This window comes from Duganella kummerowiae, from assembly GCF_053572355.1.
Map to the genome: position 1 here is coordinate 168971 of NZ_JBKFEH010000015.1, position 55649 is coordinate 224619.

Genomic DNA, 55649 nt, shown 5'->3' on the forward strand with positions numbered 1-55649 from the left:
GCCCGGACCAAACGCGTGTGCGGCAAGTTCCAGGGCTGGGTGCCGGTGGTGCGGGGCATGTCGGAGCAGCCCAGCAGCCAGCTGGAATTCATCGACATGAACCACAGCATGCGCCATGATATCGAATCCACCAAGAAGACCCTGCTGGAGCTGCGCGGCTACTGTATGGAGGTGGCGCGCATGTTCGAGGCGCTGGGCTATACCTCGCCCCGGCTGCAGCTGCGCCAGCAGCGCTTCGTGCAGATGATAGCCTATGCTTGGGAGGCGGCCAGCATCCTGCAGCAAATGGTGGCCGAGCACGACCGCAGGGCGCTGGAGAAGCTGCGCGCCATCGAGCTGGTCGAGCGCGAGGCGCAGCAAGCGCCGCCGCGCTCGCTTCCTGCTTAAAAACCTTCCAGTACAATTTTCCCTTTGGCCCGGTTGCTTTCTATAAGCGCGTGGGCCCGCTTCAGGTTTGCCGCATTGATCTTGCCGTAGCGCTCAGCCAGCGTGGTCTTGATCACGCCGGTGTCCACCAGCTGGGCCATATCGTTGAGCAGCTGGTGCTGCTGCTGGATATCCGCCGTCTGGAACATGGATCGGGTGAACATGAATTCCCAGTGCAGCGACACGCTCTTGCGTTTCAGGACGCGCACGTCGATGGCGGACGGGTCGTCGATCAGCGCCACCTTGCCCTGCGGCGCCACCAGGTCGGCAATGGCGGCCCAGTGGTGGTCGGTCTGGTTCAGGCTGGCCACATAGCTCACGGGCGGCAAGCCCAGGCGCTGGATTTCCTCGTTGAGCGGCTTGCTGTGGTCGATCACGTGGTGGGCGCCCAGCTCGCGCACCCATTCCGCCGTGTCGGGGCGGGAAGCGGTGCCGATCACGGTCAGCCCGGTGAGCTGGCGCGCCAGTTGCACCAGCACCGAACCGACCCCGCCGGCCGCGCCGATGACCAGCAGCGACTTGCCGTGCACATTCTTGTCGCGGCTCACTTCCAGCCGTTCGAACAGCAGTTCCCAGGCCGTGATGGTGGTCAGGGGCAGGGCGGCGGCCTGCGCGAAGTCCAGCTTGCGCGGCTTGTGGCCGACGATGCGCTCATCGACCAGGTGCAGCTCGCTGTTGGTGCCGGGGCGGGTCAGGTCGCCCGCATACCAGACTTCATCGCCGGGCTGGAACAGGGTGGCATCCGGTCCCACAGCCTTGACCACGCCGGCCGCATCCCAGCCTATCACCTTGGCCTGCCCGTGGTCCGGCGCCACGTTGGCGCGTATCTTGACGTCCACCGGGTTGACCGACACGGCGCGCACTTCCACCAGCAGGTCGCGCCCTTGCGGGGCGGGGGCGGGCAGTTCGATATCGGCCAGCGAGTCGGCGTCGGTAATGGGCAGGTTCTTGCGGTAGGCAATGGCTTTCATGGTGTGCTCCGGTTCGGGGTTGCGATGGAGGCTATTCTGAGGCCCGCCATCGATCCGAAAAAGCTGGGTAATGCCGAAACACTTACAATGAAATCCAGAAAATCGGTTGCGATCCAGTAAATTGCCCTTACCATGTGGCCAACATCATCCTGCGAGGACTGCCATGACCGAAACCCAGCGCGACCTGTTGAGTGCGGCTTTTTCCCTGATCCTGATCGCGCTGGCCGCTTTCGTGGCGCACCGTTTCTTTCTGCCGCTGATCTGGGCTGGCATCCTGGCGGTGGCGACCTGGCCGGTCTACCAGCGGCTGCGGCAGCGCCTGGGACGGCGCGACCTGCTGGCGGCAGCACTGCTGACGCTGGTGTGCGCCTGCGTATTCGTGGTGCCAGTGCTGATCGGCGTGGCGCAGGCGGCGCGCCAGGCGCCGGAATTGGCCGATTTCGTGGTGCGCGCCAACAATGACGGCATCGCGGCGCCCGCCGCGCTGTTGCGCATCCCGCTGGCCGGCAACGCCATCTACGACTGGTGGCAAGCCACGCTGAGCCAGCCGCACGGCCTGGCGCATTTGTTTTCCGACCGTGAACTGGGCGCCTTCCACTCCGCGCGCGACATGCTGAAGATCCTCGGCGCGGGCTTTGTGCACCGGCTGGTGGACTTCGGCTTGGCCTTTTTGTGCCTGTTCTTTTTCTATAAGGATGGCGAAGCGCTGAACCGCCAGATCACTGCCATCGGCAGCCGTTGCCTGAGCCCGGTGCGCTGGGCGCGCTATGCCCAGAAGGTGCCGACCGCCATCCGCGCCACCGTGAACGGCCTGGTGCTGGTGGGCTTGGCAGAAGGCCTGCTGATCGGCATAGGCTATGCGCTGGCCGGGCTGTCCTCGCCTGCGCTGTGGGGCGCGGTGACCGGCATCCTGGCCATCATCCCGTTTGGGGCGCCACTGGCTTTCCTGTCCGCCGCCGCCCTGCTGGTGTTCCAGGGCAGCGTGGCGGGCGCCATCGGCGTGGCCGTGTGGGGCATGGTGGTGCTGTTCGTGGCCGACCATTTTGTACGCCCCGGCATGATAGGGAACGCGACCCGTTTGCCCTTCCTGGCCGTACTGTTCGGCATATTGGGCGGGGTGGAAACCCTGGGTCTGGTAGGCTTGTTTATCGGGCCCGTGGTGATGGTGCTGTTTGTCACCCTCTGGTACGAGGCCCATGTGTTCGATGACGGCACGCCGGCTGCCTGACGCCGGCTGCCTGATCCAGGGTGAGGAGCGTACGAGGACGCGCTGGACCAGGCAACCAGCCTCCGGCAACTTAGTGCGCTTTGGACAGGATCAGCAGCCAGCGGCGGAACAACAGCACCTCCAGGTGGCCGGCTTCGATGCCGGTGTCGCACTCGATGATGGGGTTGACCGCGTAGAAGCGCTTGCGGAAGTCACGACAGACGAGCAGTTCGCGTTTGCCCATGCGAACCAGGAAGGAAGTAGGCATATATTCAAGGCCGAAGCGGGAGCCGAAGCTGCTGTTGAAGGTGGTCATGACAGTCCTTGGTAAGGAGTTGCGTTGATCGAGGAGTTCAGAATAGCACAACTACTGTATGAATAAACAGGTACTGTATAAAAAAACAGGAATCAGCCGTTTTTGTGGTTTTTTCACCAATGGCGGCTGGTTGCGCTTCATCGAAGCAAGGCTGACCCCGGGCGGCGAGTTCGGCTTGCACCTGACTGCCGGCATGGCGCTGCTGGTGGCGGCCGTGGCCCTGTTCCACAACCTGGCAGAGGATGTCATGGAGCAGGACGCCATTACCCGGCTGGACGCGCACCTGGCCCACTGGCTGCATGCGCACGCCTTCGAACCCATGACCACCATCCTGCTTGGCGTGACCCATCTGCACAGCGGCCCGGGCATGGCGGTGCTGGTGGCGGCGCTGGCGGCCTGGCTGTGGCGCAGGCATGCCCGCTATTGGTTGTTAGCCCTGCTATGTTCCGTACCGGGCGGCATGATCCTGAACGTTTTGCTAAAGTACATCTACCAGCGCGACCGCCCTGTGTTCGAGCAGCCGCTGGTGACCTTGCTGACCTATAGCTTCCCCAGTGGACACACGGCTGCTGCCACGCTGTACTATGGCTTGCTGGCTTGTTACATCGTCGTCGCTGGCCGTGGCCGCAAGCGGCGCGGCGCCGTTGCGGCAGCAGGGGCGGGCTGCGTGCTGATGGCGCTGCTGGTGGGCTTCAGCCGCATGTACCTGGGCGCCCACTATCTCAGCGACGTGCTGGCCGCCATGCTGGAAAGCGTGGGCTGGCTGGCGGTCTGCATTACCGCCATTTCAACCTTGCGGCGGCGCCGTGAAGGGCGCGCCGTACTGTAAAGGGAATCTATGCAGGGGCCACAGACCGCCGTCATCATCAACGCCAGCGCCGGGCTGGGCTACGAGGACGCGCTGATGCGCGAACTGGAGGACAAGTTCCGCGCCCATGGGCTGCAGCCATCCGTGCTGCTGGCCAGGAGCGGCGAGGAGATGATAGCGGCGGCCAAACGCGCCGTGGCGGAGGGGGCGGACACCGTGGTGGCGGGCGGCGGCGACGGCACCATCAACGCGGTCGGCTCGGCCCTGCTGGGCAGCGCGGTGCGCTACGGCGTTCTGCCCATGGGCACGCTCAACCACTTTGCCAAGGACTTGAAAATACCGCTGGCGCTGGACGAGGCCATCGCCAACGTGGCTCAAGGCGTGCCGGTGCGGGTGGACGTGGGCGAAGTCAACGGCCGCATCTTCCTCAACAATTCCAGCCTGGGCATGTACCCGGACATCGTGCGCGACCGTGAGCGCCAGCAGCGCCACCTTGGCCGCAGCAAATGGCCGGCCTTCTTCGTGGCCACGCTGGGTGCGCTGCGCCGCTATCCCTTCCTCAGCGTGCGCCTCAAGGTGAACGGCGAGGAGCACGCGCGCCGCACGCCGTTTGTCTTCATCGGCAATAATGAATACCTGCAGGGCTTGAACGCCGGCGCGCGCGAACGCCTGGACGGCGGCCACCTGAGCCTGTACGTGGCGCAGCGCCCCTCGCGCCTGGGACTGTTGCGGCTGGCCTTCCACGCCCTGCTGGGCAGGCTGGCGCAGGCGCGCGACTTCGACGTGCTGAGCGCCTGCGAGCTGACCATAGAAACCCGCCACCAGCGCCTGCGCGTGGCCACCGACGGAGAAGTCACCTTGATGACGCCGCCCCTGCATTACCGCTGCCGTCCGGCCGCGCTGACCGTGATCGTGCCGGCCGCCGAGGCCAGACAGGCCGGCGCTCAGGCGCAACTGGCGACGGAGTCGTAACATGCGTACCATCGTGCACTTGTCCGACCTGCATTTCGGCCGCGTCGACCAGGCCCTGCTGGCGCCACTGCGGCAAACGGTGGAAAAGGTGGCGCCGGACGTGCTGGTGGTCTCGGGCGACCTGACCCAGCGCGCCAAGACCGAGGAATTCAAGGCCGCGCGCGCCTACCTGGATACCCTGCCGGGGCCGCAGATCATCGTGCCCGGCAACCACGACATCCCGCTGTACAACATCGCCAAGCGCTTCCTCACCCCGCTGCGCAACTACCAGCGCTATGTGACCCTGGACCTGGCGCCGCAGTACGCGGACGAGGAAATCGCCGTGCTCGGCATTAACACGGCGCGTTCGCTGACCTTCAAGGATGGGCGCGTCAACAAGGAGCAGATCGGCCAGATCCGCCAGCGCCTGGGCGCGCTGAACCAGGGTCTGACCCGTATCGTGGTGACCCACCACCCGTTCGACCTGCCGGCCGGCAGCGACCAGGACGACCTGGTGGACCGGGCGCCCATGGCCATGGCGGCCTTTGCCGAATGCGGGGTGGACCTGCTGCTGGCCGGTCACATGCACACCAGCCACGCCGAGAACAGCGCCGGGCGCTACAAGATTGCCGGCTACGCGGCGCTGGTGGTCCAGGCCGGCACCGCCACTTCCACGCGCGGGCGCGGCGAATCGAATTCCTTCAATGTGATCAAGGTCGAGCAAAATCAGGTCGAGGTAATACGCTACAGCTGGGTGGAGGGCACCGGCACCTTCGAACCGGTGCAGACCGAGCGCTTCAGCCGTAGTGGGAATGTCTGGGCGCTGAGCGCCGCCGCTTAGGCAGGCTGGTGCGACAAGCCGTTGCCGCGCCGGCATGGCTGCTAGGTGTCGGCAAACACTTGCTCGACGCTGCGCCCCTGAGCAAGCAGGCACATCCATTGCACTGCCTGCGGCAATGCGGCAGCGTCTATGCGCCTGCCTATCTGCGCCGTAAGCGGCAAGCCGGCGCTTGCAAACCAGTCCCGCAGCATTTGCCGGACTTGCGAGCGGCCTTGTTCCAAGCCTTGTTCCCAGCCTTGCTCCAGCCCATGCTCCAGCCCTTGTTCCAGACCCTTTTCCAGGCCCTTTTTTAGCCCGTTTTCCAGGCCCTTTTCCAATCCCATCTGGTGCGCTTGCCATTGGTAGAAATCTTCCATGTCGCGCCATTTGCGGTCCAGCATGATCTCACCTCCCTCGTTTGTCTCCACTGTCACCTTAGTCTCAAAGGCCTGCGCATTCAAGATGAAATCCAGCCAGCGCAGCAGGCTGTCCCTGACATGAAGCATTTCCGGATTGCGCAGGTGCTCCACGAATCGCACCAGGGTGCGCTCCAGGGCGGCCTGGTCGCGCGCGCGTATCAGATGGAACAGCGCGGCCACCAGGTTGCTGCGGGTACTGCCGTCCTCTACGGCGGTGGCGCCGTCGATCAGCAGGTAGCGCTGGCGCGGCTGCAGCCCTTCCAGGCCTTGCGGCGCCGGCAGCATCAGGTGCGACAGGTCGGTGGGCGCACGCCAGGGCCTGGCGCCGTGATACAGCACCACCGGCAGCACGGGTGGCAGCATGCCGCCGCGCGTGAGCTTGCGCTGGCGCACCAGGTCCTGGCACAGCAGGCCCACGTAGACCTGCATGCGCAGCGCCATCCAGCGCTCCGGCCTGGCCTGCAGTTCCAGCAGCAGATACAGGTACAGCCAGTCGCCATCCAGGCGCACGCGCCATACCAGGTCGTCATGGCGCTGGGCGCCGTGCCTGCCGACATAGCTGGCGTTGACCCGCTCCAGCGCGTCGAGCTCCAGCCGCTGCGCCCAATCCTGGGGGACGAAGCCGCGCAGCAGTTCACGCACCAGCTCGGGATGCGAGAATAATTGTTTGTAGAGGTGGTCGTGGGGGCTGTTCATGCAACCAGTGTAGCCCCCGCACTCGCGGCCGAATTCGCCAGCAATGCGCAGCAGCTTTGTGCTGGCGCAAAGGAAGTGCCGAAAATCGTCGTGGTGTCACAGCCAGTAGTTCATGAGGCGCGCGGCCCACTCGCGCATGCGGTCGCGCAGCGGCCGGTCGCGCCACTTGGCCAGGGTGATCTGGTCGGAGTCGCGCAAGTCTTCCCGGAAAGCCTTTTCCATCTCGGCGCCGAATTCCGGTCCCATCACCACCACGTTCAGCTCGCTGTTGTGCAGGAAGCTGCGGGTGTCGATATTGGTCGAGCCCACGGTGGACCAGGTGCCGTCGATCACGGCGGTCTTGGCATGCAGCACGGCCAGCTTGAGCTGGTAAATCTTCACGCCGGCGCCCAGCAGGTCATCGTAATAAGCCTGGCCGGCGTACATCACCACATTGCTGTCGGAGACCCCGGGCAGCACGATCTTGACGTCCACGCCGCGCCGGGCGGCCGCCATCAGCGCTTCCACGGTCTGCCGGTCCGGCACGAAGTAGGCCGAGGTCAGGTGGATGGATTTCTTCGCTTCCTGGATCGCCAGGCTGTAGGCCTTGTAGATTTCGAACTTGCCGCCCGGCTCGCTGCCCAGCACGCGCACCACCTTGTCGCCGGCGATGATGGGGGTGGGGAAGTAGTCGGCCGGACGCAGGTCCTCGCTGTCCTGGCTGGACCAGTTGCGCACCCACAGCCATTGGAAGGCTTGCACGGCCGGGCCTTCGATCTTGACGTGGGTGTCGCGCCAGCCGACCTCGGACTTGTCCTTGGGCGGCGCGCCCCGGGAGCGGAACAGCGAACCCTTGGAATAATCGGCGCTGATGTTGATGCCGCCGGTGAAGGCCACGCGGCCATCGACGATCAGCAGCTTGCGGTGGTCGCGGTTGTTGAGCTTCCAGTTGTCGCCCTTGGCCTTGGCCGGGTTGACGGGATTGAAGGCCACCAGCTTGATGCCGGCCGCGCGCATGCGGTCGAAGAAGGCTTGCGGCACGCCTATGGTGCCGACGCTGTCGTACATCACGTTCACGGTCACGCCCTGGCGCTGTTTTTCCGTCAGCATGTCGGCGAACTTCAGGCCCATTTCATCCTGGTCGAAGATATAGGTTTCCAGGTTGATGTTGTTCTTCGCCGCCGCGATCGCCTTGTACATCTCGGACATGGTCTGCGGGCCGTCGAACAGCAGTGAGCACTTGTTGCCGGCGATCAGGGGCACGCCGGTGGCGGCTTCCTCCAGCGCGGCCTGGGCCTTGGGATCGAGCGTGTTCTTGCTCCAGCGCTTGCTGAGCAGGGCCTGGGCGCGGGCGCCGCTGAGCGGCCCGTTCACGCCCTGCACGCTGGGCGCCGCCGGCGCGTCCAGCTTTTCTCCCAGGTTGTCCACCTTGGGCAGCGAGGCGCAGGCGCCCAGCAAGCCCCAGCACAGCAGCGACAAGGGCAGCCAGGGCTTGATGCTTGCGAGTTTCATACTGTCGTCTCCGTTGTGATCTGGCGCCGTCCCAAACGGCGTCCCAATGCCTTCAGCAATTGCCAGCCCTGCTTGAAACGCACCTGGCGCGAGCGCAGCGCCACCCACAGCGCCAGGCCGAAACTGACCAGCAGGTTGACCGCGCCTATGGCCAAAAATCCGGTGATGGAACGAACTGCCAGTTGCCAGGAGATAGTGTGATCGAGTCCGACAATTGCTGTCGCAAAGTTGGCGGAGGAGAAGGTGACATGCCGTATGTCCAGCGGCAAGCCCAGCAAAAAGCCCAGGGTGCCCATGCAGCCGAGCAGGATGCCGAAGAAGAAATTGCCCATCAGGCCGCCCAGGTTGTTCTCCAGGTACAGGCCTAGCCGCTCCATGCGCTCCCGGCCCAGTAGCCAGCGCGGTCCGCGCAGCTGGGCGATGCGGCGGCCCCAATGCGTGTACAGGGCCTGGTTGTCGTAGTAGCCGGAGATCAGGCCGGCCACGAACAGGCAGACCCCGGCAATCATGGCGTAGAACAGGGCCGGGCTGCCGATGGGGTCTATCTCGTGCAGCAAATGCATGGCTTTTTCCGGCGACACCAGGTGGGTGCCGGTCAGCTGGCGGTAGCCCCAGGCGATCAGCCAGGCCGTGGGGATGGCCGTGGCCAGGTTGCCCAGCACCGCCACGCACTGGGTGCGCACCACCTTGATAATCAGGTCGGCCATGCTGTCCAGGTCGATGTTGCGGCCATCCTTGCTGTGCAGTCCGGCCGCGATGCGCGAGGCTGTCATGGCGGGCTGCTTGGTGGCCACCGTGAAGTGCAGCAGGTGGATGAACATGAAGCCCAGCGAGTAATTCATGCTGTACATGAAGGCCTGCACCAGCGGCGCCGCGCGCAGGTAGGACATGAGGATCTTGAACAGGGCCATGAAGCCGATCACCAGCCCGGCGCCGGCCGAGGACAGGAACATGGCGCCCAGCTCACGGCGGTTGTCGGCCACGTAGTGTTCGCCCGTGCGGCTGGCGTTTTCCGTCACGTTGCGGGCCAGCAGGTTGATGTTGTCGGCGAACAGGTCGCGCAGCAGGTATTTGTGGTTGTGGGCCCGTATCAGTTCCTGCGCCAGTTCCAGCGCGGCCAGGCGGCGCGGCGTGTGTGCCGGGTCCTGTGCCGCATCCGGCGCGGGCAGCAGCAGGGCCGGCTGCTGTTCATGCACGTCGACCAGGTGCAGCAGCTTGCGCAGCCGGTCTATGCTTTGCGTCAGCGTCACCAGCAAATACGTGAGGGGAATGCTGGTGCCCTGCACCAGGGCTTTCTTGCGTATCCTGGCCACCACCGTGTCGCACTGGTCCAGCATGACCAGCAAATGGCGCGCATCCTCGATCTGCCCGACCTCGCCGGCCAGCAGACGGCGGTAGCCGTCGAGATAGGCGTTGACCTCGAAGTTCTGCACCATGAAGGGCGACTCGTAGGTTTCCATCTCGGTGTGGAAATTGGTCAGCTTGGGTTCCAGTCCGATGGCGCACACGCGGTAGGACAGGGTGCGTATGGCTTCGAGTATGCCCGGCAGCATCAGGTTGCCGCCGCTGCCGCCGGCGCAGATCACTTCCAGCAAGTCCAGCCAGTCGGCAGCCGGCACGGCGGCGATCCACAGGTGGTCGCTGCGCTTGTAGATGACCTGGTCCAGCGCGTCAGCCAGGTACTCGTCGCCCAGCGCCGGCGGCAGGATGCGGTAGGACACGCGCCGCTTCAGCTCGGAGAAAAACCCATCGTTGGACAGCACGCCGATCTCGGTGTACAGGCTGGCGTGGCGGCGCGTCTCCAGCACCAGGCGCGCGTAATCGCGCAGGGCGGCGGCCTGGGACGGATTGCCTTTCAGTAGCTGGGCCAGGGTGCGCACGTTGGCCGTGGCGCTGGCGCCGTCGGTGGCGCGGCGCGGACGCAGGGTGTCGAACAGCTCGACCATCAGGCCGATATCGCTGCTGTCCGGCGTAATGCGTTCCAGGATGGCAAGCATGGACATGGGACGGGCTGGGTTGAAAACCGCAGTATAGGCCGCCTCATGCTCTATGTATGTACGCTGGCGAACACAAGTTTCCGACTAGCAAAGCAGGATCTTGCGCGCCTGCGCCCGCAGTTCGGCGCGGAAATCCGGGTGGGCAATGGCGATCAGTTCGGCCGCCCGCTGGCGCGCCGACTTCCCGCGCAGCTGCGCCACGCCGTATTCCGTGACCACGTAGTTGATGTCGTTCTTGCCGGTGGTGACGTGGGTGCCGGGCGAGAGGGTGGGCACGATGCGCGAGATGGCGCCATCCTTGGCGGTCGAGGGCAGCACGATGAAGGCCTTGCCGCCGCGCGAGCGGTTGGCGGCGCGTACGAAGTCGACCTGGCCGCCGGTGCCGGAATAGGGCAGGTGGGCGATGCTCTCGGAGCCGCACTGGCCCAGCAAGTCCACCTGCAGGCTGGCGTTGATGGCCACCAGCTTGTCGTTCTGCCCGGCGATGTACGGGTCGTTGGTGATATTGGACGGGTGCATTTCCAGCATGGGGTTGTGGTGCATGAAGTCGTACAGCCGCCTGGAGCCGAGCGCGAAGGTGGCCACCATCTTGCCCGGCAGCCAGGTCTTGCGGCGGTTGGTGACCGCGCCCGCTTCCACCAGCGTCAGGATGCCGTCGCCTATCATTTCAGTGTGTATGCCCAGGTCCTGCTTGCCGGTGAGCTGGGTGACCACGGCGTCCGGAATGCCGCCATAGCCTATCTGCAGGGTGGAGCCATCCTCTATCATGTCGGCCACGTACTTGCCGATGGCCTGCTGCACCGGTCCCACGCAGGGCAGGCCAACCTCGATGAGGGGATCGGCGCTTTCCACCACGGCCGCCACCTGTGACACGTGCACATGGCATTGCCCGTGCGCGAATGGCACGTTGGGATTGACTTCCAGCACCACGGCGCGCGCCCTGGCCACGGCCGCCATGGTGTAGTCGGTCCCCAGGCTGAGCGAGAAATAGCCGTGTTCATCCATGGGCGAGGCCATCGCGAACACGACATCGGCGCCGACCTGGCCGCGCTCGATCAGCATGGGCAGCTCCGAGAAATAGGCCGGGATGAAATCGGCCCAGCCGGCCTGGCCGGCCGCGCGCGAGGCGCCGCCGAAGAACAGCGCCAGGTGGCGCACGTGCTGCACCGTGTCGCAATCGAAATAGCCGTACTTGCGCAGCGCCAGGATTTGCGACACCTTGATGTCGCGGAAACGGGTGCGCTGTTCGGACAGGGCGGTCAGCAGGGAGGGCGGCTCGCCGGCGCCGCAGGGCACGATGATGGTGTCGCCATCGCGCAGCAGGTCGAGGGCGTCATGGGCGCTGCGGCGCAGTGCGGCGTATTGCTGGTGTACGGGGGCTGGGCACATCGTCGTTCCTTTCGTATTGTGGGATGGCTGCCCGCCACTATAGACCTGCCGTACAGCGCCTGGATTGGACATGGATCAAATTTCCGTGATGCGTCGCACAGAGACAACCTGTCAGGGAGACGTAAGATAAACCTACCGAGACGAACAACTCGGTAGTGGCCGCGGCTGGCAGCGGCGCCCATCGAGTTTTCTGCGCACCATGAACCGCCTGACTTGTGCTTCGCTGTTGCCTCTGCTGCTGCCCCTGATGGCGGGCGCGCAGAATGCCGCGCCCAGCCCGGCCGGCGGTTCGCCCACCGTGTATGGGGTGTTGGACGCCGGCGTGGTGTCCGAGCGCGGCTGCACCGGCGACTGCGCCACCACCAAAGTCAGTAGCGGCGTCGCCACGCCCTCGCGCATCGGCGTCACCGGCCGCGAGGAACTGGGCAAGGGCGCCGCCGCCGTCTACACGGTGGAAGCGGGCGTGCGCGCCGACACCGGCGCCGCCGAGGATAGCGGCAAGCTGTTCGGCCGCCAGGTGTTCGTCGGCCTGGACAGCCCGTTTGGCATGGTCACCCTGGGCCGCCAGTACAACCTGGTGTACGACACCCTGACCGAGGTGGCCGACCCCTTCCATGGGGGCATGACCGGCAGCGCCGCCAACCTGGTGGGCTACACCACCCAGCGCTACGACAACACCATCAAGTACACCTCGCCGCGCCACAAGGGCGTGATTGCTGGCCTGATCTACAGCTTCGGCGAACTGCCCTATAACAGCAAGGTCAACCGCGCCTATGGCCTGTCGCTGGGCTACGAGAACGGGCCGCTGCGCCTGAGCGTATCGCACCAGCGCAAGGACAACCTGATCGACGCCACCGGCACCGCGCCGGCCGCCGACCTGTCGGCCCGCAATTCCCTGGTGGCCGCCAACATGGACTTCGGCCACTTCACCGGCTACGTGGCCTACGGGGTGAGCAAGGGACCGGGCGCCAACCCCTGGGACCAGAGCAACCCCTACGGCGGCGTCACCGTCAACAACCCCATCGCCAACACGCGCGACACCCTGGTGGGCGTGGCGGTGCCGGTGGGCGCCACCACCTTCCTCGCTTCCTTCATCCGCAAGGATGACCGCACCCTGATGCGCCAGGACGCCAACCAGCTGGCCGTGGGCGTCAGCCATGCGCTGTCGCGCCGCACCTCGGTGTATGGCTCGTTTGCGAAGATACAGAACAAGAACGGCGCCGGCTATGCGGTCGGTACTGCCAGCGAACGAGGCAAGGGCGACCGCGCCCTGACGGTGGGCCTGCGCCACGCCTTCTGACACGCCGCGCCCTCCTGCGCGCGCAATGATTTGTCATATAAAAGCCCCCATCTGTGCTACCGTAGGCAGACGCGCGCGCACGCAGCGACGGGCGCCGCTCCCCACGACAGCGAAAGGAGACAGGCATGTATCTGACGTATTTCAACGGTAACTGGAGCGAGGGCAACACTCCCCTGTTTGGCGCCATGGACCACAGTGTGTGGCTGGGATCATCGGTCTTCGATGGCGCCCGTTCCATCCGGGGACATATGCCGGACCTGCGTCCGCACCTGGAACGGGTGGTCGCCTCCGCCGAGCGCCTGGGCCTGCGCTGCCCGCTCAGCGTGGACGAGATGGAGCGCCTGGTGCGCGAGGGCGTGGCCAGGTTCCCGGCCGAGGCCGAGCTGTACATCCGCCCGCTGGTGTTCGGCACCGACGGCCTGCTGGTGCCGCTGCCCGAGAAGAGCGCGTTTGCCCTGACCCTGTTCGATGCGCCGCTGCCGCCCTTCACCGGCTTCACGGCCTGCCTGTCCCGGCTGCTGCGTCCCGATCCGTCCATGGCGCCCACGGACGCCAAGGCGTCCTCGCTGTACGCCAACACCTCGCGCGTGCTGCGCGAGGCCAGGGAACGCGGCTTTGACAATGCCGTCGTGTGCGACAGCAAGGGCAATGTGGCCGAGTTCGCCACCGCCAACCTGTTCCTGGTGACCCCGGCCGGCCACGTGGTGACGCCGGCGGCCAACGGCACTTTCCTGTCCGGCATCACGCGCGCCCGCGTGATACGGCTGCTGGCCGAGGAGGGCGTCACGGTGCAGGAGCGCAGCGTGCGGCCCGAGGAACTGGATTCCGCCACCGAGCTGTTCAACACCGGCAACTTCGGCAAGGTCACTCCCTGCATCCGCTATGAAGGCCGCGAACTGCCGGTGGGGCCGGTGGCCACGCTGGCGCGCGACCTGTATTTCGCCTGGGCCGGGATACAGTAGACCGCCAGCCACCGGCCGGCAGCACGCGAGCCGGTCAGCCGGCCTTGGCGGCGGGGCAGCTGGCGGCGACCCAGTGCCCGCTGGATTCCACCGTCATCTTTTGCGGCGTCCCGGTGACGTTGTTGCTGACGTTCATGTGCATGGTAAAGGCCGTGTCGCTGCTGAAGCGCACCTGGCCCTGGCCGCTGGAGGGCGGCTCGTTGCAGCTGAACGAAATGTTGTAGCCTCCGCTCACCGGCTGGGCGCTGGAATTGCACTTGCCTTGCTGGCCCAGTGGCAGCTGGCGCTTGGCGATCATCTCCTCGGTAATGCAGGCTTGCAGGGTGGTGCTGCCATCGCGGCCTATCTTGGGCATGGTGCCGCCGTTCTGGGTCACCATGGCTTCGATGCGGGCGCGCTGTTCCGGCGGTAGCTTGGCCAACTGCTCGTAGGCGGCCGACAGGGCCGCGCCGGTTTGCGGATCGTCGGCCTTGAGCTGGTGCTTCAGCTCCCACAGGCCGGGCTTGATGGTTTGTGCGCCGGCCTGGGCGCCGGCCAGGGCCAGCAGCAAGAGGGTCAGGCGTTTCATGGGGCCTCCTTGGTAGGGTGGAAATGACAACGGCGCGCCGCTGTCAGACGGCGCGCCGTGCATGGGGCAGCAGGGCGCTAGATGCCGCGTCCGCTGATCAGGCGCAGCAGCACCATGATGATGGCGACCACCAGCAGCACGTGGATGAAGCCGCCGATGGTGTAGGACGTGACGATGCCCAGCAGCCAGAGAATGAGCAGTACAACGGCTATGGTATAGAGCATGATTTTCTCCTCAGCGTAGGTTGTTTTTGGTTGATCAGCTGCCGGTGTGGTCCAGAAGCATGAGTCCATTATCTGTGGGTACGGTCCGGTTTTCCGTACGGTGCCGTACCTAATTGCAACGGCGAATTGCAACCCCCGAGTATCAGGCCGCGCGCAGCTGGCCGTTGACGATGCGCACCGCGTCGCCCGAGCGGAAAGCCGGGGCGGCTTTCTGGTGCAGGGTGCGGGTCTTGCCGTTATCCATGCGCACCACGATTTCATAGCTGCGGGTGGCCTTCATATTGCCCTCGATCTGGTTGCCGGCCACCGCGCCGCCCACCGCACCGGCCACCGTGGCCAGCTGGCGGCCATGGCCGCTGCCGACCTGGTTGCCCAGCAGGCCGCCGAGGATGGCGCCGCCAGCCGCGCCCACGCCGCTGCCCTGGGCGCGGGTCTGGATTTCACGCACGGATTCCACCACGCCGCAATTGCCGCACACGGCAGGCGCGGGCGCGGCTGCGCTCACGGGCGCTGGCGCCGGTGCGGCGGCGGCCAGGGCCGGGGCCGGCGCGCCGTTGGGATAGGCGCCGCTGGCATAGTTGCCGTTGGGGTAGGCGCCGTTGGCGTTGAGACTGTTGGCCGGCGCGTTGGCCGGGGGCGCTTCGTTCACCAGCGCGGCGGGCGGCACGGTGCCGCTGCCGTTGGCGTTGGAATTGGGCAGCCAGCCCATCAGGGCGGCGCTGCCGACGCCGCAGAACAGGATGACGGCCACGGCGGCAATGACCAGGACCGGGTGCAGCGACGACTTGGCGGGGGTGTGGTTGGTGTCCATAGTGAGCTCCTAGCTGTTGTTGTTCGGGCCGTGCGCGGGCGCCCGGCAGGATGGCTGGGATTTTCCACTTAGACATGCTTTTCTTCCGTGCGTCACCGTACATACAGGGGGGTTGAACCTCGTTACGCTCGGGGAAAATCTGCAACCTGAGGCTGATCTGCCCATGAACCTTTCCTTCGATACCGTCCGCGATGATGAACGCGGCGAGCGCGCAAACACGCGCGGCCCCGCCAACCTGCTGCTATCCAGCCTCCCGGAGGGCGACCAGTCGCACCTGTCGGCCCTGTGCGAGATGGTGCAGGTGGAGTTGGGCGACGTGCTGTACGAGCCGGGCCAGCCCATACGCCATGTGTACTTCCCGGTGGACGCCCTGGTGTCGCTGCTGGCCGTGGCCGAGGGCCGCATGACGCTGGAAGTGGGCGCGGTGGGCCGCGAGGGCATGCTGGGCGGCTCGGTGGCCTTGGGCCATGCCAGCGGCCAGGTGCGCGCCGTGGTGCAGCGCGCCGGCCGCCTGGCGCGCATGGAGGCCGACGATTTCGTGGCCGAGTTCCAGCGCTTGGAGTCGCTGCAGCGGCTGCTGTCGCGCTACACGGGCACCCTGCTGGCGCAAGCCATCCAGATCGCCGTGTGCAGCCGCTTCCACGTGCTGGAGGCGCGCCTGGCGCGTTCGCTGCTGATCACGCGCGACCGGCTGCAGTCGGAAAAATTCCATCTCACCCACGAGTTCCTGGCCCATGCGCTGGGCGTGCGCCGGGTCGGCGTGACCAAGGCCGCCAGCGCGCTGCAGCAGCAGGGCCTGATCACCTACAGCCGCGGCAATATCGAGATCCTCGATTCCTCCGGCCTGGAGGCCGTATCCTGCCGCTGCTATGAACTGGTCAAGGATGGCGGCGCCATCGGCATGTCCGGCGTATTCATCTGAGTACACTTGCGGTGCCTCGTTCCGGCGGCGGCCCAAAGAAAAAGGCCGTCGCGAGGACGGCCCTGGGGGGTGTCGCGCCGGTTCAACGGGGCGGCTTGCTCACCTGGTTGCCGATCACGCCGCCGACAGCGGCGCCACCGACCGTCCCCACTGCGCTGCCGCCGGTCAGGACCGAGCCTGCCACGGCGCCGACACCGGCGCCGATGGCGGTGTTCTGGTCCTGTGCCGACATGCCTGCGCAGGCGCTCAGGCCCACGGTGGCGCCCACGATGGTGGCAATCGAAGCCAGTTTCTTGATGTTCATGATGATCTCCTTGATGTACGAGTAAGGTGGCTTCAGGTTACGGAAGAACCCGCCCCGTCTCCGTTCGCCAGCGCACACTCTGCAAAATCATCCGCTATTTCTGTTTGGGCGGCGGCGCCACCGGCTTGCCCCCGGCCTGGGCCACCAGGGTGGCGCAGCCCGGCGTCTCGGCCGGGCCGGCGTGCACCAGCGGCACGATGGCCGCCACCGGCGCCACCACGGCCAGCGCCAGGGCGCTGCCGGCGCGCAGGGCCAGCACTTTCTTGTCCACGCTGACATCCGGCTTCTTGAAGCTGCCCTCGATGTGGATGGGGGAGCGCAGCGAGAACACGCGCAAGCCCTTGCTGTCCGGCCGCAGCGTCAGGTCCAGTTTTTCATTGGCCAGGTTGACCGTGCCGTCCACGCTGAGGCGGGCGTCCTCGGTGTCGGTCACGAACAGGCGCGAGCGCATCAAGCCGTTGGTGACGCTGAAGTCGGTCACCATGCAATTGAGCTTGATCTGGCGGTCGCCGGCCAGCTTGGTCAGCACCACGCTGCCGATGTTGAGCCCCATTTCCTCCAGCAGCAGCTTGCTGACGGTGCCCTGGCTCAGCACCGATTTGAGTTCGCCGTTGGACGAGCCCAGCAGGCTGGCCACGGAATTGCCGGTGGCCGACAGCGAGACGTCGGCGTTGACCTGGCCCACCGTGGCCTGCATGCCGTCTATCGAAGGGAACAGTTTTTTCAGCTGCAGCTGGCGGGCCGCGCCCTGCAGGGTGGCGCGGATGGCGTTCGGGTTCACCTTGCCGCTGCCGTCCAGCACGATGTTCGAGGTCCAGGTGCCGCCGGCGATGTCGAACTTGAGCGGGGTGAGGTCGAGCACCCCGTCCTGCATGTGGATCACGGTATCCACGTTGTGGATGGGCAGCTCCTGCTCGCGCACCAGGCGGCGCGCCTTGAAGCCGACCCTGGCGTCGAGCGCGGTCCAGCGCTCGGTCTTGAACGGTTCCACCGGCAGCACCTTGTCGCCCGGCTGCACCTCGTCCACCCCGCGCGCCTCCTTGCTGGCGTTGGAGTCGGCGCCCACCAGCGGGCCCAGGTCGGAGAATTGCAGCAGCTGGGAGCTGATGTCGCCGGTCAGCAGCGGGCGCGGCAGCGGCTTGCCCGTCTTGTACTCGGCATGGCCGCCGATGTCGCTGGAGCCGACCCGGCCGGTGAAGCGGTCGTACACCCACTCGCTGGCGTGCTCGCGGATGCGCCCGCTGAGCCGGCCCTCGGTGGCGAAGGCCGGCGTTTCCGGCAGCAGCACTCCGGTCAGCGGATACAGGCGCGCCATGCTGGCGCCGGACAGCTTGAGCTGCAAGTCCAGCGCGGCCAGGTCGGTGGGCTTGGTCAGCGTGCCCTGCACCGAGGCCTGGACGCCGCCCGCGCGCAGGCTGGCCTGCAGCGGGAAGGGCCGGGCCTGTTCCTGCAAGGTCAGCACGGCGCCGGCCTTGCCTTCGCCGCTGATGGCCTGGCCGCGCCAGGTGCCGGCCAGGGTCCAGGCCACGCCGTAGACGGGATCGCTGATGGTGTCGACCCGGGCCATGGCCTGGACCCGGGTGAGGGCGTCCGTGTACGTCACCGTGCCCTTGGTGAACACCACGCTGCGCAGTTCCAGCTTCCAGGGCGAGGGCTGGTCGCGGTGCTGGAATGTCCAGTTGTTGCGGCCGTCTGCGCCGCGCTGCAGCAGCACGTTGGGATTGCTGAAGCGCAGCATGGGAATGGAAATGCGCTGGCTGAGCAGCGGCAGCAGGTCCAGGGTAAAGGAGAATTCGGCGGCGCTGGCCATCTCTCCTGCCGGCAGCCCGGCCGGATTGCCGATGTGGACGTCGCGCGCCAGCAAGTGCGGCAGCGGCAGAGACAGATAAGCGCCCCAGCCGCTGCCGGCGCCGTCCTGGCGCTCCCAGCGCAGCGACAGGTCGCCGCGGATCTCGAACGGGCGGTCGATGGCCGCGCTGACCTTGTCGTTGAGCCAGGGCTTGACCCGGTTCCAGTCGGCGCAGAGCAGCGCCACGATGGCGGCGGCGGGCAGGCCCGCCAGCAGGCCGGCGGCGGCGAGGGAAATGCGGGTGCGGCGGCTGATCGGCATGGGCTGGTGTCGGGTTTGGATGCCAAAAGATGAACTATACCAAGGTATGTGCGGCACCGTACTGAAGCGGAGCGGGCCCGGGTCTATAACTGAGCCTGTGCAAAAAACAGCCCCCAACAACCAGTCGTACCCCTCACGCTATCAAGGAGAAAAAATAATGAGAACCTCTACCGTTAGCCGCCGCTTGCAACTGCTGGGCGGCGTCGCCGTCGCCCTGGGCCTGGCCGCCTGCGCCAGCGAGAAAACCCCCGCCACCGCCGATGTCGCCGTGTCGCGCGCGGCCGTGGCCAACGCCACCAGCGCCGGCGCCGGCGACCTGGCCCCGGCCGAGATGACGGCCGCACGCGAAAAACTGATGGCCGCCAACCAGGCCCTGGCCGCCCGCGACTACAGCAAGGCGCGCGACCTGGCCACCCAGGCCCAGGCCGACGCCCAGCTGGCCCAGAGCAAGGCCAACTCCACCAAGGCCACGGCCGCCGCCGACGAACTACAGCGCAGCATCCGCCTGATGCGCGAGGAGCTGGACCGCAGCACCGCCGCCAATCCCATCCAATAACAGCAAGAACGAGGACCCATCATGAAAAAACTCACCTTCGTGCCGGCCATCTTCTCCCTGTCGCTGCTGATGGCCGCCTGCAGCTCGACCCCGACCACCACCAGCCTGCTGGACCAGACCCGCGGCGACTTCCTGGCCGCCCAGAGCAACCCCTCGGTGGCCAATTACGCCCAGCTGGAGCTGAAGCAGGCCTCGGATGCGCTGGACCAGGCCAATAACGCCGCCGCCAAGAACGAGAGCCCGGAACAGATCGACAAGCTGGCCTATGTCGCCAAGCAGAAGATCGCCACCGCTCGGGAAATCGGCAAGCAGAAGAAGGCCGAGGCCGACGTGGCCGCCGCCGGCCGCCAACGCGACGAAATCCGCCTCGAGCAGCGCACCCTGGAAGCCAACCAGGCCAAGGCCGCCGCCGACCGCGCCAGGATGCAGGCCGACCAGGCCCGCGCCGCCGCCATGGCCGCCGCCAACCAGGCCGCCAACGCCGAGCAGGCCGCCCGCGAACAGCAGGCCCGCAACGCCCAGCTGGAGCAGCAGCTGGCCGATCTGCAGGCCAAGAAGACCGACCGCGGCCTGGTGATTACGCTGTCCGACGTGCTGTTTAACCTGGACCGCGCCGACCTCAGCCCGGACGGCATGCGCACCGTGCAAAAGCTGGCCGATGTGCTGCTGCAGGAACCGCAAAGCGTGGTGATGGTCGAAGGGTTTACGGATAGTACCGGCAGCGCCGACCACAACCTGCAACTGTCGCAGCGCCGCGCCGAATCCGTGCGCAATGCCCTGATCGGCCTGGGCGTGAAAAGCGACAAGATCGCCACGCGCGGCTATGGCGAAGCCTATCCGGTGGCCAGCAACACCGACGCCGGCAGCCGCCAGCTGAACCGTCGGGTGGAAATCGTGCTGTCGCAAAACGGCGCCCCGATCGCCAACCGCCGCTAAATTTCGCGCCGCGCATGGCGCGCGGCGCATTCTGATTACTCAAACCAGGAAGGATTATCATGGCAGAAGCTAACCCCACCCAACCGGCAGGCATCGATACCGCGGCCATCCGCGAGGCGGCCCGCAACATCATGGATGGCGCCGTCACCAATGGCTACCAGGGCAACCGGGAAGAAGTCATCAAGATGCTCAACGACGCCCTGGCCACCGAGCTGGTGTGCATTAACCGCTACAAGCGCCACTACTACACCGTGACCGGCCTGCAGAACGGCCCCATCAAGGCCGAGTTCCTGGAGCACGCCAACCAGGAGCAGGAACACGCGGACTGGCTGGCCGAGCGCATCGTCCAGCTCAACGGCGCGCCCGATTTCAACCCGGCCACGTTGCTCGCCCGCAGCCATGCCGAGTATGATGCTTCCGAGGACGTGCAATCCATGGTCAGGGCCAACCTGATCGCGGAACGGGTCGCCATCGAGTCCTACCGCCAGATGATAGAGCGCATCGGCGACAAGGATCCGACCACGCGCCACCTGCTGGTCAAGATACTGGCGGTGGAGGAAGAGCACGCGGACGATATGCGCGACTTGCTGGAATGAGGTCCCTGCTGTAAAGTTTTCATCACTACCCCAACCAAACCGGAGCCCCATCATGCTGGAACAAAATATCAGTACCGTGAACAATGACGTGAAAACGCTGGTCAAGGATGCGCAAGCCCTGTTCACCGCCGCCACCGCCCTGACCGGCGAGAAGGCCGAGGAACTGCGCAGCCGCGGCATGCGCGCGCTGGACACGGCACTGGCCAAGGCGCACGACGCCCAGGTCAGCGCGATTGCCGCCAGCAAGGAAGTGGCCAAGCAGGCCGACGACTACGTCAAGGAAAACCCCTGGCGTTCGATCGCCGCCGCGGCCGGCGTCGGCCTGCTGGTGGGCGTGATCCTGGGCCGCAAGTAAGTGGCGGATGCCATGGACAAGCCGGCGCCGCCGGGCCTGATCGCCTCCCTCGGGGCGGTGCTGCGCGGCGGCGCCGCGCTGCTCATCACGCGGCTGGAGCTGGCTGCGCTGGAACTGTCCGAGGTGCGCAACCACCTGATACAGCTGGTGGTGGTGTTCTCGCTGGCGGCCATGGCGGGCTTCTTTGCCCTGGCCTACGCCACCGTCACCATTGCCTGGCTGGCCTGGGACGCGATCGGCTGGACCATCCTGCCGCTGCTGACCGGCCTGTTCGCGGTGGCCGCCATCGTGCTCGTGCTGTATGCGCGCGGCCTGATACGCAGCGGTAAACTGTCCTTGCCGGCCACCATGGCCGAGCTCAAGGCAGACCGCGACACCCTGCTGTAAGGAATCCACATGACCGAAGCTGAACGCAGAGTCGAGGCCGACAAACAGCGCCTCATCAAGCAGGGCGAGATTTACCGCATGACCAGCCTGCACGCCAAGGCCCAGCTGGCCGAGGCCCTGCACCCGGACCGTTTGTTCCTGGGCGCCGTGGACCAGGCGGTGGGCGTGGCCCAGGCGCGCTTTGGTTCGCTGCTGCAGCCGGGCGGCCTGAGCGGCATCAATTTCAGGTCGCTGATGCCGTATGCGCTGACCATAGGGTCATTCCTGGCGCGCAAACGCCTGGTCAAGCCGGCGCTGGCCGTGGGCGCGCTGCTGGCGGCCGGCGCCGCCGTGCTGGTGCGCTACAAGCGCAGCCATTAAACGGGGAGGGCGCGCTTGAACCAGGCCGTCCACCCGCTCAATCCGGCCGGCCTGCGCATCGTGCTGGTGCTGCAGGGCGGCGGCGCGCTGGGGGCCTACCAGGCCGGGGTGTTCCAGGCCATGCACGAGCACGGCCTGGCCCCCGACTGGGTGGTGGGCACTTCCATCGGCGCCATCAATGCGGCCCTGGTGGCCGGCAATCCTCCCGAGCGGCGCCTGGCGCGGCTCAAGCAATTCTGGCAGCGCGTGTCCCACCAGGACAGCGTGGACATGGCGCGCGTGCCGGACCTGCAGCGGCGCTCCAACGTCCTGCTGCAAACCTGGGATACGCTGCTGCGCGGCGTGTCCGGCTTTTTCAAGCCGCGCGTGTTCAGCCCCTTCGCGGCCGGACTGCCGGTGCCGCCCGAGGAAGCCAGCTTCTACGATACTGCCGAACTGGCCGCCACCCTGGCCGAATTGGTCGATTTCGATTACCTGAACGCGGACGGCGGCATGCGCCTGACCGTGAACGCCCTCAAGGTCACCTGCGGCACCTTGCGCGGCTTCGACAACCGCGAACTCGACATCCGCGCCGACCACGTGCGCGCCAGCGGCGCGCTGCCGCCCGGCTTTCCGCCGGTACGCATAGACGGCGAACTGTACTGGGATGGCGGGCTGTATTCCAATACCCCGCTGGAAACCGTGCTGGACGACAGCAAGCAGGTCGATACGCTGTGCTTCATGGTGGACCTGTGGAGCGCGGACGGCCCCGAGCCCACCACCCTGGACGAGGTGCAGACGCGCCAGAAGGATGTCACCTTCGCCTCCCGTTCGCATCGCCACCTGCAGGATTATGTCGCCACCCACCAGCTGCGGCAAAAGCTGCGCGAGCTGTATTCGGCGCTGCCGCCCGAGCGGCGCACGCCGCAGCAGCAAGCCGAACTGGAAGCCCTGGGCTGCGGCAGCACCCTGCACGTGGTGCGCCTGCCGTATGCCGGGCGCGACTGGAACATGGCGGCCAAGGACATCAATTTTTCGCAGGGCTCGATCGCCTGGCGCTGGGACCAGGGTTACCAGGATGGGCTGCGCGCCATCCAGGGCGCCGGCTGGCTGGCGGCCGTGTCCGAGGACACGCCGCTGGTGGTGCACGAACTGCCGCCGCAGCGGCCCGCCGGCCAGCGCGCCGCCTAGTGCGCGCCGGCTGGTTTCCGCGGACGAAAAAAAAGCCGGCGCGCAGCCGGCTTTTTGCTGTGTGGCGGACAGCTTAGTCGCGGTTGCCGCCGACGATGCCCAGCAGCGACAGCAGGTTGACGAAGATGTTGTACACGTCCAGGTAGATGCTGAGGGTGGCGCGGATGTAGTTGGTCTCGCCGCCGTTCACGATCTGCTGCACGTCATACAGGATGTAGGCAGAGAAGATACCGATGGCCATTACCGACACCACCATGGCCAGCGCCGACAGGCCCAGGAAGATGTTGGCGATGGACGCCACCATCAGCACGATCACGCCGGCAAACAGCCATTTGCCCATGGCCGAGAAGTCGCGCTTGGACACGGTGGCGATGGTCGCCATGGTGCCGAACACGGCCGCGGTACCGCCAAAGGCCATGGCGATCAGGGTCACGCCGTTGGAGAAGCCCAGGATGCGCTCCAGGATGGGCGTCAGCATCAGGCCCATGAAGAAGGTAAAGCCCAGCAACAGGCCGACGCCCAGGCCCGAGTCCTTGTTCTTTTCGATGGCCCAGATGAAACCGAAGGCGATCGCCAGGAACAGCAGCGCGCCCAGGCCGCCGGTGAGGGCGGGGATGTGGAAGGTCACGCCCAGCACGGCGCCGAACACGGTCGGTATCATGGACAGGGCCAGCAGCCAATAGGTGTTGCGCAGCACATTGTGCTGCACGGCACGGCTGCTGCCTACATAATCATAAGTTTTTTGCAAGTTTGCCATACGTCCTCCTGATAGTGGAATCGGGGCTGTTGATGTGCGCCCCTTTGATAAAAGCATAGCATGTCGGTGCGAAAATGCACAAAAACCGTGCCCGCCGGGGCTTAGAACCGGCTTAAAACAGGGCATTTGCCCCTTGCTGGAACGGAATATAGGGCCTGCCAGGGGTTCTATGCTAAAATCGAAGGTTGATTGGATCACCAATTTTGTTTTAAACCTTTATTTTTATTGGAGTTTTTTACATGGCTATCGAACGCACCCTGTCGATCATCAAACCGGACGCAGTCGCCAAAAACGTAATCGGCAAAATCTACAGCCGTTTCGAAGAGGCTGGTCTGAAAGTGGTCGCAGCACGCATGACCCAGCTGTCGCGCGCTGAAGCGGAAGGCTTCTACGCCGTGCACGCCGCCCGTCCCTTCTTCAAGGACCTGGTGGACTTCATGATCTCCGGCCCCGTCATGATCCAGGTGCTGGAAGGCGAAGGCGCCATCCTGAAAAACCGCGACCTGATGGGCGCCACCGATCCGAAGAAAGCCGAACCGGGCACCATCCGCGCCGATTTCGCCGATTCCATCGACGCCAACGCCGTGCACGGTTCCGACGCAGCTGAAACCGCTGCCGTGGAAATCGCTTACTACTTCCCGGCCCTGAACGTCTACTCGCGTTAATTTGCGCGCTGCGGCCGGGACCGTTCCCGGCCGCTGACAAGCCGGCTGTTGATGTACCTCCGACCCGCCCAGGCTCTGCCGGCGGGTTCGGACTTTTAAGAATTGTTTTGAACCGAATCATGAACGCTCCCCTGACCAACCTGCTGGACCTCGATCCCGCGCAGCTCACCGCCTATTGCGCCGAGTTGGGGGAGAAGCCGTTCCGCGCCAAGCAGCTGCAGCGCTGGATACACCAGTTCGGCGCCTCGGACTTCGACGCCATGACCGACCTGGCCAAGTCGCTGCGCGAAAAACTCAAGACCCGGGCCGAAGTGCGCGCCCCGGGCATCATCAGCGACCACACCTCGGCCGACGGTACCCGCAAATGGCTGGTCGACGTCGGCAACGGCAATGCGGTGGAAACCGTGTTCATTCCGGAAGAGAACCGCGGCACGCTGTGCATCTCGACCCAGGCTGGCTGCGCCGTCAACTGCCGCTTCTGCTCGACCGGCAAGCAGGGCTTCAACCGCAACCTGACCGTGTCCGAGATCATCGGCCAGCTGTGGATGGCCGAGTTCGAGCTGCGCCGCACCAAGGGCATCGAACCGGGGCCGAAAGGCGAGCGCCAGATCACCAACGTGGTGATGATGGGCATGGGCGAGCCGCTGCTGAACTTCGAGCCGACCACCACCGCCCTCAAGCTGATGCTGGACGATAACGCCTACGGCCTGTCGCGCCGCCGCGTGACGGTATCGACCTCGGGCGTGGTGCCCATGATGGACAAGCTGGCCCAGGAAGTGCCGGTGGCGCTGGCGGTCTCGGTGCACGCCTCGAATGACCCGCTGCGCGACGGCCTGGTGCCGTTGAATAAAAAGTACCCGCTGCGCGAGCTGATGGCCGCCTGCAAGCGCTACCTGGCGTTTGCCCCGCGCGACTTCATCACCTTTGAATACTGCATGCTGGACGGCGTCAACGACAGCGACGAGCATGCGCGCGAGCTGATCGCGCTGGTCAATGATCCGGAAGTGGGCGTGAACTGCAAGTTCAACCTGATCCCCTTCAATCCCTTCCCGGAGTCTGGCCTGCTGCGCTCCAAGAATCCGCGCATCAAGGCCTTTGCCGAAGTGCTGATGAACGCCGGCATCGTGACCACCATCCGCAAGACGCGCGGCGACGATATCGACGCCGCCTGCGGCCAGCTGGCCGGCGAGGTGCAGGACCGCACCCGTGTCCAGCAGCGCATGGAAAAAATGGCCGAGTACCAGAACAAGTTCGGCGCCAACTTCGGCAAGATCGTGGAGATCCGTTCCTGATGCAAGTCCGGGCCGCCTGTCCCGCCGGCTCGGCAACGCTGGCGCTGGCCGCGTTGCTGGCGCTGGCGGGCTGCGCCTCGCAGCGCTCGGGCAAGGCCGAGCTGCCGACCGCGTCGGACCAGACCGCCGTCCAGCGCAAGGTGGAGATCCGCATGCAGCTGGCGGTGGGCTACTATGAACAGGGCCAGTACGCGGTGGCGCTGGATGAGGTCAAGCTGGCGCTGGCGGCCGACCCTGACTACGCGGAAGGCTATGGCATGCGCGCCCTGATCTACCAGGCCATGGGCGAGATGGCACTGGCCGGCGATAATTTTGTGCGGGCGCTGGCGCTCAAGCCTGGCAGTCCCGAGCTGGAGAACAACTACGGGTCTTTCCTGTGCCAGAGCGGGCGGGTGGCGGAGGCGCTGCGGCATTTCGACGCGGCGCTGGCCAATCCGGGCTACCAGTCGCCGGCCAAGGCCGCCAACAACGCCGGCGCCTGTGCGATCAGGCTCAAGGAGTATGCGCGCGCCGAGGGCTATTTGCTGCGGGCCTTGCAGCTGACGCCGGATTTGCCGGCGACCAACGCCAACCTGGCCCGCGTGTATTACGAACAGCGCGACTATGTGCGCGCCAATTTTTTCATTACCCGCCTGGGTAAGGTGGCAAGGATGGAGAGCCTGACGGCCGACGTGCTGTGGCTCGCGATTAAAGTGCAGCATCAGCTCGGCGACCAGGGCGCGGAAGCTGGCTGGGCGTCGCAGCTGCGGCGCCACCACTCCGGTTCGGCCGAGTATGCTGCTTACCAACGTGGGGCGTTTGATGAGTGAAACAGGGGGACCGATGAATTCAGAGTGGGCCGAAGCACCGAAGGACCAGGGACAGCAAGCGGCCGCCACCCCCGGCGCCCAGCTGGCCGCCCAGCGCCAGGCCATGGGCTTGTCGGTGGAGCAGATAGCCGATCAGCTCAAGCTGGCGCCGCGCCAGGTGGTGGCGCTGGAAGCGGGCGACTACGCCGCGCTGCCCAACATGGCGGTGACGCGCGGTTTCGTGCGCGCCTACGCCAAGGTGGTCAAGCTGGACCCGGCCCCGCTGGTGGCCATGGTCGAGGCGCAGTCGCCGGGCACGCCGGCCCTGGCGCCGGTGCGGCGGGAGCTGCCCGCCGCCAAGTTTTCCGAGTCGCGCCTGTCGCTGACCGAGCGTTCCTCCAAGCCGGCCGGCTGGATGGTGGGCGCGGCCGTGGCGGTGGTGGTGCTGGCCGCCGGCGCCTACGCCTGGCACGCCGGCCTGGTCCCCGCCGGCCTGTTCAGCCACAAGGAAGAAGCGGCGGCTGACAGCGCCGCAGCCGCCAGCGCGCCGCCGGACACGGCACTGGTCAAGCAGGAGCAGGCGGCGTCGGCGCCGCTGCTGTCGCCGACCGTGCCGCTGGTGTCCGTGCCGCCACAGGGCGAAGCCGGTGCGGCCGGCGCCGCGCCTGCAGTGAATGGCGCCAGCGGCGCTACTGCGGCCGCGACGCCACCGGCCGCCAACGCTGTCAATGCCGCCAATGCCGCGCCGGCAGTGGCGCCAGCGGTAACGGCGCCCGCGCCGGCAGCCGCCAGTCCGGCTGCTGGCGCCTCCGCACCGGCAGCCGCCGTCCAGGCGCCCGCCGCCGGCAGCCGCGCCCTGGTCCTGACCGTGAACAAGGAATCGTGGATAGAAATCCGCCGTCCCGGCGCCACGCCGCTGATCTCGCGCCTGGTCAAGGCCGGCAGCACCGAGACCTTCGACATCAAGGACCCGGCCCTGCTCATCGTCGGCAACCCGGCTGGCGTGCAAGCCACCCTGGGCGGGCAGGCGCTGCCGCTGCCGCCGGTGGCCGGCGGCACCATTTCGCGCGTTAATATCAAATAAGTATCAAAGCAAGCACCAATGAGCACCGAGGAAAGCACCATGTCCGATACTTCCACTGCCATCCCCTCCGGCCCCGGCGCGCGCCGCGCCACGCGCCGCGTGCTGATTTCCCACGGCGAGCGCAAGATCTGGGTGGGCGGCGACGCGCCCGTGGTGGTGCAGTCCATGACCAACACCGATACCGCCGATGCCATCGCCACCGCCATCCAGATCAAGGAGTTGGCGCGCGCCGGTTCCGAGCTGGTGCGCCTGACCGTGGACCGTCCCGAGTCGGCCGCCGCCGTGCCCTACATCCGCGATCAACTGGACAAGATGGGCGTGGACGTGCCGCTGGTGGGCGACTTCCATTACAACGGCCACACCCTGCTGCGCGACTATCCGGACTGCGCCCAGGCCCTGTCCAAGTACCGCATCAACCCCGGCAACGTGGGCAAGGGCGCCAAGCGCGATACGCAATTCGCCCAGATGATAGAAGTGGCGGCGCGTTATGAAAAGCCGGTGCGCATCGGGGTCAACTGGGGCAGCCTGGACCAGGACCTGCTGGCCCGCATCATGGACGAGAACGCCGGCCGCGCGGAACCGTGGAGCGCCCAGTCCGTCATGTACGAGGCCCTGATTACCTCGGCCATCGAGAACGCGGTGCGGGCCGAGGAGCTGGGCCTGGCGCGCGACAAGATCATCCTGTCGTGCAAGGTATCCGGCGTGCAGGACTTGATCGCCGTGTACCGCGAGCTGTCGCGCCGCTGCGATTATCCGCTGCACCTGGGCCTGACCGAGGCCGGCATGGGCAGCAAGGGCATCGTGGCCTCGACCGCCGCGCTGTCGGTGCTGCTGCAGGAGGGTATAGGCGACACCATCCGCATCTCGCTGACCCCGGAGCCGGGCGGCGACCGCAGCAAGGAGGTCGTGGTGGGCCAGGAAATCCTGCAGACCATGGGCTTGCGCAAGTTTACCCCCATGGTGATTGCCTGCCCGGGTTGCGGCCGCACCACCTCGACCACTTTCCAGGAGCTGGCCGACAATATCCAGAGCTATCTGCGCGAGCAGATGCCGGAGTGGAAAAAGACCTACCCGGGCGTGGAAGAAATGAACGTGGCCGTGATGGGTTGCATCGTCAACGGCCCCGGCGAATCCAAGCACGCCCACATCGGCATCAGCCTGCCCGGCACTGGCGAGTCGCCGGCCGCGCCCGTGTTCGTGGATGGCGAGAAGTTCGCCACCCTGCGCGGCGAGCGCATCGTCGAGGAATTCCAGGACATCGTCCTGAACTACGTGAAAAAGAACTACGGCAAGCAGCCGGTGCAAGCATAAGAAGATAAGCCATGTCCGAGAATAAAAAAGTAGAAAAGATCACCGCCATCAAAGGCATGAACGACATCCTGCCGGGCGACGCCAACCTGTGGGAGCTGTTCCAGAACACCGCCCAGTCGGTGGTGCAGAGCTATGGCTTCCAGCAGATCCGCACCCCCATCGTGGAAAACACGGCCCTGTTCGCGCGCGCCATCGGCGCCGTCACCGACATCGTGGAAAAGGAAATGTATTCCTTTACCGATAGCATGAACGGCGACCAGCTGACCCTGCGTCCGGAAGGCACGGCTGGCGTGGTGCGCGCCGTGCTGGAGCACAACCTGGTGTACGACGGTCCCAAGCGCCTGTGGTACACCGGCCCCATGTTCCGCCACGAGCGTCCGCAGCGCGGCCGCTACCGCCAGTTCTTCCAGTTCGGCTGCGAGGCCGTGGGTTTCACCGGCCCCGATATCGACGCCGAGCTGATCCTGATGTGCCGCCGCCTGTGGGATGACCTGGGCCTGGAAGACATCCGCCTGGAACTGAACTCCATCGGCGATGCCGAGGAGCGCGCCCGCCACCGCGTGGACCTGATCGCCTACCTGGAGAAGAACGAGGAACTGCTGGACGCCGAGGCCAAGCGCCGCCTGCACAGCAATCCGTTGCGCATCCTGGACACCAAGAATCCCGCCATGCAGGAACTGGTCAACAATGCGCCCAAGCTGCTCGACTACCTGGGCGAGGAATCGCTGGCGCACTTCAACGGCGTCAAGAAAATCCTCGATCACAACGCCATTCCCTACGTGGTCAATCCGCGCCTGGTGCGCGGCCTGGATTACTACAACCGCACCGTGTTCGAGTGGGTCACCGACTCGCTGGGCTCGCAGGGCACGGTGTGCGCCGGCGGCCGCTACGACCCGCTGATACAGTCCTTTGGCGGCAAGCCGACCCCTGCCGTTGGCTTTGCCATGGGCATAGAACGCCTGCTGGAGCTGCTCAAGGAAGCGGGCGAGCCGGAACAGCCCAACCAGTGCGACGTCTACCTGGTGCACCAGGGCGAGCAAGCGCAGATGCAAGCCTTCGTGCTGGGCGAGCGCATCCGCGACGCAGGCCTGGACGTGGTGTTGCACGCCTCGACCGCGGCCGGCGCCGGCAGCTTCAAGTCGCAGATGAAGAAGGCCGACGCCAGCGGCGCCGCCTTTGCCGTCATCCTCGGCGAGGACGAGGTGGCCAACGAGACTGCCAGCATCAAGGCCATGCGCGGCGCCGAGGGCGAACAGCAGCAGGCCTCGGTGCCGTTCACCGAGGTGGTGGATTACCTGGTGGACCAGATCACCGGCGACGGCAGCCATTATCATGTGCACGACGAGCACTGCAATCACTAATTCAACCCCGATCAACCCTTAACCGACACAGCAGACGAATCTCATGGCTTACGATCTCGAAGAACAAGAACAGTTGGCGACCCTGAAGGCCTGGTGGAACCAGTACGGCAACCTGACCTCGTGGGTGTTGATCGCCGGCCTGGCCGCCTACTCGGGCTGGACCGGCTGGAACTACTACCAGCGCACCCAGGCCGCCTCGGCCTCGGCCCTGTACGAGGAATTGCAGAATGCGGTCGTGGCCAGGGACAATGCCAAGGTGCAGCGCGCCGCCGGTGACATCGAATCGCGCTTCGGCAGCACCGCCTACGCGCCCATGGGCGCCCTGGTGGCGGCCAAGAGCGCCTTCGACGCCAACGACCTGAAAACCGCCAAGGCCCAGCTGCAATGGGCGGCCGAGCATGGCGAGGACGAGTTCAAGGCCATCGCCAGGATCCGCCTGGCCGGCGTGCTGCTGGACGAGAAAGCCTATGACGAGGGCCTGAAGGTGCTGGGCGGCGAAATCCCGGCCCAGTTCGCGGGCGCCGTGGCCGACCGCAAGGGCGACATCCTGGCGGCCCAGAACAAGCTGGCCGAGGCGCGCACCGCTTACCTGGCCGCCTACAACGCCACCGACAAGAAAAACCCGGCGCGCCAGCTGATACAGATCAAGCTGGAAGCCGTGGGCGGCACCGCGCCGGCCGAGAAGGATGCCAAGGACGCCGCCTGAGCGCGCCTCCCCGTCACAGTACCAGGTTAGAACAAGGTTAAATACATATGCGCATCACGAAGAAAGTAGTCGCCGCAAGCCTGCTGGCCGCGTTGTCCGGTTGTTCGCTGTTCTCGTCCAAAGACACCAAGAATGAACCGGCGCCGCTGGTGGAGCTGAAGTCGCCCAGCCTGGTGCCCAAGGTGGTGTGGAAGTATTCGGTCAGCAAGTCGGCTACCGCCGTGCTGACCCCGGCCCTGGCCGGCAACAGCCTGTACGTGGGCGACGCCGGCGGCGCGCTGGCGCGCCTGGACCCGGCCACCGGCAAGGAGCTGTGGCGGGTCAAGACCGGGGTCGACCTGACGGGCGGCGTCGGCAGCAATGGCAAGGTGACCGTGGTGGGCGGCGTCAAGGGCGCCATCCTGGCCTATGACGACAGCGGCAAGCAGTTGTGGAAGGCCCAGGCCTCCAGTGAAGTGCTGTCGGCCCCGGCCGTGGGCGCCGACATCGTGGTGGTGCGCAGCGTGGACAACCAGATCACGGCCTACGACGCGGCCACCGGCGTGCGCCGCTGGAATGTGGCGCGCACCACGCCGGCCCTGACCCTGCGCAACGCGCCGGGCATGGTGATAGGCGGCGCCAATGTGTACGTGGCCCAGCCGGGCGGCAAGCTGCTGGCGCTGGACGTCAAGACCGGCGTGCCGCGTTTCGAGGTGACCGTGGGCGAACCGCGCGGCGCCACCGAGCTGGAACGCGTGACCGACATCGGCGGCGTGCCGGTGCTGTTCGAGAAGGATGTGTGCACCGTGACATTCCAGGGCCGGGTGGCCTGCTACGACGCCACCACCGGCGTGCAGCACTGGAACAAGCCGGCCTCGTCCGACGTCGGCGTGGCGGTCGACCAGCGCTTCGTGTTCGTCGCCGACGAGCAGGGCGCCGTGGTGGCCTACGGCCGCGAGAATGGCGCCAGCGCCTGGAAGAATGACAAGCTGTTCCTGCGCCGCCTGTCCACCCCGGCCTCGGTGGGCCGCGCGGTGGCGGTCGGCGACTACCAGGGCTATGTGCACTTCCTGTCGCGCGAAGACGGCGCATTTATAGGTCGGGTCGCCACCGACGGCAGCCCGATCCAATCGGTGCCCGTCCTGGCTGGCTCGAATTTGATTTTCCAAACCCAAGCAGGGACAGTGACCGCGCTCGCGGTCGAGTAAAGTAATGAAACCGGTAATCGCTCTAGTGGGTCGGCCCAATGTCGGCAAATCGACCCTGTTCAATCGTCTGACCCGCTCGCGCGACGCGCTGGTGGCGGACCTCCCCGGCCTGACGCGCGACCGTCACTACGGCGAGGGCCGCGTCGGCGAACGACCCTTCCTCGTCATCGACACCGGCGGTTTCGAGCCGGTGGCCAAGGATGGCATCATGTACCAGATGGCCTTGCAAACCAAGCAGGCCGTGGCCGAGGCCGACGTGGTGGTGTTCCTGGTCGATGGCCGCCAGGGCCTGACCCCGCACGACAAGACCATCACCGACTTCCTGCGCAGGAGCGGGCGGCCGGTGCTGCTGGTGGTGAACAAGTCGGAAGGCATGCGCTACACCTCGGTGGTGGCGGACTTCTACGAACTGGGCCTGGGCGAACCGTATTCGATCTCGTCAGCGCACGGCGACGGCGTGGCCGACCTGGTGGAGGAGGCGCTCAACACCGCCTTTGCCCAGCGTCCGGAAGAGCCGGAGGAGCTGGAGCCGCAGCAGCGCGGCATCAAGATCGCGCTGGTGGGCCGTCCCAACGTCGGCAAGTCGACCCTGATCAACACCCTGGTGGGCGAGGAGCGCGTGATCGCCTTCGACATGCCGGGCACCACGCGCGACTCGATCGAGATTCCGTTCGAACGCGACGGCAAGCAGTACACGCTGATCGACACGGCCGGTATCCGCCGCCGCGGCAAGGTGTTCGAGGCCATCGAGAAATTCTCGGTGGTCAAGACCCTGCAATCGATCTCGGAAGCCAATGTGGTGGTGCTGCTGTTGGACGCCCAGCAGGACATTTCCGAGCAGGACGCCCACATTGCGGGCTTCGTGCTGGAAACCGGGCGCGCGCTGGTGGTGGCCGTCAACAAATGGGATGGCCTGCAGTCCGACCGCCGCGACGAGATCAAGATCGACATCGACCGCAAGCTGGACTTCCTGTCCTTCGCCAAGACCCATTTCATTTCCGCGCTGAAGGGGCAGGGCATAGGCCCGCTGATGAAATCGCTGGACGCAGCCTACGCGGCCGCCATGGCCGACCTCAGCACGCCTAAACTGACCCGCGCCCTGATCGAGGCGGTGGAAAAGCAGGAGCCGCGCCGCAAGGGTGGCATCCGGCCCAAGATGCGCTATGCCCACCAGGGCGGCATGAACCCGCCCGTGATCGTCATCCACGGCAATTCGCTGGACGCCGTGGCCGATCCGTACAAGCGCTACCTGGAAAAACACTTCCGCGATACCTTCTCGCTGGTCGGGACCCCGCTGCGCATCGAGTTCCGCAATGGTAAGAATCCGTTCGACAAGCGGCCCAAATAAGGGATGCAGCAGGCGGATGCGGTGAAACAGGAAATTTCTTGTTCGTGCATCCTGCAAAAAAAGCAAAAACAAGGTAGAGTGGCTCCGAAGCACCATTCACCACTGGACGAACGGTGCTGCGACGAAAATTTATTTGGTTTTCCGAGTGGCGCCGGGCTTGAATTCAAGCATTTCGTCTCCAATTCCATCACAACAACATAAAAATGGAGCTGTTATGAGCAACAAAGGGCAATTGTTACAAGACCCATTCCTGAACGCACTGCGCAAAGAGCATGTGCCTGTCTCGATTTACCTGGTCAACGGTATCAAACTGCAAGGCCATATCGAGTCTTTCGACCAGTACGTGGTGTTGCTGCGTAATACGGTCACCCAGATGGTGTACAAGCACGCCATTTCCACCGTGGTGCCGGCCCGCGCCGTCAACCTGAGCATCGACTCCGACGCGGAATAAGCATTTGCAGTCCCGCTTCCCCCTACCTTCCTTGATGGCCGTATGCGTGCAGCACTAGTCGGAGTGGACTTCGGTCACGGCGACTTCGGCGCCAGCATCGAGGAACTGCAACTGCTGGCCCGTTCGGCCGGCGCCGAGCCGGTGGCCACCATCACCGGCAAGCGCTCAAGTCCGGACGCCGCCTATTTCGTCGGCAGCGGCAAGGCCGACGAAATCGGTGCGGCCGTGCTGGACGAACGCGTCGAACTCGTCATTTTCAATCACGCCCTGTCACCGGCCCAGCAGCGCAACCTGGAAAAGCGCCTGAACGTGCGGGTGCTGGACCGCACCAGCCTGATCCTGGACATCTTCGCCCAGCGCGCCCAGAGCCATGAAGGCAAGCTGCAGGTCGAGCTGGCCCAGCTGCAGCACCTGGCCACCCGGCTGATACGCGGCTGGACCCACCTGGAGCGGCAAAAAGGCGGTATCGGCCTGCGCGGCCCCGGTGAAACCCAGCTGGAAACCGACCGCCGCCTGATCGGCGAGCGCGTCAAGATGCTGCGCGCGCGCCTGGCCAAGCTGCGCAAGCAGCACGAGACCCAGCGCCGCTCGCGCGGCCGCAACCAGACCTTCTCGGTCTCGCTGGTGGGCTATACCAATGCCGGCAAGTCGACCCTGTTCAACACCGTCACCAAGGCCGGGGTATACGTGGCCGACCAGCTGTTCGCTACCCTGGACACCACCTCGCGCCGCGTCTACATGGGCGAGGAGGTCGGCAACGTGGTGCTGTCCGATACAGTGGGCTTCGTGCGCGAGCTGCCGCACCAGCTGGTGGCGGCCTTCCGCGCCACGCTGGAGGAAACCATACATGCTGACCTGCTGCTGCACGTGGTGGACGCCGCTTCGCCGGTGCGCATGGAGCAGATCGAGCAGGTCAACCTGGTGCTCAAGGAAATCGGCGCCGACCACATCCCGCAAATCCTGGTCTGGAACAAGATCGACGCCGCCGGCCTGGAGCCGTCGGTCGAGCGGGATGAGTATGATAAGATTTCCCGCGTCTTCATCAGCGCGCGCACCGGCCAGGGCCTGGACCTGCTGCGCGCCGCCATCGTGGAAGCTGCGCAGCACGCGGACCAGGCCAGGACGCAAGACCTGGCAGACAGCAGTCCAACCTTCACCCATGTCGGATCACACTAACGTATGCGTGTCCCCTCTCTTATGAAACGTTTGAAGCTGTCCTTGAACGACCCGCGCTGGGGCGGCAAGGATGGCGACAAAAAAGCGCAGGAAGGCAAGAAGCCGGGCGAAGGCCCGCCCGACCTGGACCAGTTGTGGCGCGACTTCAACCAGCGCCTGAACAACTTCTTCGGCCAGAAGAACCGCCCGCCCGGCAGCGATGGCGGCGGCGGAGGCGGCAACCGTCCCGAATTCAAGCTGGCCGGCGCCACCGCCGGCGTGGTGGGCGCGGTGGCGGTGCTGATCTGGCTGGCCAGCGGCTCCTTCATCGTGCAGGAAGGCCAGACCGGCGTGGTATTCACCTTCGGCAAGGTCAGCCACACCACCGGTTCCGGCTTCAACTGGCGCTGGCCCTATCCGTTCCAGACCGACGAGACCCTGAACGTGTCGCAGATGCGCATGGTGGAAATCGGCTACCGCGGCAATGTGCGCAGCAAGCAGCCCAAGGAATCGCTGATGCTGACCGATGACGAGAACATCATCGACATCCAGTTCGCGGTGCAGTTCAAGCTCAAGGACCCGGTGGCCTGGCTGATGAACAACCGCGACGGCGAGGATACCGTGCGCCAGGTGGCCGAGACGTCGATCCGCGAGATCGTCGGCCGCAACAAGATGGATTTCGTGCTGTACGAGGGCCGCGACAAGGTGGCCTACGACACCCAGCAGCTGATGCAGCAGATCCTGGACCGCTACGCTTCCGGCGTGCTGATCTCCAATGTCTCGCTGCAGGGCGTACAGCCGCCGGAGCAGGTGCAGGGCGCCTTCGACGACGCCGTCAAGGCCGGCCAGGACCGCGAGCGCCAGAAGAACGAGGGCCAGGCTTACGCCAACGACGTCATCCCGCGCGCGCGCGGCAATGCCGCCCGGCTACTGCAGGAGGCCGAGGCCTACCGCTCCATGGTGGTCGAGAACGCGACCGGTAACGCCGCGCGCTTCAAGCAGGTGCTGGCCGAGTACCAGAAGGCGCCGGGCGTGACGCGCGACCGCATGTACCTTGAAACCATGCAGCAGATCTTCTCCAGCGCCAGCAAGGTCATGGTGGACGCCAAGGCCGGCAGCAACCTGCTGTACCTGCCGCTGGACAAACTCATCGCCCAGGCTGCGGCCAGCGATGCGGCAGCCGCCGCCGCGCGCGCCGCCGCCTCGGCGCCGCCACCGCAGCCGGCGCCGGCCGCCACCCTGCCGTCGGACCTGATGCCGACCGTGGAAGTGTCGCGCCAGCGCGATAATCGTTCGCGCGACAGCGGACGTGACCGGGAGGGTCGTTAATGAATCGTGTCATCTCCATCCTGATCACGGGCTTCATCGCCCTGATGCTGCTGTCCTCCACCGTGTTCGTGGTCGACCAGCGCAAATACGCCATCGTGTTTGCGCTGGGCCAGGTCAAGGAAGTGATACGCGAGCCCGGCCTGCATTTCAAGCTGCCGCCGCCGTTCCAGAACGTGCTGTACCTGGATAACCGCATCACCACCATCGAGTCGCCCGACGCCGAACGCTTCATCACGGCCGAGAAGATGAACATCCTGGTCGACAGCTTCGTCAAGTGGCGCATCGGCCGCGGCGAGACCGCGCCCAAGCTGTACTACGTCACCTTCGGCGGCGACGAGGGCAGGGCGCGCGACCGCATGTCGCAGATCGTCAAGGCGGCGCTGAACGAGGAAATCACCAAGCGCACCGTGAGCGAAGTGATTTCCGGCCAGCGCGGCAAGGTGATGGAAGCGATCCGCACCCGCGTGGTGCAGGAGGCGGCCCAGATCGGCGTCGAGATCATCGACGTGCGCCTGAAGCGGGTCGATTATGTGGATCAGATCAACGCCTCGGTGTACGAGCGCATGAAGGCCGAGCGCACCCGGGTTGCCAACGAGCTGCGCTCGACCGGCGGCGCCGATGCCGAGAAGATCCGCGCCGACGCCGACAAGCAGCGTACCGTGATCCTGGCCGAAGCCTACCGCGACGCCGAGAACATCCGCGGCGAGGGCGACGCCAAGGCCTCGCAGATCTACGCCGAAGCCTTCGGCCGCAATCCCGAGTTCTACAAGTTCTACCGCAGCCTGCAAGCGTACCGTGAGACCTTCAAGAACCACGGCGACGTGATGGTGATCGATTCGAATTCGGACTTCTTCAAGTACTTCAAGGGCGCCGGCGCCGCCGGCGCTGCCGCTCCCGCCAAGAAATAAGCTGGTGCGCCGCGCCCCATTGCGGGGCGGCGGCGCAGCTTTTTCCACCATCCCCTGCGCGTTTTCGCGTAAAATATCTGGTTTGGCCGTCCGCATGACGGCTGCGCGCGCCACATGGTCCGTGCACCACATTGTTCATAGATTAAGTCATTCCCATGCCGAATTGGCTACTGCCTGAGAATATCGCCGACGTCCTGCCGTCGGAAGCCCGCAAGATCGAAGAGCTGCGCCGGCTGATGCTGGACAACTTCCGCCTGTACGGCTACGAGCTGGTAATGCCGCCCCTGCTGGAATACCTGGAGTCGCTGCTGACCGGCGCCGGCGAGGACACCAACCTGCGCACCTTCAAGCTGGTGGACCAGCTTTCCGGCCGTATGCTGGGCCTGCGCGCCGACATGACCACCCAGGTGGCCCGCATCGACGCCCACCTGCTGAACCGCGCCTCGGTCACTCGCCTGTGCTACGCCGGCAGCGTGCTGCACACCCGTCCCTCGGGCCTGCACGCCACCCGCGAGCCGCTGCAGATAGGCGCCGAGATCTACGGCCACGCCGGCCTTGAAGCGGACGCCGAGATCCAGGAACTGGCGCTGGCCTCGCTGGCCCTGGCCGGCTTCACGGAAGTGCGCCTTGATCTGTCGCACGTGGGCGTGCTGCGCGCCATCCTGGACAGCGACGCTGCCGCCAAGCGCGATGAGGCCCTGCTGTACCAGCTGCTGCGCGGCAAGGACGTGCCCGGCCTGCAAGCGCAGACCGTCAACTATGCGCCGGCCGTGCGCGCGGCCCTGCTGGCGCTGCCCAACCTGTATGGCGACGTCGAGGTACTGAAGAAGGCGCGCGAGGTGCTGCCCGACCTGCCCGGCATGGGCAAGGCGCTGGCCGAGCTGGCCGCCCTGGCCGGTTCCGCCCTGGGCCGCGCCGAGATCGCCATCGACCTGGCCGATCTGCGCGGCTACCAGTATGAAAGCGGCGCCATGTTCGCGCTGTACGTGCCGGGCCTGCCGAACGCGGTGGCGCGCGGCGGCCGTTATGACCACGTCGGCGAAGCTTTCGGCCGGGCCCGTCCCGCCACCGGCTTCTCGCTGGACCTGCGCGAGCTGGCGCGGCTGCTGCCGACCGCCGAACGCAAACATTCGATCCGCGCGCCGTGGGGCAATGCGCCGGAACTGAAGGAAAAAATCGCCGAGCTGCGCAAGTCCGGCGAGGTTGTGATCCAGAGCCTGCCGGGTCACAGCCAGGAACTGGACGAGTTCGAGTGCGACCGTGCGCTGGTGCTCGACGAGAGTGGTAGCAACTGGATTCTTAAAAACTTAGGTTAGTGTGATGTCAAATAAAAACGCAAAGAACGTGGTCGTCATCGGCACCCAATGGGGCGATGAAGGCAAGGGCAAGATCGTCGACTGGTTGACCGACCATGCGCAAGGCGTGGTGCGCTTCCAGGGCGGCCACAACGCCGGCCATACGCTGGTCATAGGCGGCGTAAAGACCGCGCTGCAGCTGATCCCCTCGGGCATCATGCGTCCCGGCGTGGCTTGCTACATCGGCAACGGCGTGGTGGTTTCGGTGCCCGACGTGCTGCGCGAAATCGACAAGCTGGAAAAGGTCGGTGTGGAAGTGGCCTCGCGCCTGAAGGTGTCGGACGCCGCTCCCGTGATCCTGCCTTACCACTCGGCGCTGGACGCGGCCCGCGAAGCGGCCCGTGGCGACGCCAAGATCGGCACCACCGGCAAGGGCATCGGTCCGGCCTATGAAGACAAGGTGGCGCGCCGCGCCATCCGCGTGGCCGACCTGCTGAACGAAAAACGTTTCGCCGAGAAACTGGCCGAGAACATGGACTACCATAACTTCGTGCTGGAAAACTACCTGAAGGCGCCCAAGGTCGATTACCAGAAGACCCTGGACGACGCCCTGGCCTATGTGCCGCGCCTGCGCCCCATGGTGACCGACGTCTCCAGCGCCCTGTACGCGGCCCATAAAGCGGGCTCCAACCTGCTGTTCGAAGGCGCGCAGGGTTCGCTGCTGGACGTGGACCATGGCACCTATCCCTTCGTTACCTCGTCCAACTGCGTGGCCGGCAATGCCGCCGCCGGCGCCGGCGTGGGCCCGAACATGCTGCACTACATCATGGGCATCACCAAGGCCTACACCACCCGCGTGGGTTCCGGTCCATTCCCGTCGGAGCTGCCGACCGACGCCGGCGTGGGCCACCACCTGGCGCAAGTGGGCCACGAGTTCGGCACCGTGACCGGCCGCGCCCGCCGCTGCGGCTGGTTCGACGCTGCTTTGCTGCGCCGCTCGGTGCAGATCAACGGCGTGACCGGCATGTGCCTGACCAAGCTGGACGTGCTGGACGGTATCGCATCCCTGAAGCTGTGCACCGGCTACACCATCGACGGCCAGGCCGTGGACATTTTCCCGTCCGGCGCCGAGGAAGCGGCGCGCTGCGTGCCGGTGTACGAAGAAATGCCGGGCTGGAGCGAAAGCACCGTGGGCGCCAAGTCCATGGATGCGCTGCCAGCCAATGCCCGCGCTTACATCAAGCGCATCGAAGAACTGGTCGGCGTGCCGGTGGATATGGTCTCGACCGGCCCGGACCGTGAAGAAACCATCGTTCTGCGCCATCCGTTCGCTTAATCTACGAGGTTAACAACAATATGAGCACTCCTGAATCGAACGACAAGCACCTGTGGGTGTCCTGGGATGAATACCACCGCCTGATCGAGCGCCTGGCGCTCAAGGTGCACGAATCGGGCTGGAAATTCGACCAGGTGCTGTGCCTGGCCCGCGGCGGCGTACGTCCCGGCGACGTGTTCTCGCGCATTTTCGACGTGCCGCTGGCCATCCTGTCGACCAGCTCCTACCGCGCCGAGAAGGGCACCGTGCAGGGCGACCTGGACATCGCCAAGTACATGACCATGACCAAGGGCCCGCTGGCCGGCCGCATCCTGCTGGTGGACGACCTGGCCGACTCCGGCGTCACGCTGACCAAGGTGATGGACCACGTCAAGAATAACTTCGAGGGCGTGACCGAGGTGCGCTCGGCCGTGATCTGGACCAAGGGCAGCTCGGCCTTCCGTCCCGATTACCAGATGGAAGAACTGCCCCACAATCCGTGGATACACCAGCCGTTCGAGGATTACGACGGCCTGCGTCCGCACCAGCTGGCGGCCTGGATCAAAAAGGGCGAGACTGCCGCTTAAATAAAGAAGTTTCGACGAAACCGTCCAATGCCTGCGTGGCTTGGGCGGTTTTTTTATTGTTGTTTTGATGCAGCGCAGCGTTGTTGTATTTAAGTGACTTTCAGCCTACGGATAGTAGTATCTACGCCACGTTTTGTTGCTGTGCGGAATAAAAAAACGATTTAAAATTTCCTGTCAAAAATTTATTTACTTCATGGAAATTTAAATTGCAGTTTTCTTACCGAATTTCTAAAAAAGTTAATTGATTAGGAATAAACCATGGTAAGATTCATCTCAAGTAACAAGTAAATGCGAGCAACCCAGGCCTGTTGTTTGTATCTATCAACAAATAATTTCCAGGAAGAACCTTATGAACATGAAGAAAATCTCCGCGGCGATGCTCGCAGCTACTAGCTTGTTCTCTGCGTCGGCCATGGCTGCTTCCTACAGCACGCCTATCATCGACGTGCCCTCCGGCACCACCAACCTGGCCGGCGTCGTCAGCTTTGCTGGCTTTAACACCTCCCTGGGGACGCTCACTGCAGTGCAAGTCACGCTGGATGCCTCGGTCTCCGGCTACTACACCGCCGCCAGCCTCACCCCTGGCGTCAAGAGTGGTACGGCTTCGCTGGATGTGCTGCTCGGGTTTAGCACTGGTTTGACCGCCACCCCTACCTTGGTTGGGGAGCTGTACAACACGACCTACACGGTGACCGCTCCTGGCAACGCAGGCAAGTACACTTCGATCACCTACACGGGCAGCAAGTCGCTGAGCACTACCTACACGACTGACCTGAGCTATTTTGAAACGTCGGAGGTGAAAGGTTCCGCCGCGATCAGCGCTGTTTCCCATGTTGGCGGTGCCGCCGGTGTGCTGACCGCGTTCAAGACGAGCGCCATCGGCAGCGGCAACGTGACTTACATTTATACCCCTACTCCTGTTCCCGAGCCAGAAACCTACGGCATGCTGCTGGGCGGACTCGGTGTGATGGGCGCCTTGGCACGCCGCAAGCGTAACGCCGCCAAGGCCTAAGGCAAGTTCTAGTTAACAGACCAGAATCAGGAGTAACGAATGAAAAAAACTATACAGATGGCCGTAGCTGGCGCCTTGTTGTCGATCGCAGCGTTTGCCAACGCTGCATCGGTATCGCAGTCTTCCAGCCCTATCCTCGATATCACCAATGCAAGCAGCGCATCCAGCCTGAATTTCTCGGCTTTTAACGGCAGCCTGGGACATCTGGATTCCGTCGTGTTCACCGTCACCAGCACCATCAGTGGCTGGTCGGGCGCCGCCAATCTGGCGACCTATGCGGATACCAGCACCGTGGGCGCGGGTGCAGATCTGGAATTGACCGTGGCTGGTCTCAGCAGCCCGCTCAACCTGAGCACCCTGTTCTACCAATCCTTCTCGCTGGCCGCCAATCCCAGCGGCGACCTGGATTATGATGCTTTCCTGAATGGCGATGACCTCGGTTACGCCAAGTCTGCATCGTTCTCCGGCAAAGTGGTGTCGGCATCGTCCGCGGTGAGCGACCTGAGCGTATTTACCAGCCCTTCCGGTGTCAGCCTCCTGTTTGCAGGCTCCTATGCCGGTTCGGGTAGCGGCAATGCCGCCTATGCCGCCATTCCGGTGGTCGATGCGGTCGTCAGCCTGACCTACAACTACACCCCGGCCCCAGTGCCGGAGCCGGAAACCTACGGCATGCTGCTGGCCGGCCTGGGCCTGGTTGGCGCCATCGCCCGCCGCAAGGCCAAGAAAGCCGCTTGATCGTTCAGGTAGCTGTTCAAAAAAAACGGGAGCTTCGGCTCCCGTTTTTGTTTCTCCTACGCTATAGTGCGCCGCATGACCCAGAATTTCTTCCAGACCTTTATCCTGCTGCTGCTGGTGACCGACCCCTTTGGCAACGTGCCGCTGTTTGCCAGCGTTCTCAACCCGGTGCCGCCGGCGCGCCGTTCGCGCATCGTGGTGCGCGAATGCGCCATCGCCTTCGTGCTGCTGCTGGTCTTCATGTTCTTCGGCCGCCACTTCCTGACCGCGCTGCAGCTGTCGGAAGTCTCGCTGCGCATAGGCGGCAGCGTGATCCTGCTGCTGATCGCCATCCGCATGATCTTCCCGCACCCGGACGGCGTGCTGGGTAAAACCGATGGCGGCGAGCCCTTCATCGTGCCATTGGCGATACCGGCGCTGGCCGGGCCGTCCGCGCTGGCCACCGTGCTGCTGTTCTCGCGCGAGAGCATGGGCGAGGTGCTGGTCCACGTGGCCGCCCTGGGCGCCGTCGGTGTGGTCTGGCTGGCCGTATTCCTGGGCGCCGAGCGCCTGCAGAATGCGCTGGGACCGCAGGTCATGACGGCCTTCGAGCGCCTCATGGGATTGATCCTGACCGCCATGTCCATCGAAATGCTGCTGGGCGGCATACGCGAGTTCGTCAAGACCCTGTAAAGCGCCGGCGCTGCTTGCCAGCGGCGCTGTTTCGGCCTATAGTTAGATATCCATCTAATTAGATAGTTGCCTTAATAAAGTGAATGCCGCCAACAACGCCTTCAAGGCCATCGCCGATCCGGCCCGCCGCGAGATTTTGCGGCTGCTGCGGCGCGGCGAAATGTCGGCCGGCGAGCTGTCCGCCCATTTCGACATGAGCAAGCCCACCATGTCGCACCATTTCGCGGTGCTCAAGGAGGCCGACCTGATCACGCGCCGGCGCGAGGGGCAAACCATCTGGTATGGCCTGAACACCACCGTGCTGGAGGATGTGCTGGCCTGGGTGTTGGACCTGACCGACGCGGCTAACAAGGGAGCTAGAAAATGACCAAGCGACATATCCTGCTGTGCCTGCTGCTGATCGCGGCGGCGTGCGCGGCCACCTTCTGGTACTGGCCGCAATTGCCGGAGCGGGTGCCCACGCACTGGAATTACGCCGGACACGTGGACGGTTACAGCAGGCGTGCCACACTGTGGCTGCTGGGGCCGGGCCTGATGGCCGCCATGCTGGCGTTGGGCGTGGCGCTGCCCTGGCTGTCGCCCGAGCGCTTCGACCTGCGCCGCTCCGGTCCCACCTATGCCTACATGATCACGGTGGTGGTGGCCATGCTGGGATGCGTGTACGCCATGGTGCTGGCCGCCATCCTGGGCGGCCAGGTGGCGATGCCGCGCGCGCTGCCAGCCCTGATCTCGCTGCTGTATATCCTGCTCGGCAACCCCATGGGCAAGCTGCGCCGCAATTTCTATGTTGGCGTGCGCACGCCATGGACCCTGGCCAGCGAGCGGGTCTGGTATGCCACTCACCGCCTGGCGGGCAAGCTGATGGTGGGCGCCGGCCTGCTCGGCCTGCTCGCTGCCGCCCTGGACGCGCCGCACTGGCTTGCCCTGGTCCTGCTGCTGGCGGCGCCGCTGCTGCCGGTGCTGTATTCCCTGCTGTACTACAAGCGCCTCGAGCGCACCCATCAATTGGAAACCTGAGGAGCTGAGATGCGCCGTTTGCTATTGTTGCTACTGTTGCCCCTGGCCTGCAAGGCCGCCCCACCGGCCTTTACGGAGCACGCCGTGACCCAGGCCGTGCCCGGCGGCACCCTGTATGGCACCGAGCTGGTGCCGGAAGGGCAGGGCAAGGTGCCGGTGGTGCTGCTGCACGCCGGATCAGGCCCAACCGACCGCGACGGCAACAGCCGGGGACTGCCCGGACCGAATAATTCGCTGCGCCAGCTGGCCGAAGCCCTGGCCCGCAAGGGCATCGCGTCAGTGCGCTACGACAAGCGCCTGATCGGCGCCAGTACTGCGCCCGGCTGGAAAGAGGACGATATCCGCTTCGACGACTACATCAACGATGTAGAGGCCTGGAGCAAGCGGCTGCGCGCCGACAGCCGCTTTTCGCGCCTGGTGCTGGCCGGCCACAGCGAGGGCGCCCTGATCGTGACGGCTGCCTGCAACCCGTCCGGCGCCGACGCCTGCATCAGCATCGCCGGCATGGGCCGCAATTTCGCCGACGTGCTGGACGGCCAGCTGCAGGCCAGCCTGCCGCCCGAGCTGCAGGCGCAGAGCGCGGACATCCTGGCCCAGCTGCGTAAGGGCCAGACCGCATCCTACGTGCCGCAGCCGCTGCTGGCACTGTACCGGCCCTCGGTCCAGCCCTACCTGATCTCGCTGATGAAGTATGATCCGGCCGCGATCGCGGCCGCCATCAAGGCGCCGCTGCTGATCGCCCAGGGCACGTCCGATATCCAGGTATCGGTCAAGGATGCCGAAGCGCTGGCCGCCGCCGCGCCCAGGGCCAAGCTGGTGATCGTGGACGGCATGAACCATGTGCTGAAAATGGTGGGCACGGATCCGTTATTGCAGCAAAAATCCTACATTAGTAGCGACTTGCAAGTATCGCCGCAGCTGGTCGACGAATTGGTAACGTTTATCCTCGCCCAGCAAGGCAAATAATCAGCAGATCGATTCAACCGCATCCGTTTTCCATTCTAAGCTGGTCACCCCACAAAATAAGAACGGAGACAAGATGCGTACCTTCAAACTGAAAGGCGCGCTGGCGGGCTGCATGCTGCTGGCGCTGTCCGGAGTGTCCTTGCAGGCCCAGGCCGCGTTCGGCCTGACCACCAATACCGCCGACTACACGGTCGATACCGGCGCCGGGCTGGTGTTCAAGGTGCAGCGCACCAAGCTGTCGCGGGCCGGCATCGGCGATATTTCCAGCCTGGTGTACAACGGCGTCGAGTTGCAGGGCCAGACCAAGGGCTCGCACATCGCCAGCGGCTTTTCCGGCCTGTTTACCGGCATCAGCGACGTCAGCGTGGCGGCCACCCAGCCCGACAGCGACACCATACAGATCACGGTGGCGACCGGCACCCTCAAGCACTACTACCTCGCGCGCCGCAACCGGGCCGCCATCGTCATGGCCACCTACAGCGAGGCCGAGCCCTCGGTCGGCGAGTTCCGCTGGATCACGCGCCTGGCCGGCAACAAGATGACGGGCGTGCCCGAGCAGTCCAACCTGACCGACAACACCGGCGCCATCGAAAGCTCGGACGTGTTCGGCCTGGCCAACGGCCAGACCCGCTCCAAGTATTACGGCAACCAGCGCGCCATCGACTATGGCGTGCGCGGCATCACCGGCAACAATGTCGGCGTCTACATGGTGTACGACGACCGCGAACTGTCCAGCGGCGGCCCGTTCTTCCGCGACATCCAGAACCAGAGCAGCAGCACCAACAACAATGGCGACACCGAGCTGTACAACTACATGAACTCGGGCCACAACCAGACCGATTCCGCCTACCGCATGGGCCTGCACGGCCCGTATGCGCTGGTGTTCACCAACGGCAGCGCGCCGAGCGTGCCCAACATGGGCTTTGTCGCCAATCTGGGCCTGGCGGGCTATGTCCCGGCCAGCGCGCGCGGCGCCATCGACGTGTCCTCCATCACCGGCCGCGACAGCAGCTATACCTACACGGTGGGCCTGGCCAACAGCACGGCGCAGTACTGGACCACGGCGCGCGCCAGCGACGGCTACGCCAGCAAGACCGGCATCCGGCCCGGCACCTACACCATGACCATCTACAAGAACGAGCTGGCCGTGGACACCCGCAGCGTGACGGTGGCGGCCGGTTCCACCACCTCGGTGGGCAGCGTCGCCATCGCCAACGACCCGAGCGCCGCCACGGCCCTGTGGCGCATCGGTAACTGGGATGGCACGCCCAAGGAATTCCTCAACGGCGACAAGCTCAATGACATGCACCCGTCCGATGTGCGCATGGCCTACTGGCAGCCGGCCGACTACATCGTCGGCACGTCCAGCGCCGCGACCGGCTTCCCGGCCTACCAGTGGAAGGGCGTGAACGGCACCGTCAAGATCCTGTTCAACCTGAAGGCCTCTCAGCTGTCGGCCGCGTCCACCTACACCCTGCGGGTCGGCCTCACGGCTTCCTACGCCAATGCGCGCCCGGTGGTGTCGGTCAACGGCTGGACGTCCAGCGTGCCGACCGCGTCCACCCAACCGTCCAGCCGCAGCCTGACCATAGGCACCTACCGCGGCAACAACGCCATGTTCAGCTACAGCGTGCCGGCTTCGCAGCTGGTGGTGGGCCGCAACGTGCTGACCCTGTCGCCTGCCAGCGGCAGCGGCAGCACGCTGTACCTGAGCGCAGGCTATGCCTACGACGCGGTGGACTTCATCAAGTCCAACTAAGGAGACGTCATGCAAATCTTTAAATTCAAATCCGCGCTGGCCGGCGCCATGCTGCTGGCCCTGTCGGGCGTCTCGCTGCAAGCCCAGGCTGCGTTCGGCCTGACCACCAACAGCGGCGACTACACGGTCGACACCGGCGGCGGCCTGGTGTTCAAGGTGCTGCGCACGGCCACCTCCAAGGCTGGTGTGGGCGACATCGCCAGCCTGGTCTACAACGGCGTCGAGCTGCAGGGCCAGACCAAGGGTTCGCACATCGCCAGCGGCTTTTCCGGCTTGTACGACGGCGTCACGGCGGTCTCGGTGTCGGCCGCGCAGCCGGACACCAGCACCATCGTCATCACGGTGCAGACCGGCAGCCTGACGCACTACTACATCGCGCGCAAGAACGTGGCCACCATCTACATGGGTACCTACATCAGCGCCGAACCCTCGGTGGGGGAGTTCCGCTGGATCACGCGCCTGCAGGGCGCGGTCATCACCGGCGTGCCCGACCAGTCCAACCTGACCGGCACCACGGGCGCGGTGGAAAGCTCGGACGTGTTCGGCTTCTCCAACGGCACCACCCGCTCCAAGTACTATGGCAACCAGCGCGCCATCGACTACACGGTGCGCGGGGTGACCGGCAGCGGCGTGGGCGTGTACATGGCCTACGACAACCGCGAGTACAGCAGCGGCGGCCCATTCTTCCGCGATATCCAGAACCAGAGCAGCAGCACCACCAACAATGGCGACACCGAGCTGTACAACTACATGAACTCGGGCCACAACCAGACCGACTCCGCCTACCGCATGGGCTTCCACGGCCCGTATGCACTGGTGTTCACCAGCGGCGCGGCGCCGTCGGTCCCGGACATGAGCTTCGTGTCCGGCCTGGGCCTGACCGGCTATGTGGGCAGCAGCGGGCGCGGCGGCGTGGGCGTGGCCAGCATCTCGGGACGCGACACGGCCTATACGTACACGGTGGGCTTCGCCAACAGCACGGCTCAGTACTGGACCACGGCGCGCGCCAGCGATGGCAACGCGGCCAAGACCGGCATGCTGCCCGGCACCTACACCATGACCGTCTACAAGAACGAGCTGGCGGTGGACACCCGCAGCGTGACGGTGACGGCCGGCTCCACCACGTCGGTCAACGCCATCGCCATCACGGGCGACCCCAGCAGCACCACGGCCCTGTGGCGCATCGGGAACTGGGATGGCACGCCCAAGGAGTTCGTGAACGGCAGCCTGCTCAACAACATGCACCCGTCCGACTCCCGTATGAGCAACTGGAGCACGGCCGACTACCTGGTGGGCAGTTCCAGCGCCTCCACCGGCTTCCCTGCCTACCAGTGGAAGAATGTGAACGGCAGCATCAACATCAAGTTCAACCTGACCGCCGCGCAGATCTCGTCCGCCTCGACCTACACGCTGCGGGTGGGCATCACGGCCGCCTATGCCAGCGCCCGTCCACAGGTGACCTTGAACGGGGTGAGCTCGGCCGTGCCCGGCGCCTCGGCCCAGCCGTCCAGCCGCAGCCTGACCATCGGCACCTACCGTGGCAACAACGCCATCTTCAGCTACAGCATTCCCTACACCCAGCTGCAGGTGGGGCAGAATGTGCTGACCTTGACGCCGGCCAGCGGCAGCTCTGGCACCACTTACCTGAGCCCGGGCTATGCCTATGACGCGGTGGATTTCATCAAGACCAACTAAGCAGTAACAAGGCCGCCCTCGGGCGGCCTTGAAAGTCATGCCACGTTGTCCGCGCCGGGAGCGCCGAACAGCTGCTGCCAGCAAAAGGCCGCCCCGGGGCGGCCTTGAAAGTCATCCCACGCTGTCCGCGCCCGGCGCACCGAACAGCTGCTGCTTGAGGGTGTGCAGCTGGTCGCGCACCTGGGCCGCTTTCTCGAACTCCAGGTTCTTGGCGTGCTCCAGCATGGCTTTTTCCAGGCGCTTGATTTCCTTGCTGATTTGCTTCTCGCTCATGGACTCGTACTTGGCCGTGGCCTGGGCCGCCTCCAGCGTTTCCCTGGCGTCCTGAGGGCTGTAGACGCCGTCTATCATGTCCTTGATGGCCTTGCTGACGCCGCGCGGCACGATGCCGTGCTCGGCGTTGAAGGCGATCTGCTTGGCGCGGCGCCGTTCCGTCTCGCCGATGGCGCGCTCCATCGAGTCGGTGATGCGGTCGGCGTACAGGATGGCCACGCCGTTCAGGTTGCGCGCGGCCCGGCCTATGGTCTGTATCAGCGAGCGTTCCGAGCGCAGGAAGCCTTCCTTGTCGGCGTCCAGGATGGCCACCAGCGACACTTCGGGCAAGTCCAGGCCCTCGCGCAGCAGGTTGATCCCGACCAGCACGTCGAAGGTGCCGATGCGCAGGTCGCGCAGCAATTCCACCCGTTCCACCGTATCGATATCGCTGTGCAGGTAGCGCACCTTGACGCCGTGGTCGGCCAGATATTCGGTCAGCTGCTCGGACATGCGCTTGGTCAGGGTGGTCACCAGCACCCGCTCGTTCTTGGCCACGCGGTCGGTGATCTCGGACATCAGGTCGTCCACCTGGCTCAGGGCCGGGCGCACGATCACCTGCGGGTCGACCAGGCCGGTGGGGCGCACCACCTGTTCCACCACCTGGTCGGCGTGGCTGTTCTCGTACTCGGCAGGAGTGGCGGAGACGAAGATCGTCTGGCGCATCTTCTGCTCGAATTCCTCGAACTTGAGCGGGCGGTTGTCCAGCGCCGAGGGCAGGCGGAAGCCGTAGTCGACCAGGTTGGTCTTGCGCGAACGGTCGCCGTTGTACATGGCGCTGAGCTGGCCGATCAGCACGTGCGATTCGTCCATGAACATGATGGCGTCCTGCGGCAGGTAATCGATCAGGGTAGGCGGCGGCTGGCCGGGCAGGGCGCCGGACAGGTGGCGCGAATAGTTCTCGATGCCCTTGGTAAAGCCGATCTCGGCCATCATTTCCAGGTCGAAGCGGGTGCGCTGTTCCAGGCGCTGCTCCTCGATCAGCTTGCCCTCGCGGCGGAAGAATTCCAGCCGTTCGCGCAGCTCCGCCTTGATGGTCTCGATGGCGCGCAGCACGGTGGAGCGCGGCGTCACGTAGTGCGAACCGGGGTAGACCGTGAAGCGCGGGATCTTCTGCTTGACGCGGCCGGTCAGCGGGTCGAACAGCTGTATCGATTCCAGTTCGTCGTCGAACAGGTCCAGGCGCACCGCCAGCTCGGCGTGCTCGGCCGGGAAGATGTCGATGGTGTCGCCGCGCACGCGGAAGGTGCCGCGCCCGAAGTCCACCTCGTTGCGGGTGTACTGCATCTGTATCAGGCGGGCGATGATGTCGCGCTGGGCCACGCGGTCCTTCTGGCGCAGCGTCAAGATCATCTGGTGGTATTCGTTGGGATTGCCGATACCGTAGATGGCCGACACGGTGGCCACGATCACCACGTCGCGCCGCTCCATCAGCGACTTGGTGCAGGACAGGCGCATCTGTTCGATGTGCTCGTTGATCGAGGAATCCTTCTCGATGAACAGGTCGCGCTGCGGCACATAGGCTTCCGGCTGGTAGTAATCGTAGTACGACACAAAGTACTCGACCGCGTTCTCGGGGAAGAATTCACGGAATTCCGAGTACAGCTGGGCCGCCAGCGTTTTATTCGGGGCAAAGACGATGGCCGGCCGGCCCAGGCGGGCAATGGTGTTGGCCATGGTATAGGTCTTGCCGGAGCCGGTCACGCCCAGCAGGGTCTGGAAGTACAGGCCGTCGTTGACGCCTTCCACCAGGCTGTCGATGGCGGCGGGCTGGTCCCCGGCGGGCGGGAAGGGCTGGTGCAGGCGGAATGGCGAGTCTGGAAACGTCACCACCTCGGCCGCCGGGCTTGCTTGGGAATTTGCTACGGTTAATTCAGCCATCAGTATCAGACCTTTGTTAGAATAATGGCCTGCAACGGCCCTGGAGCTGTATTCGGGGGTCGGTGTCAACCTGCTGTGAACCGCATCCAATCGAATCCTATCTTATCATGACGACCCCTTCCGCCAGCATCTTCAGCGCCATCGACATGGCACCGCGCGACCCCATCCTGGGCATCACCGAAGCATTCAACGCCGATACCAATCCGGCGAAAATCAACCTGGGCGTGGGCGTCTATTATGACGACAACGGCAAAGTGCCGCTGCTATCGTGCGTGCAGAAAGCGGAAGCGCTGCTGATCGAGCAGCCGGCGCCGCGCACCTACCTGCCGATCGAAGGCCTGGCCAGCTACGACAAGGCCGTGCAGGAACTGGTATTTGGCGCCGACAGCGCCGTCATTCAAGAGAAGCGCGCCGTCACCGTGCAAGCCATCGGCGGCACCGGCGCCCTGAAGATAGGTGCCGATTTCCTGCAGCGTTTCGCCCCGGGCGCCGAGGTCTACATCAGCGATCCGAGCTGGGAAAACCACCGCGCCCTGTTCGAGAGCGCCGGCTTCAAGGTCAACACCTACACCTATTTCGATCCGGCCACCCATGGCGTGAACTTCGCCGGCATGATTGCCGACCTCAAGGCCATGCCGCGCGGCGCCATCGTGCTGCTGCACGCCTGCTGCCACAACCCCACCGGCGCCGACCTGACTGCGGACCAGTGGGGCGAAGTGATTGCCGCCGTGGTCGGCAACGGCCTGGTGCCCTTCCTGGACATGGCTTACCAGGGCTTCGGCTCCGGTATCGCGGAAGATGGCGCCGTGGTGCGCCGCTTCGCCGCGGCCGGCGGCCCGCTGCTGATTTCCAACTCCTTCTCCAAGTCGTTCTCGCTGTACGGCGAGCGCGTGGGCGCCCTGAGCGTGGTGGCCGCCAGCGCCGAAGAAGCGGCGCGCCTGCTGTCGCAATTGAAGCGCGTGGTGCGCACCAACTACTCCAACCCGCCGGTGCACGGCGGCAAGGTGGTGGCCACCGTGCTGACCACCCCGGAGCTGCGCCAGCTGTGGGAAGAGGAACTGGCCGGCATGCGCGTGCGCATCAAGGAAATGCGCGAAGCCTTCGTCACCAAGCTGGCCGCCAAGGGGCACGATTTCGCCTTCGTGCGCGACCAGGTCGGCATGTTCTCGTACTCGGGCCTGACCAAGGCGCAAGTGGAGCAGCTGCGCGCCGAGTCCATCTACGCCGTCGATACCGGCCGCATCTGCGTGGCCGCGCTGAACTCGCGCAATATCGACACCGTGATTGACGCCATCGCGAAAGTTCTGTAATATCTTGCTTCTTCGGACTGAAAGGTTCGAATGGCAACATGCAGTACGGTAAGTTGCTCTGTCAGAAACCTTGATGGAATAAACGAAACAGTATAAAATGTTGCCTCTAATCCCTGATAGCTCAGTCGGTAGAGCGACGGACTGTTAATCCGCAGGTCCCTGGTTCGAGTCCAGGTCGGGGAGCCAGAATTTGAAAAGCCTTGTGAGCGATCACAAGGCTTTTTTGCTATCTGGGCGCTTGTACATTCAGGGAAACAGCGCCGCGATCTGTTTCATTGGCAAAAACAGCCCTGGGCAAGTATCAATGGCATTCCAGCCCCGCTTTTCGGCGGTAACTTTCGGCCGCCTGGCTTAGGCGCGCGCCTGGCTGAGGAGCTTCGAGGAGCGCTGACACGAAGGCGATTTGCTGCTCTCGTGACAAGCGAACCAGGTCGTACTCCTGCACTACCTGGATTGCTGCCTTCTGCGTACTCTCAATCACAAATTCGCTCAAGGTCCGTCCGGATAGCGTAGCGGCACGTTGGAAAAAATCCTTTTGATCACTCGGTACCCGTGCTTCCAGTCGCGCATTGCGGGGCCTTGCTTTTGCCGTGCTTGTCATGGCTATCTCACTGGTATGGATAGCCCTTTAATGTATGCCACATGTACGGACGAGGCAATAAAAAACGCCCCGCGGCTTGATGCTGACGGGGCGTAGGCATACCAAGAAAAAACGCTTACAGCGGGGGCAGCGGGCCGTTGGCGTAAGGGGCGCCGGACAGTTCGAACACGCGGCGCAGGGCGCGGGCCAGGCGCAGCATCAGGCTGGGCGAGCTGGTTGCGGGGGCGGTGAGGGTGGCGGTGGTTTTCATTGCAGCTCCTGGTATTTGGTTGGCGTTCAGCGATGGAGTCACTTTACGCCACCCTCAGATATAAATCTAATTTCATTTTCCGATTTCCGCCATAAAAAATTCAGATAACTTTGCTGTGATAGTCATAGGTCATGTGTATATCTGCTGGACATTGCTGACAGCCGTGTCACGACGGCATGCGAAAAAAAGTGTGGCGCGGCACTCGCCAAATCCGTTTTGACCCTATATAATTCGGCCTCCTTTCCCTGATAGCTCAGTCGGTAGAGCGACGGACTGTTAATCCGCAGGTCCCTGGTTCGAGTCCAGGTCGGGGAGCCAGAATTGAAAGGCCCAGCGTGCAAGCGCTGGGCTTTTTTGTTATGCGCGCCGGGAAAACCACATTTCTCCGATACATGTGGACGCGGATGTTGCGCTTGAGCATACTCCTGTTGTGGACGGGGCAGGCCGCGCCGGAGCGCGCACGCGCCTGCCACAGGACCCAGGAATAAGAGGAACTACAATGAGCGAGGAAAACAAAGGCGTGGTGTACGGAACAGAGGATTTGCTGACCAGTTTGTGTAATTCGGTCACGCGCGTGCTGGGTATCGCAACCCAGAGCAAGGTGCATTATTCGGCCATGGTGCAACGTATCACCAAGGTTGGTTTGAAGCCCGACATCGGCTGCTTCGTGCTGTTCGACGGCGGCTTCACCGGCCTGGTGGTGCTGAACTTCGCGTCCGAGACCGCGATGGAAATCTATGAGCGCTACATGCTGCACATGGGCATGCCCAAGTCGGAGCTGGCCAGCTCCCATACGTCGGACGAGGTATCCAACATCATGGGCGAGCTGATGAACCAGATCGTGGGTGACTTCACCGGCAAGGTGCGGCGTGAGTTGCAAACCAACATTACTCAAAACCAGCCCAAGATGCTGGTGCTGAACAAGAACGTGATGCTGAGCGTGGACACCAACCTGGACCGTCCGGAAATGCGCCGCGTGTCCTTCTATACGGAAAAGAGCAATGTGTTCTACCTGGAGCTGGCCATAGACCGCACCGAGTTCATCCGCCTGCACGAGTTCGACGCCAACGAGGAAACCGATCCCGACAAGCTGATGGAACAGGAGGCGGCCTCCAAGGCCGAGCAGGCGTCGGCCAATGCCGCGCCGGCCGGCGACGACGACGCCGACGAGCTGCTGAAGTCGCTAGGCATGTGACTTCGGCACAACATTGCGCATGAAAAAGCCCGCGAGTAATCGCGGGCTTTTTGTTTTTTTGCTACTGTAATCGCGCCCGGCATTAGCATTTTCCTGCGTATTTTGTATAAGGGTATTGCAATACCTGCTATCAATATCGGACAATACCGGCTTTTTTTACAAGCCGTTACATTCGTTGCTTGTTTTGCCATGTGTCCAAAAGAGCCGCAGGCGCGCTAAGAGAGAAACAGGAGACGCACTGTTGTCCACTCTTTACAAGTTTCACACCTATCGGGAAATTGAATGATCAAACTGTCCAAGATGCACAAGCGCCTGCTGGCGCTGAGCGCCGTGCTGCCAGTCGGCACCGCCTTCGCCCAGACCGCCGCCGCGCCTGCCGCCCCCGCTGAACAAGCCCAGCTGGAAACCGTCACCGTGACGGCCCAGCGCCGTACGGAAAACATCCGCGACGTGCCGGTGTCCGTATCCGCGCTGAACAATGAAAAGCTGGATGTGCTGCTGTCCAGCGGCCAGGACATCCGCGTATTGGCCGGCAAGGTGCCCAGCCTGAACGTGGAATCGTCCACCGGCCGCGTGTTCCCGCGCTTCTACATCCGCGGCTACGGCAACACCGACTTCTCGATCTTCGCCTCCCAGCCCGTGTCGCTGATCTATGACGACGTGGTGCAGGAAAACCCCATCCTGAAAGGCTATCCGCTGTTCGACATCAAGAATGTCGAAGTGCTGCGCGGCCCGCAGGGCACCCTGTTCGGCCGCAACACCCCGGCCGGCGTGGTCAAGTTCGAGTCCGAGAAGCCCAACCTGAAAAAGGTCGAGGGCTACTACAGCCTGTCCTACGCCACCTACAGCACCATTAACGCGGAAGGCGCCGTCAACATCCCGCTGAGCAACGAGTGGGCCATGCGCGTCTCGACCCTGCGCCAGCACCGCAATGGCTTCGTGACCAACACCTACACCGGCGCCCACGACGAGCTGGAAGGCTACAACGAGCACGCCGAGCGGGTGCAGTTCCTGTACCAGCCGAATGCCGTGTTCAACGCCCTGTTCAATGTGCACCAGCGCACCACCACCGGCAGCGCGCGCCTGTTCCGCGCCAACATCATCAAGCCGGGCACCAACGACCTGGTGGACGGCTTCGACATCAACAAGATCGCCACCAACGGCAAGAACTACCAGAACCTGCAAACCAGCGGCGGCAGCGCGCGCCTGTCGTGGGACCTGGGCGCCGTCAAGCTGTACTCGATCACCGGCTACGAGACCGTCAACCACTACAACAGCCGCGGCGACATCGACGGCGGCTACGTGGACGGCAAGATCCCCTTCCAGGTCGAGACCGCCGGCACCATGCCCGACCTGAAGCAATGGAGCCAGGAATTCCGCGCCGAATCGAAAAACGCGGGTCCGTTGAACTGGCAGGCCGGCCTGTACTACTTCGATGAAGACGGCAAGGGTGGTTCGGACGGCTACAACACCGCCACCGGCGCCCAGACCTCGCACGTGCTGAGCCAGCAAAAGAACAAGGCTTATGCCGTGTTCGGCTCGGTCAACTACGACCTCAGCGATGTATGGTCGCTCAAGGGCGGTCTGCGCTATACCGACGACAAGAAGGATTTCGCCACCGTGGAATCGTGGGGCACCGTGCTGGTCAATCCG

Annotated in this window: 57 protein-coding genes and 2 tRNA genes (2 of these 59 running past the window's edge); 44 read left to right on the forward strand and 15 right to left on the reverse strand. The window is 64.7% G+C overall.

Annotated elements, in window-relative coordinates:
- On the forward strand, positions 1-387 hold the 3' portion of the coding sequence (locus tag ACLB1G_RS20400; RefSeq protein WP_491629070.1) for a hypothetical protein. It extends 159 nt beyond the left edge of the window; the window shows 387 of its 546 coding nt (coding positions 160-546); the start codon falls outside the window, past its left edge; it ends in the stop codon at positions 385-387.
- On the opposite strand, the gene ACLB1G_RS20405 is transcribed toward ACLB1G_RS20400, so the two are convergent.
- A complete protein-coding gene (locus tag ACLB1G_RS20405; protein ID WP_491629071.1) occupies positions 384-1397 on the reverse strand; it encodes a zinc-binding alcohol dehydrogenase family protein in 1014 nt (337 codons plus the stop codon). The two genes, ACLB1G_RS20400 and ACLB1G_RS20405, sit on opposite strands and share 4 nt — an antisense overlap.
- Before the next feature lie 163 nt (positions 1398-1560).
- Here ACLB1G_RS20405 and ACLB1G_RS20410 point away from each other — a divergent pair, with 163 nt between their 5' ends.
- Positions 1561-2625, forward strand: coding sequence for an AI-2E family transporter (locus ACLB1G_RS20410; RefSeq protein ID WP_491629072.1), 1065 nt, complete (start codon positions 1561-1563; stop codon positions 2623-2625).
- A 70-nt stretch (positions 2626-2695) separates the two neighbouring features.
- Here ACLB1G_RS20410 and ACLB1G_RS20415 read toward each other — a convergent pair whose 3' ends face one another.
- Positions 2696-2920, reverse strand: a complete 225-nt coding sequence (locus ACLB1G_RS20415) for a hypothetical protein (RefSeq protein ID WP_491629073.1) — start codon at positions 2918-2920, stop codon at positions 2696-2698.
- A 130-nt stretch (positions 2921-3050) separates the two neighbouring features.
- Between ACLB1G_RS20415 and ACLB1G_RS20420 the strand changes: the two genes are divergently transcribed.
- From ACLB1G_RS20420 to ACLB1G_RS20430, 3 genes are read left to right on the forward strand one after another with little or no spacing between them, the layout of a single operon-like run.
- Positions 3051-3749 (forward strand): phosphatase PAP2 family protein, encoded by a 699-nt coding sequence (locus ACLB1G_RS20420; protein WP_491629074.1) that lies wholly within the window; start codon positions 3051-3053, stop codon positions 3747-3749.
- Between the two features lie 9 nt (positions 3750-3758).
- On the forward strand, positions 3759-4700 hold the full coding sequence (locus tag ACLB1G_RS20425; RefSeq protein ID WP_491629075.1) for a diacylglycerol/lipid kinase family protein: 942 nt from the start codon (positions 3759-3761) through the stop codon (positions 4698-4700).
- Position 4701: 1 nt separating this feature from the next.
- The gene (locus ACLB1G_RS20430) at positions 4702-5520 is read left to right on the forward strand and encodes a metallophosphoesterase family protein (protein WP_491629076.1); all 819 of its coding nucleotides are present in this window, start codon (positions 4702-4704) and stop codon (positions 5518-5520) included.
- A gap of 41 nt (positions 5521-5561) precedes the next feature.
- On the opposite strand, the gene ACLB1G_RS20435 is transcribed toward ACLB1G_RS20430, so the two are convergent.
- The 4 genes from ACLB1G_RS20435 to ACLB1G_RS20450 form a co-directional block, all read right to left on the reverse strand.
- On the reverse strand, positions 5562-6614 hold the full coding sequence (locus ACLB1G_RS20435; RefSeq protein WP_491629077.1) for an Rpn family recombination-promoting nuclease/putative transposase: 1053 nt from the start codon (positions 6612-6614) through the stop codon (positions 5562-5564).
- 96 nt (positions 6615-6710) lie between these two features.
- Positions 6711-8105: a cardiolipin synthase gene (gene cls / locus ACLB1G_RS20440; protein WP_491629078.1), complete on the reverse strand. Its 1395-nt coding sequence runs from the start codon at positions 8103-8105 to the stop codon at positions 6711-6713.
- On the reverse strand, positions 8102-10102 hold the full coding sequence (locus ACLB1G_RS20445; protein WP_491629079.1) for a site-specific recombinase: 2001 nt from the start codon (positions 10100-10102) through the stop codon (positions 8102-8104). The genes cls and ACLB1G_RS20445 overlap by 4 nt, the downstream gene beginning before the upstream one ends.
- 84 nt (positions 10103-10186) lie before the next feature.
- The gene (locus tag ACLB1G_RS20450) at positions 10187-11491 is read right to left on the reverse strand and encodes an acetyl-CoA hydrolase/transferase family protein (RefSeq protein ID WP_491629080.1); all 1305 of its coding nucleotides are present in this window, start codon (positions 11489-11491) and stop codon (positions 10187-10189) included.
- A gap of 199 nt (positions 11492-11690) precedes the next feature.
- Between ACLB1G_RS20450 and ACLB1G_RS20455 the strand changes: the two genes are divergently transcribed.
- Positions 11691-12791, forward strand: coding sequence for a porin (locus tag ACLB1G_RS20455; RefSeq protein ID WP_491629081.1), 1101 nt, complete (start codon positions 11691-11693; stop codon positions 12789-12791).
- A gap of 125 nt (positions 12792-12916) precedes the next feature.
- Complete coding sequence (locus ACLB1G_RS20460; protein ID WP_491629082.1) at positions 12917-13753, forward strand: branched-chain amino acid aminotransferase; 837 nt, start codon at positions 12917-12919, stop codon at positions 13751-13753.
- 34 nt (positions 13754-13787) lie between these two features.
- Here ACLB1G_RS20460 and ACLB1G_RS20465 read toward each other — a convergent pair whose 3' ends face one another.
- The 3 genes from ACLB1G_RS20465 to ACLB1G_RS20475 form a co-directional block, all read right to left on the reverse strand.
- The gene (locus tag ACLB1G_RS20465) at positions 13788-14321 is read right to left on the reverse strand and encodes a DUF3617 domain-containing protein (RefSeq protein ID WP_491629083.1); all 534 of its coding nucleotides are present in this window, start codon (positions 14319-14321) and stop codon (positions 13788-13790) included.
- Positions 14322-14398: 77 nt separating this feature from the next.
- The gene (locus ACLB1G_RS20470) at positions 14399-14545 is read right to left on the reverse strand and encodes a lmo0937 family membrane protein (RefSeq protein WP_491629084.1); all 147 of its coding nucleotides are present in this window, start codon (positions 14543-14545) and stop codon (positions 14399-14401) included.
- A gap of 142 nt (positions 14546-14687) precedes the next feature.
- Positions 14688-15356 carry an outer membrane lipoprotein gene (locus ACLB1G_RS20475; protein WP_491629085.1) on the reverse strand — a complete coding sequence of 223 codons (669 nt, stop codon included), beginning with the start codon at positions 15354-15356 and terminating at the stop codon, positions 14688-14690.
- 163 nt (positions 15357-15519) lie between these two features.
- Here ACLB1G_RS20475 and ACLB1G_RS20480 point away from each other — a divergent pair, with 163 nt between their 5' ends.
- Entirely contained in the window at positions 15520-16278 is a 759-nt protein-coding gene (locus ACLB1G_RS20480; protein ID WP_491629086.1) for a Crp/Fnr family transcriptional regulator, read from the forward strand.
- A gap of 82 nt (positions 16279-16360) precedes the next feature.
- On the opposite strand, the gene ACLB1G_RS20485 is transcribed toward ACLB1G_RS20480, so the two are convergent.
- Complete coding sequence (locus ACLB1G_RS20485; RefSeq protein WP_491629217.1) at positions 16361-16585, reverse strand: YMGG-like glycine zipper-containing protein; 225 nt, start codon at positions 16583-16585, stop codon at positions 16361-16363.
- 91 nt (positions 16586-16676) lie between these two features.
- Positions 16677-18692, reverse strand: a complete 2016-nt coding sequence (locus ACLB1G_RS20490; RefSeq protein ID WP_491629087.1) for an AsmA family protein — start codon at positions 18690-18692, stop codon at positions 16677-16679.
- A 157-nt stretch (positions 18693-18849) separates the two neighbouring features.
- On the opposite strand from ACLB1G_RS20490, the gene ACLB1G_RS20495 reads away from it, so the two are divergent.
- The 7 genes from ACLB1G_RS20495 to ACLB1G_RS20525 are packed head-to-tail and all read left to right on the forward strand — an operon-like array spanning position 18850 to position 23052.
- Positions 18850-19248 carry a DUF4398 domain-containing protein gene (locus tag ACLB1G_RS20495; protein ID WP_491629088.1) on the forward strand — a complete coding sequence of 133 codons (399 nt, stop codon included), beginning with the start codon at positions 18850-18852 and terminating at the stop codon, positions 19246-19248.
- 21 nt (positions 19249-19269) lie between these two features.
- Positions 19270-20184 (forward strand): OmpA family protein, encoded by a 915-nt coding sequence (locus ACLB1G_RS20500; RefSeq protein ID WP_491629089.1) that lies wholly within the window; start codon positions 19270-19272, stop codon positions 20182-20184.
- Positions 20185-20243: 59 nt separating this feature from the next.
- A complete protein-coding gene (locus tag ACLB1G_RS20505; RefSeq protein WP_491629090.1) occupies positions 20244-20780 on the forward strand; it encodes a ferritin-like domain-containing protein in 537 nt (178 codons plus the stop codon).
- Between the two features lie 52 nt (positions 20781-20832).
- The gene (locus ACLB1G_RS20510) at positions 20833-21135 is read left to right on the forward strand and encodes an ElaB/YgaM/YqjD family protein (protein ID WP_491629091.1); all 303 of its coding nucleotides are present in this window, start codon (positions 20833-20835) and stop codon (positions 21133-21135) included.
- Positions 21136-21147: 12 nt separating this feature from the next.
- A complete protein-coding gene (locus ACLB1G_RS20515) occupies positions 21148-21522 on the forward strand; it encodes a phage holin family protein (protein WP_491629092.1) in 375 nt (124 codons plus the stop codon).
- Between the two features lie 9 nt (positions 21523-21531).
- Positions 21532-21882, forward strand: coding sequence for a hypothetical protein (locus ACLB1G_RS20520; RefSeq protein WP_491629093.1), 351 nt, complete (start codon positions 21532-21534; stop codon positions 21880-21882).
- A 15-nt stretch (positions 21883-21897) separates the two neighbouring features.
- Positions 21898-23052, forward strand: coding sequence for a patatin-like phospholipase family protein (locus ACLB1G_RS20525; protein ID WP_491629094.1), 1155 nt, complete (start codon positions 21898-21900; stop codon positions 23050-23052).
- A 73-nt stretch (positions 23053-23125) separates the two neighbouring features.
- On the opposite strand, the gene ACLB1G_RS20530 is transcribed toward ACLB1G_RS20525, so the two are convergent.
- Positions 23126-23809: a Bax inhibitor-1/YccA family protein gene (locus ACLB1G_RS20530; protein WP_491629095.1), complete on the reverse strand. Its 684-nt coding sequence runs from the start codon at positions 23807-23809 to the stop codon at positions 23126-23128.
- A gap of 239 nt (positions 23810-24048) precedes the next feature.
- Between ACLB1G_RS20530 and ndk the strand changes: the two genes are divergently transcribed.
- The 24 genes from ndk (at position 24049) to ACLB1G_RS20650 (ending at position 48447) form a co-directional block, all read left to right on the forward strand.
- A complete protein-coding gene (ndk, locus tag ACLB1G_RS20535; RefSeq protein WP_491629096.1) occupies positions 24049-24474 on the forward strand; it encodes a nucleoside-diphosphate kinase in 426 nt (141 codons plus the stop codon).
- Positions 24475-24593: 119 nt separating this feature from the next.
- The gene (gene rlmN / locus ACLB1G_RS20540) at positions 24594-25766 is read left to right on the forward strand and encodes a dual-specificity RNA methyltransferase RlmN (protein WP_491629097.1); all 1173 of its coding nucleotides are present in this window, start codon (positions 24594-24596) and stop codon (positions 25764-25766) included.
- Entirely contained in the window at positions 25766-26575 is an 810-nt protein-coding gene (gene pilW, locus ACLB1G_RS20545) for a type IV pilus biogenesis/stability protein PilW (protein ID WP_491629098.1), read from the forward strand. The genes rlmN and pilW overlap by 1 nt, the downstream gene beginning before the upstream one ends.
- A 13-nt stretch (positions 26576-26588) precedes the next feature.
- On the forward strand, positions 26589-27638 hold the full coding sequence (locus ACLB1G_RS20550; RefSeq protein ID WP_491629099.1) for a RodZ domain-containing protein: 1050 nt from the start codon (positions 26589-26591) through the stop codon (positions 27636-27638).
- A gap of 39 nt (positions 27639-27677) precedes the next feature.
- The gene (gene ispG, locus ACLB1G_RS20555) at positions 27678-28949 is read left to right on the forward strand and encodes a flavodoxin-dependent (E)-4-hydroxy-3-methylbut-2-enyl-diphosphate synthase (protein ID WP_491629100.1); all 1272 of its coding nucleotides are present in this window, start codon (positions 27678-27680) and stop codon (positions 28947-28949) included.
- Between the two features lie 11 nt (positions 28950-28960).
- The gene (gene hisS / locus ACLB1G_RS20560) at positions 28961-30310 is read left to right on the forward strand and encodes a histidine--tRNA ligase (protein ID WP_491629101.1); all 1350 of its coding nucleotides are present in this window, start codon (positions 28961-28963) and stop codon (positions 30308-30310) included.
- A 43-nt stretch (positions 30311-30353) separates the two neighbouring features.
- Positions 30354-31016 carry a tetratricopeptide repeat protein gene (locus ACLB1G_RS20565; RefSeq protein ID WP_491629102.1) on the forward strand — a complete coding sequence of 221 codons (663 nt, stop codon included), beginning with the start codon at positions 30354-30356 and terminating at the stop codon, positions 31014-31016.
- 47 nt (positions 31017-31063) lie between these two features.
- Entirely contained in the window at positions 31064-32203 is a 1140-nt protein-coding gene (gene bamB, locus ACLB1G_RS20570) for an outer membrane protein assembly factor BamB (RefSeq protein WP_491629103.1), read from the forward strand.
- A gap of 4 nt (positions 32204-32207) precedes the next feature.
- The gene (gene der, locus ACLB1G_RS20575; RefSeq protein ID WP_491629104.1) at positions 32208-33551 is read left to right on the forward strand and encodes a ribosome biogenesis GTPase Der; all 1344 of its coding nucleotides are present in this window, start codon (positions 32208-32210) and stop codon (positions 33549-33551) included.
- A 214-nt stretch (positions 33552-33765) separates the two neighbouring features.
- A complete protein-coding gene (gene hfq / locus ACLB1G_RS20580; protein ID WP_491629105.1) occupies positions 33766-34002 on the forward strand; it encodes an RNA chaperone Hfq in 237 nt (78 codons plus the stop codon).
- 42 nt (positions 34003-34044) lie between these two features.
- Positions 34045-35178, forward strand: coding sequence for a GTPase HflX (hflX, locus tag ACLB1G_RS20585; RefSeq protein WP_491629106.1), 1134 nt, complete (start codon positions 34045-34047; stop codon positions 35176-35178).
- A gap of 21 nt (positions 35179-35199) precedes the next feature.
- Complete coding sequence (hflK, locus tag ACLB1G_RS20590; RefSeq protein WP_491629107.1) at positions 35200-36486, forward strand: FtsH protease activity modulator HflK; 1287 nt, start codon at positions 35200-35202, stop codon at positions 36484-36486.
- Complete coding sequence (gene hflC / locus ACLB1G_RS20595) at positions 36486-37394, forward strand: protease modulator HflC (RefSeq protein ID WP_491629108.1); 909 nt, start codon at positions 36486-36488, stop codon at positions 37392-37394. Before hflK ends, hflC begins: the two co-directional genes overlap by 1 nt.
- Before the next feature lie 155 nt (positions 37395-37549).
- Positions 37550-38710, forward strand: a complete 1161-nt coding sequence (locus ACLB1G_RS20600; RefSeq protein ID WP_491629109.1) for an ATP phosphoribosyltransferase regulatory subunit — start codon at positions 37550-37552, stop codon at positions 38708-38710.
- A 4-nt stretch (positions 38711-38714) separates the two neighbouring features.
- Positions 38715-40025 (forward strand): adenylosuccinate synthase, encoded by a 1311-nt coding sequence (locus ACLB1G_RS20605; protein ID WP_491629110.1) that lies wholly within the window; start codon positions 38715-38717, stop codon positions 40023-40025.
- A gap of 20 nt (positions 40026-40045) precedes the next feature.
- Positions 40046-40591: a phosphoribosyltransferase gene (locus ACLB1G_RS20610; protein ID WP_491629111.1), complete on the forward strand. Its 546-nt coding sequence runs from the start codon at positions 40046-40048 to the stop codon at positions 40589-40591.
- A 349-nt stretch (positions 40592-40940) separates the two neighbouring features.
- Entirely contained in the window at positions 40941-41603 is a 663-nt protein-coding gene (locus tag ACLB1G_RS20615; protein WP_491629112.1) for a choice-of-anchor E domain-containing protein, read from the forward strand.
- 39 nt (positions 41604-41642) lie between these two features.
- Positions 41643-42338, forward strand: a complete 696-nt coding sequence (locus ACLB1G_RS20620; RefSeq protein ID WP_491629113.1) for a choice-of-anchor E domain-containing protein — start codon at positions 41643-41645, stop codon at positions 42336-42338.
- 75 nt (positions 42339-42413) lie between these two features.
- A complete protein-coding gene (locus ACLB1G_RS20625) occupies positions 42414-43010 on the forward strand; it encodes a MarC family protein (protein WP_491629114.1) in 597 nt (198 codons plus the stop codon).
- Positions 43011-43089: 79 nt separating this feature from the next.
- Positions 43090-43377 carry an autorepressor SdpR family transcription factor gene (locus tag ACLB1G_RS20630; RefSeq protein WP_491629115.1) on the forward strand — a complete coding sequence of 96 codons (288 nt, stop codon included), beginning with the start codon at positions 43090-43092 and terminating at the stop codon, positions 43375-43377.
- Positions 43374-44027 (forward strand): SdpI family protein, encoded by a 654-nt coding sequence (locus ACLB1G_RS20635; protein WP_491629116.1) that lies wholly within the window; start codon positions 43374-43376, stop codon positions 44025-44027. Before ACLB1G_RS20630 ends, ACLB1G_RS20635 begins: the two co-directional genes overlap by 4 nt.
- 9 nt (positions 44028-44036) lie before the next feature.
- Positions 44037-44993: an alpha/beta hydrolase gene (locus ACLB1G_RS20640; RefSeq protein ID WP_491629117.1), complete on the forward strand. Its 957-nt coding sequence runs from the start codon at positions 44037-44039 to the stop codon at positions 44991-44993.
- Between the two features lie 73 nt (positions 44994-45066).
- The gene (locus tag ACLB1G_RS20645; protein WP_491629118.1) at positions 45067-46752 is read left to right on the forward strand and encodes a rhamnogalacturonan lyase B N-terminal domain-containing protein; all 1686 of its coding nucleotides are present in this window, start codon (positions 45067-45069) and stop codon (positions 46750-46752) included.
- A 9-nt stretch (positions 46753-46761) separates the two neighbouring features.
- Positions 46762-48447 carry a rhamnogalacturonan lyase B N-terminal domain-containing protein gene (locus tag ACLB1G_RS20650; RefSeq protein ID WP_491629119.1) on the forward strand — a complete coding sequence of 562 codons (1686 nt, stop codon included), beginning with the start codon at positions 46762-46764 and terminating at the stop codon, positions 48445-48447.
- 111 nt (positions 48448-48558) lie between these two features.
- On the opposite strand, the gene uvrB is transcribed toward ACLB1G_RS20650, so the two are convergent.
- The gene (gene uvrB / locus ACLB1G_RS20655; RefSeq protein ID WP_491629120.1) at positions 48559-50640 is read right to left on the reverse strand and encodes an excinuclease ABC subunit UvrB; all 2082 of its coding nucleotides are present in this window, start codon (positions 50638-50640) and stop codon (positions 48559-48561) included.
- Between the two features lie 107 nt (positions 50641-50747).
- On the opposite strand from uvrB, the gene ACLB1G_RS20660 reads away from it, so the two are divergent.
- A complete protein-coding gene (locus ACLB1G_RS20660; protein WP_491629121.1) occupies positions 50748-51950 on the forward strand; it encodes an amino acid aminotransferase in 1203 nt (400 codons plus the stop codon).
- 110 nt (positions 51951-52060) lie between these two features.
- A tRNA-Asn gene (locus tag ACLB1G_RS20665) sits at positions 52061-52136 on the forward strand.
- Positions 52137-52251: 115 nt separating this feature from the next.
- On the opposite strand, the gene ACLB1G_RS20670 is transcribed toward ACLB1G_RS20665, so the two are convergent.
- Positions 52252-52551 (reverse strand): type II toxin-antitoxin system TacA family antitoxin, encoded by a 300-nt coding sequence (locus ACLB1G_RS20670; RefSeq protein ID WP_491629122.1) that lies wholly within the window; start codon positions 52549-52551, stop codon positions 52252-52254.
- Positions 52552-52666: 115 nt separating this feature from the next.
- Positions 52667-52801: a hypothetical protein gene (locus ACLB1G_RS20675; protein WP_491629123.1), complete on the reverse strand. Its 135-nt coding sequence runs from the start codon at positions 52799-52801 to the stop codon at positions 52667-52669.
- Positions 52802-53043: 242 nt separating this feature from the next.
- Between ACLB1G_RS20675 and ACLB1G_RS20680 the strand changes: the two genes are divergently transcribed.
- The 3 genes from ACLB1G_RS20680 to ACLB1G_RS20690 all read left to right on the forward strand — a co-directional run.
- Positions 53044-53119 (forward strand) — tRNA-Asn (locus ACLB1G_RS20680).
- Positions 53120-53300: 181 nt separating this feature from the next.
- Positions 53301-53996 (forward strand): DUF3334 family protein, encoded by a 696-nt coding sequence (locus tag ACLB1G_RS20685; RefSeq protein ID WP_491629124.1) that lies wholly within the window; start codon positions 53301-53303, stop codon positions 53994-53996.
- Between the two features lie 282 nt (positions 53997-54278).
- Positions 54279-55649 carry the 5' portion of a TonB-dependent receptor gene (locus ACLB1G_RS20690; RefSeq protein WP_491629125.1) on the forward strand. 828 nt of this gene lie beyond the right edge of the window, so the window shows 1371 of its 2199 coding nt (coding positions 1-1371); its start codon is at positions 54279-54281; the stop codon falls past the right edge of the window.

Bases quoted from the DNA above. Each gene is read 5' to 3' on its own strand.
- ACLB1G_RS20405 (WP_491629071.1), bottom strand. From the start codon at position 1,397: ATGAAAGCCATTGCCTACCGCAAGAACCTGCCCATTACCGACGCCGAC.
- ACLB1G_RS20410 (WP_491629072.1), top strand. From the start codon at position 1,561: ATGACCGAAACCCAGCGCGACCTGTTGAGTGCGGCTTTTTCCCTGATC.
- ACLB1G_RS20415 (WP_491629073.1), bottom strand. From the start codon at position 2,920: ATGACCACCTTCAACAGCAGCTTCGGCTCCCGCTTCGGCCTTGAATAT.
- ACLB1G_RS20425 (WP_491629075.1), top strand. From the start codon at position 3,759: ATGCAGGGGCCACAGACCGCCGTCATCATCAACGCCAGCGCCGGGCTG.
- ACLB1G_RS20430 (WP_491629076.1), top strand. From the start codon at position 4,702: ATGCGTACCATCGTGCACTTGTCCGACCTGCATTTCGGCCGCGTCGAC.
- ACLB1G_RS20435 (WP_491629077.1), bottom strand. From the start codon at position 6,614: ATGAACAGCCCCCACGACCACCTCTACAAACAATTATTCTCGCATCCC.
- cls (WP_491629078.1), bottom strand. From the start codon at position 8,105: ATGAAACTCGCAAGCATCAAGCCCTGGCTGCCCTTGTCGCTGCTGTGC.
- ACLB1G_RS20445 (WP_491629079.1), bottom strand. From the start codon at position 10,102: ATGCTTGCCATCCTGGAACGCATTACGCCGGACAGCAGCGATATCGGC.
- ACLB1G_RS20450 (WP_491629080.1), bottom strand. From the start codon at position 11,491: ATGTGCCCAGCCCCCGTACACCAGCAATACGCCGCACTGCGCCGCAGC.
- ACLB1G_RS20455 (WP_491629081.1), top strand. From the start codon at position 11,691: ATGAACCGCCTGACTTGTGCTTCGCTGTTGCCTCTGCTGCTGCCCCTG.
- ACLB1G_RS20460 (WP_491629082.1), top strand. From the start codon at position 12,917: ATGTATCTGACGTATTTCAACGGTAACTGGAGCGAGGGCAACACTCCC.
- ACLB1G_RS20465 (WP_491629083.1), bottom strand. From the start codon at position 14,321: ATGAAACGCCTGACCCTCTTGCTGCTGGCCCTGGCCGGCGCCCAGGCC.
- ACLB1G_RS20470 (WP_491629084.1), bottom strand. From the start codon at position 14,545: ATGCTCTATACCATAGCCGTTGTACTGCTCATTCTCTGGCTGCTGGGC.
- ACLB1G_RS20475 (WP_491629085.1), bottom strand. From the start codon at position 15,356: ATGGACACCAACCACACCCCCGCCAAGTCGTCGCTGCACCCGGTCCTG.
- ACLB1G_RS20480 (WP_491629086.1), top strand. From the start codon at position 15,520: ATGAACCTTTCCTTCGATACCGTCCGCGATGATGAACGCGGCGAGCGC.
- ACLB1G_RS20490 (WP_491629087.1), bottom strand. From the start codon at position 18,692: ATGCCGATCAGCCGCCGCACCCGCATTTCCCTCGCCGCCGCCGGCCTG.
- ACLB1G_RS20495 (WP_491629088.1), top strand. From the start codon at position 18,850: ATGAGAACCTCTACCGTTAGCCGCCGCTTGCAACTGCTGGGCGGCGTC.
- ACLB1G_RS20500 (WP_491629089.1), top strand. From the start codon at position 19,270: ATGAAAAAACTCACCTTCGTGCCGGCCATCTTCTCCCTGTCGCTGCTG.
- ACLB1G_RS20505 (WP_491629090.1), top strand. From the start codon at position 20,244: ATGGCAGAAGCTAACCCCACCCAACCGGCAGGCATCGATACCGCGGCC.
- ACLB1G_RS20510 (WP_491629091.1), top strand. From the start codon at position 20,833: ATGCTGGAACAAAATATCAGTACCGTGAACAATGACGTGAAAACGCTG.
- ACLB1G_RS20515 (WP_491629092.1), top strand. From the start codon at position 21,148: ATGGACAAGCCGGCGCCGCCGGGCCTGATCGCCTCCCTCGGGGCGGTG.
- ACLB1G_RS20520 (WP_491629093.1), top strand. From the start codon at position 21,532: ATGACCGAAGCTGAACGCAGAGTCGAGGCCGACAAACAGCGCCTCATC.
- ACLB1G_RS20530 (WP_491629095.1), bottom strand. From the start codon at position 23,809: ATGGCAAACTTGCAAAAAACTTATGATTATGTAGGCAGCAGCCGTGCC.
- ndk (WP_491629096.1), top strand. From the start codon at position 24,049: ATGGCTATCGAACGCACCCTGTCGATCATCAAACCGGACGCAGTCGCC.
- rlmN (WP_491629097.1), top strand. From the start codon at position 24,594: ATGAACGCTCCCCTGACCAACCTGCTGGACCTCGATCCCGCGCAGCTC.
- pilW (WP_491629098.1), top strand. From the start codon at position 25,766: ATGCAAGTCCGGGCCGCCTGTCCCGCCGGCTCGGCAACGCTGGCGCTG.
- ACLB1G_RS20550 (WP_491629099.1), top strand. From the start codon at position 26,589: ATGAATTCAGAGTGGGCCGAAGCACCGAAGGACCAGGGACAGCAAGCG.
- ispG (WP_491629100.1), top strand. From the start codon at position 27,678: ATGTCCGATACTTCCACTGCCATCCCCTCCGGCCCCGGCGCGCGCCGC.
- hisS (WP_491629101.1), top strand. From the start codon at position 28,961: ATGTCCGAGAATAAAAAAGTAGAAAAGATCACCGCCATCAAAGGCATG.
- ACLB1G_RS20565 (WP_491629102.1), top strand. From the start codon at position 30,354: ATGGCTTACGATCTCGAAGAACAAGAACAGTTGGCGACCCTGAAGGCC.
- bamB (WP_491629103.1), top strand. From the start codon at position 31,064: ATGCGCATCACGAAGAAAGTAGTCGCCGCAAGCCTGCTGGCCGCGTTG.
- der (WP_491629104.1), top strand. From the start codon at position 32,208: ATGAAACCGGTAATCGCTCTAGTGGGTCGGCCCAATGTCGGCAAATCG.
- hfq (WP_491629105.1), top strand. From the start codon at position 33,766: ATGAGCAACAAAGGGCAATTGTTACAAGACCCATTCCTGAACGCACTG.
- hflX (WP_491629106.1), top strand. From the start codon at position 34,045: ATGCGTGCAGCACTAGTCGGAGTGGACTTCGGTCACGGCGACTTCGGC.
- hflK (WP_491629107.1), top strand. From the start codon at position 35,200: ATGAAACGTTTGAAGCTGTCCTTGAACGACCCGCGCTGGGGCGGCAAG.
- hflC (WP_491629108.1), top strand. From the start codon at position 36,486: ATGAATCGTGTCATCTCCATCCTGATCACGGGCTTCATCGCCCTGATG.
- ACLB1G_RS20600 (WP_491629109.1), top strand. From the start codon at position 37,550: ATGCCGAATTGGCTACTGCCTGAGAATATCGCCGACGTCCTGCCGTCG.
- ACLB1G_RS20605 (WP_491629110.1), top strand. From the start codon at position 38,715: ATGTCAAATAAAAACGCAAAGAACGTGGTCGTCATCGGCACCCAATGG.
- ACLB1G_RS20610 (WP_491629111.1), top strand. From the start codon at position 40,046: ATGAGCACTCCTGAATCGAACGACAAGCACCTGTGGGTGTCCTGGGAT.
- ACLB1G_RS20615 (WP_491629112.1), top strand. From the start codon at position 40,941: ATGAACATGAAGAAAATCTCCGCGGCGATGCTCGCAGCTACTAGCTTG.
- ACLB1G_RS20620 (WP_491629113.1), top strand. From the start codon at position 41,643: ATGAAAAAAACTATACAGATGGCCGTAGCTGGCGCCTTGTTGTCGATC.
- ACLB1G_RS20625 (WP_491629114.1), top strand. From the start codon at position 42,414: ATGACCCAGAATTTCTTCCAGACCTTTATCCTGCTGCTGCTGGTGACC.
- ACLB1G_RS20635 (WP_491629116.1), top strand. From the start codon at position 43,374: ATGACCAAGCGACATATCCTGCTGTGCCTGCTGCTGATCGCGGCGGCG.
- ACLB1G_RS20640 (WP_491629117.1), top strand. From the start codon at position 44,037: ATGCGCCGTTTGCTATTGTTGCTACTGTTGCCCCTGGCCTGCAAGGCC.
- ACLB1G_RS20645 (WP_491629118.1), top strand. From the start codon at position 45,067: ATGCGTACCTTCAAACTGAAAGGCGCGCTGGCGGGCTGCATGCTGCTG.
- ACLB1G_RS20650 (WP_491629119.1), top strand. From the start codon at position 46,762: ATGCAAATCTTTAAATTCAAATCCGCGCTGGCCGGCGCCATGCTGCTG.
- uvrB (WP_491629120.1), bottom strand. From the start codon at position 50,640: ATGGCTGAATTAACCGTAGCAAATTCCCAAGCAAGCCCGGCGGCCGAG.
- ACLB1G_RS20660 (WP_491629121.1), top strand. From the start codon at position 50,748: ATGACGACCCCTTCCGCCAGCATCTTCAGCGCCATCGACATGGCACCG.
- ACLB1G_RS20670 (WP_491629122.1), bottom strand. From the start codon at position 52,551: ATGACAAGCACGGCAAAAGCAAGGCCCCGCAATGCGCGACTGGAAGCA.
- ACLB1G_RS20675 (WP_491629123.1), bottom strand. From the start codon at position 52,801: ATGAAAACCACCGCCACCCTCACCGCCCCCGCAACCAGCTCGCCCAGC.
- ACLB1G_RS20685 (WP_491629124.1), top strand. From the start codon at position 53,301: ATGAGCGAGGAAAACAAAGGCGTGGTGTACGGAACAGAGGATTTGCTG.